Origin of the sequence: Neobacillus paridis (assembly GCF_016765675.1) — a bacterium.
In the GTDB taxonomy this organism is placed as follows: domain Bacteria; phylum Bacillota; class Bacilli; order Bacillales; family Cytobacillaceae; genus Neobacillus; species Neobacillus paridis.
Genome location: NZ_JAESWB010000233.1, coordinates 115,343 through 173,013, shown reverse-complemented (window position 1 = coordinate 173,013; position 57,671 = coordinate 115,343). Strand labels below are relative to the sequence as shown.

Genomic DNA, 57,671 nt, shown 5'->3' with positions numbered 1-57,671 from the left:
GCTTGTGCGGCATCGCAAAATAAATCATATCCGGTGAAATAACAACCGTCCGCTCTCCATCATCAATCAGTAATTTCACCGGCCCGGAAGATTTCGGATTGGAAACATAGGGTTCCATTAGCTTCCGTTCCCGCTGCCTTAACTGGTTTCGCAGGCGTTTCATTGCTTTTTGAAAACGCAGCTCATCAAACGGTTTTAACAGATAGTCAACTGCTTCCAGGTCAAAGGCCGCAATCGCGTACTCATCATAGGCTGTTGTAAAAATAAATAATGGCGGATAATGAACGGCTTGATCAATCAGCTTTCCCGCTGCCTCAATCCCGGATATACCGGGCATCTGGATATCAAGAAAAATAACATCCGGTTCGTATTCGCTGCATAATTCGAGCAGCTGCTCCCCCGTTTCCGCACTTGGGCATAGTTCCACATCCTCTTCCTGCGATAACAAATAGAATAATTCTTTTCTCGCCATTAGCTCATCTTCGGCAATCATCGCATGAATTTTCACCTTAAAACCCCCCTTTTAGGTTTGGATCTTCCATTGGAATTTGAAACGAAACCTCACTTCCTCCTGAAGCAAGATTACCTACGTGAAGTTTCGCCTCTTCACCCAATAAACTGATTAAACGCTGATTAACATTGAATAAACCCATCCCACTATTTTGGTGTTCATTCAGTGGTTTATTCGTCACCTCGTTTAGCAGCTCTGGTGGAAAGCCGCAGCCATTATCGCGGACGATCACGCGCAAGCGGCCGTCCTCTTGTTGAATCATGACCTCTACTTTTCCATCGCTGGCAATATTGCGAAGCCCATGCTGAATGCAATTTTCAACCAGCGGCTGGATCGTCGACGGCGGTATAAATACATTCGGAATGGTTTCCGGACACCGAAAAACAATCTTCAGCTGATTGGTAAATCTTGCTTGGATAATTTCCATATAGGCATTGACATGATCACACTCTTTTTCCAGCGGTACGAGCGGATTGGACACCAGCTTTAGATTAAAGCGCATATATTGTGCCAGCTGGACGGTGATGTGACGGGCTTTTTTTGGATCTTCGCGAAATAAAGTAGCAATCAAATGTAATGTATTAAAGAGAAAATGAGGGTTAATTTGGGCTTGAAGATTTCGCAGTTCCGCATCACGAATATGAAGCTTCAAGCTTTGCGCAGCTAACACGTTCAGCTGGTTGGAAAGTAATTGCCCCAAACCTTGTGCTAAAACAAGCTCAACAGGGCGGATATGATGGGCTTTTCGGAAATAAAAGGTGATCAGCCAGATCACATCATTTGCTTCTGTAATGGGGATCATAATCGCCGCTTCAAATGGACAGCTCTTATGAGAACATTCAATTTGCGAACGGGTCGTGGCTACTTTCATCTCCTTTGTCTCCATCGCTTCATGGGCAAGCGAAAGACCCACGGGCTGACCCGGTTGGTGATGGTCATCACCTATTCCGGTGTAGGCCAATACTTCCTGTTTATTCGCTACCGACACGGCCGCAAGCTTTAACCGCTCTCTTAATAGATTACTAAGCCCGGCAGCCATTTCTTTAGAGTGATGCTTTTTTAAAAATGGCAGTGCCTCTTCCGCAATGGTTAATGCCTGCCTCGTTGCCTGCGCCGCTTCATTCTCCTGCTCCTTGAGGACAATCGCAATCATCGCGGTAAAAATGGCAATCGCCAGACTATTGGACAACACGAGCGGCAAGCCGATTTTATCGATAATGTCACTCCCCACCGGTTGCAAAATAAGCAAAAGATGCATCTGCAAAATGGGCGGAAAAACACCAATAAATAACGCTTTTAACGGCGAAATAACCCGCTCCTGAGAAAAAAAACGGGCCGTCAATCCCGCCAGCAGACCGGTTAATGGATTGACCAAACCATTGGCCAGCCAGCCCACCCCGCCCAAAAACAATAAATGAATTCCGGCAACCAGCCCGGCCCCCGTACCAACAATCGGACCGCCGAGGAGCCCGGCAATCACAACCGCGACAAGACTTAAACTTACCACTAATTGGTCTTTTTCAACTGCCGTCATGACAAAGGCAAAATGACTGACCGATTCCCCATCGATCACCACGCCTGCCATCGTGCCGGCGATTCCGAACAAACCAAAAACGCCCGCATGAACAAGTGACATCTTCAGGTTAAATTCTCGGTTTAACAATGTTTTAAAGCCTGGAAACCTGGTCAGGACAAAGGCAATAATCAATAATAAACCAAGGCGTTCAAATAAAAGTATCGTCATTTCTTTCACATGCTTTTACCCCTCATATCAATTCCCGTTTGTGCTTTAATAAAAAATGGTGCCATTTCTTCATCCGCCGACTGGGATGATTTTTGAAAAATTAGACTAGCAATGATCGCACTAAAAAAACCAACAGGGATGGCAACAATACCAGGATTATATAACGGAAAGAGCGGTTTACTGGTAATCCAGCCACCGTTCGGATTCATAATATGGGGTCCTAAAATTAAACAGGCCAGCGATACAATCATTCCGGTCACCATCCCCACGATTGCCCCTGTTTGATTAAACCGTTTCCAATAGATTGTTAATAAAAGTACCGGAAAATTACTAGAAGCAGCAACTGTAAAGGTTAATGACACCAAAAAAGTCACATTCATATTTTCCATCCGTAACGCAAATATCGTAGAAATCAAGCCAATTCCCAGGGCCGACCATCTTGCCGCACGCAGCTGGTCCTCCTCTGAGGTTGTCCCTTTTTTCATAATATGATGATAGATATCATGTGAAAAAGCGGTTGTCGCGGAAATCACCAATCCTGCAACAACGGCTACGATCGTGGTAAAGGCAATCGCCGAAATAAACGCTAAGAGAAAGTCCCCGCCAAGTTCCTTGGCCATTAATGGGGCTGCCAAATTTCCGGTGGGGTCCGCTGCTACCAATTTTTGATAACCGATTAAGGCAATGGCCCCAAACCCGAGGACCAGCGTAATCAAATAAAAAATCCCGATGATCCATGTAGCACTAAGGAGTGACCGACGCACTTCCTTCGTATTTTTCACGGTAAAAAACCGAATCAGAATATGCGGCAGGCCGGCTGTTCCAAGCAATAAGGCAAGCTGCAGGGAAACTAATTCTACCGGGCTGTTGAGCAGCTGTCCAGGGATAAAAAATTGCTCACGGAGCGGCGTTTGCTGGATGATTTCGGTCATGACGGCAGAAGGACTCCAATGAAAACGCGATAACACGATCAGGGATAGCAGGAAGGTTCCAGATAGGAGAACGACCGTTTTGACTATTTGCACCCATGAGGTGGCAATCATCCCGCCAAACACCACATAAATCGTCATCAGGCCGCCAATCACGACAACAGAAATCGAATAATCAATATTAAGCAGTAAACGGAGCAACAAACCGGAAGCAACTAATTGCGGAATCATATAAAGAAATGAGATTAATAAAGTCCCAAACGCCATAACAGAGCGGATGCTGTTACGATTAAACCGGTAACAGACGACATCCGCCAGCGAATATTTTCCAAGATGGTGAACCGGTTCGGCGATTAAAAACATCACAACCAAATAAGACACCAAAAAGCCGACAGAATACAAGAAACCATCATATCCATTAATCGCAATGGTGCCGACGACTCCCAAAAAAGAGGCAGCACTGATATAATCACCGGAGATTGCCAATCCATTTTGAAAACCTGTTAAGCTCCCCGCAGCCGTATAAAAGCGGTTCGTTGTCTTACTTCGCTTTGCCGCCCAGTATGTAATAATGAGGGTGCATACAATGATACAAATGAAAAACGTAAAATAGGTAAGATTCACATTCTCCCCCCTTGCTTCATTTCTTCTTGCAGCCTGTCTAAATCGTTAGCCTTATGTGCGTAAACACTTCCCAAAATCCAAGTCATCGGGATTTGAGCAAAAGCAAAAATCCAGCCCCATGTTAATCCATTGAAATAGGTGGACCGATTCATCCATTCGGGAAAGAAAGTTAAAGAAAAAGGCAGACCAAAATAAAAGACGAACAAGAAAATGAGACTATTGATCAGGAATTTTTTTTTCCGTTCCATAAGTATCCGGATCTGCTCTTCCATGCCAATCCCCCCAAGCCGCAATACTTTTTCAGTAAATTCCCTATATTTTGAATATAACGAAGCTCTAACAGGATGTAAAGAGGAAAAAGAATTCTTCGAGTGGAGCAACTATGGTTGTGACGATTTCATACCGCCATGAAAGATCCTTCTATTAATATCTTTAAAATATCGAAGTCGTAGATTTATCGGCTATTTCAGCCAATAGTTTGGAACATTCAGCCAAAATTTCGGCGGAAGAGGCCAAGTTTTAATTATTTTTCCCAATATTTCTAATCTTCTTAAAGTTGGTATGGTACTTGCATTATAGGAAAGCGTACGAACAAAACAAGGGGGAATGAAAATGAAAGCAGCAGTTGTTAATGAGTTCAAGAAGAATTTGGAGATTAAAGAAGTACCAAAACCAAACTTGGAGTATGGCGAAGTGCTGGTGAAAATTGAAGCCTGCGGCGTCTGTCATACCGACCTTCACGCGGCACATGGAGATTGGCCAGTAAAACCAAAACTCCCATTAATTCCAGGGCATGAAGGCGTAGGAGTTGTGGTAGAAGTTGGCGACGGTGTCAAATCGCTGAAAAAAGGTGACCGGGTTGGGATCCCATGGTTATATTCCGCCTCTCGCCCACCTGCTTAAGCGACCCGCTGCCGAATATGACTTCAGGCATTACAAATTTACTAATCAACTTTTTCACCAGCCTCCCCTTAATTGCTATGCTACTAATCTGGTTATAAAAAGCTATATTGATAGAGTTTTCTATATATCTTTTAACGAGTAATGTCTTTTGGTCCCTTGTCATCTTGGAGGATGTTTCCGCCATCGACAACGATTAGCTGGCCGGTAATATAGGAAGCCTGCGCTGATGCTAGGAAAGCAATCGTATGGGCTACTTCATCCGGGCGCCCTGCTCTGCCAACCGGGGTATGAAGAGCGGCAATTTTTTCATGCTCAAGCTGGGAACCGGTAGCAATCCAGCCTGGTGCAACATTATTGATCGTAATATTATTCTTGGCCGTTTCGATCGCAATCGCTTTGCTCATTCCCACCATCGCTGCCTTTGCGGCACTATAAGCTGCTTCACCAGGATAACTGACTAACGGGCCGGTAACAGAAGAAACATTGACAATTCTGCCGTAGTCCTGCTCAATCATTTGAGGGACTACCTTCCGTGTCACATTAAAGCAGGTTGTAAGATTGCGGGAAATACCGAGATCCCATTCCTCATCTTCCATCTTAGCAAACTCCGTATAAATTTCAGGAGATCCTGACTGTGCCATCCCGGCATTATTGATCAGGATATCAATCCGGCTAAAATCCGCGATAACAGAGTCTATCAGTTTCTGAACCTGGGAACGGTCGGTTAGGTCGGCAATATAACCCCTAGCATAAATGCCCCTTTCATTTAGTTCATTGACACGGTCAAGGATTCGCTCCGTTGTAGAGGTAATCGCTATTTTACCACCCAGCTTGCCAATAATTTCAGCCGTGGCAAATCCGATGCCGGAAGGGCTGCCGGCGCCGGTAATCAAACAAACTTGATCATCAAATCGAATTAATCCATCCATCTTTTTTCTCCTACTTGGTTATTTCTGCTTCTAAAAGGGCTTATTCAATTGAATAAGCCCTGAAAAACGTATCTGGTATTTGGAAAACCTATACAGTATAATACTTTTCTCCCTTAGAAAATTCCTGCTCTTTTTTTAAAATAGTCCTATGAAATTACTTAATTGGATTTTCAATCACCACTTTTGCCGAGGCTAAATTAACACTGTTTGCAATCGTGTCACCTACAGGGCAATGGGCTTCAATATATTCCTTGAAAGCCTCCACTTTCTCTTGAGAGGCATTGGTTTCAATATGAAAGACTGTGTTAATCGTTTGAAATCCAGGCCGTACATCTGATTTTCCAAAGAATCCGTCCAAGTCAATTTCCCCTTCCAGTTCAACCCAGAAACTTTGCAGATCAATCTCAAACTTTTTAGCATAAGTTCGGGCGACAATCGATTGGCATGCCCCTAATGCAGATAGAAGAAGTTCGACTGGATTCATCCCTTGATCTGTTCCGCCTAAAGCAACTGGTTCATCAATAATGACTTTATGCCCTCTAGTCTCTGCCTCAACTAATACCTTTTCCTTTAAAACTGTTTTTGCCTGTACTTTTGTGATTGCCATACTTATTCCTCCCCTTATTTTTATCGTAAAATGTTTAATTGCCTACCGCACACTGATGTGAAATACCCTAATGAATCAAATAACTATACCTACCCTTAAACTCATAGTATTTACATATGAATTATATGTATTATATTATCACAAAAAGATATGTTGTCAAACAATTCTGATTTAATTTTCTCATCCGTATCCTTCACCTCATAATCTAAAATGTTGCTTTTAGAGTTGATGTCAGTGCTTTTACTCCCCCTACTAAGTGTTTGATGAAATGAAAAGAAGCGTATCAAACGAACGATACGCTTCTCCGGAGGTATCCCAATATGCAGGGATTGCAATACTGCGGAGCGGTCTATGGTGAGAGATCTCTGTCTCTCAATGATAAAATATGCATAGAGAATAATGTTGATTGGACAAGCGTGGATTATTTAAGTAATTATTTTTGTATAACATTTTTCTCTTGCTCTTTGATTCAAAAATGCCCCTCCTCTCGCACGTTTTCCCGCATTTTTTTCACGTTTTTTCGGTGTAAAATAGTTTTCCGTTTTTTATTTCAAGATGCTGACAATATCCTCTTCTATTTTGCTAGGCTTAGTTGTAGGAGAATATCTTTCAACCACTTTTCCATTTCGATCAACTAAAAATTTCGTGAAATTCCACTTAATGTTTTTTGAAAGGATACCACCCTTTTGGTCTTTTAAAAATGTATATAAAGGGTGTTCTTTTTCTCCATTTACATCAATTTTGGCAAACATCGGAAAAGTAACTCCGTATTTCTTTTGGCAAAATTGGAGCGTTTCATCTATGTTACTGAATTCCTGATTTTTAAATTGATCGCAAGGAAAACCCAAAACCACAAAACCTTGTTCTTTATATTTCTCATAGAGTTTCTGAAGTCCTTCAAACTGAGGGGTAAATCCGCACTTGCTTGCTGTATTCACAATGAGCAGTATTTTCCCTTCATATTCCCTCATTGATTTTTCATTACCATCCGTCATTTTCACAGTAAAATCGTACACAGTCTCCAAGAAGTCCTCCTCCTTACAAAACGAATTTTAATCTAATTGAAATTTTATCTATCGGTGAAATAGCACGCCCCTTTAACTATAGAAATTCTCGTATTCTTTACATGAAACAGTCTTTATTCTTTATTGCGAATTCTTCAAAGGAATGGGGGGTTTTTCCTGTTAGTTTAAAGTAATCGTTTGTAACATCCTTTGCTGTCCCCATCCTTGTCATAAAATAGAGGGCAACCGTCACGTTCACATACGCTTTTTCCAACCCTCGATGTTTAATATAATAGCGTCGATATTTCAAATAGCCTGGTTTTGCATAGGTTATCTTTCTACCTGTTACTCTGCTGAGAATTTCAGCAATCTGATAATAATCTAAAGCCTCTGGCCCCGTTATGGTATGAGCAGAATTTTTATATTTTTCTGGCGAGTGAAGCAAAACAGCGACAGAAAATCCAATATCCTCCGCATCTATGAAACTCGTTTTGCTATTTCCAGCTGGAATAAAGATCTGATTCTTCTCCCTTATTTCAACGGAATGAACACCTGAAATATTTTGCATAAAGAACCCCGGGCGTACATGTGCATAAGGAATACCTAATTCTTCGATATACTTCTCAATCTTATGATGGGGTGGGATTGTGTTCTTTTCTACTCCCATTAACGATAAAAAAGAAACAAGTCTTATATTATGTGATTTCATTGCATCGATAAACGGATATAAATCTTCCGGTTTTCCTAAGTGAGGGGGCCTCATTAAAAAAACCCTATCGACGTTTTCAAGTGCCTTTTTGTAACTATTTTTGTCTGTAAAATCAAAATAAACAGCATCAACCTTATCTTTAAAGATGTCTTTTAGCCTTTGCGGATTTGTCCCTGCAGCTACTACATGCTCACCCATTTTTATTAATTCACCTGTAACGTACCTGCCAACATTTCCTGATGCACCAGTGACTAATATTTTCATCATGATCCTTCTCTCATTATTAATACTTGTAGAAAATCGATTTAATTTGAATTTGGTTTATTTAGCACCCTTCATTGCTAGACCAGTCTATATAATTAGTAAAAAAGCTAGCCATCTCTATTTAAGAAGGGATGGAATTTGTTTTGCCACTAAGAGTAACGGTTCACTTTTCCCCATTGTAAAGGATATTAGAAACGCCCCTTCTATCATTGAATTAATGACAATACCTAACTCCATTGCATGCTTTTCCTCATATCCAGATTGAATTAATTTTTCAGTAAAGGCACTTTGAAATTTTTGATAGGCTGATTGGCAAGATGCCCTTAGTGGTTCACTAATAAGGGACGTTTCAAGTGCTACAGCCGCAATTGGTATTCCAACCGTACAACTCTCTCTTTCAAAACGTTCCGCCATATCTTTTATGAATAATTGTATAGCTTCAATAGGATCAGTTGATTTATTTAATCCTTCTTCGATTTGTTTAGAAACAAATGCTGTAGTTAATTGTACAGATTCAATCGCAAGTTGTTCTTTTCCATCTGGAAAATGATAATATAAGGAACCCTTTGGAGCTCCACTCTCTTTCGTAATTTGATTAAGACCTGTTGCATGATACCCTTGTAATTGAAAAAGCCTTGAGGCAGTCTTAATTAACCTCTCTCTCGAATTTTCTTTTCCACTCATTTTATTACCTCGTTTAAAAAAATATACCAATTGGTCTATATATAGACTATCTTGTAAAATTTACCTTGTCAACACCAATCGAAGTATTTTGCTGTTTTTAAGTCCTTCCCCCCTCCCTTATTCCGCATTATGAACTTAATATCACATAATTTTCCATATTTAAAATTGACCATGAAACAGCCCCGAAATCGGAAAAGTATTTTTTCACAAAATCAGGGCTGCAATCGGAAATGTTTATTTTTCGAAAATGATTATTCTTGGATTACTCTGTTAAAACAAGCAATGCGACAGCTTCTACGTGAACTGTGTGCGGGAATAGATCAACCGGCTGGACTACTTCTAAGGAATAGCCAAATGGTTCAAGCTCCTTAATATCGGTTGCAAAAGTATCTGGGTTACAGGAAACATAAACGATTCGCTCGGGTTTGGCTCGTCCGATTCTCCTCATTACTTTACCGCCGGCACCGGACCGAGGCGGGTCAAGTAATAATAATTCCGGGTTTCCGAAGCTTTCCAAAACCTGGTCAATACCTTTTCGCGCATCACTTGCCAAGAAATACGTGTTTTCGATACCGTTATCTTTGGCATTGCGTTTTGCCGACTCAATCGATGTCTCGACAATTTCAATTCCGGCCAGCCTGCCGACTCGATCAGCAAATGGCAGAGAAAAGGTTCCTACCCCGCAGAAAAGATCAATCATTTTATCTGTTTTCTTCGGCTGTCCCATTTCAATCGCCAAATCCACCAGTTTTTGAGCCTGTGGCGGATTTGTTTGGAAAAAGGTATCAAACCAAAGACGAAAACGGTATCCACCCATTTCATCATAAATAAAGTCCCGGCCGGCTAGAATATGACTTCTTTCGGATTGAGTGCGGTCCGCCCAGTCTGTATTTTCGAGCCATAGCAAGCTTTTAACCTTAGGGAATTTATTTGTTATCCGCTTTACTAGATCGTCTGCAGCATTTTTTAACTGAACAGCTGGTGCTTCCGTAGCAAACAGAGCCAGCATGATTTCCCCGGTTGCAAACGATTGTCGCACCATCAAATGGCGCAGCAAACCTTCATGAAGGTCCTTGTCATAGCCAGTTAATTGATGATTTTTCGCCCATTCCGCTACCTCCATCGCAGCTTCGACCATTTCCTTCCCCGCAATTAAGCAGGTCTCAAGGGAAATGACTTTTCGGAAATTGCCTTGTTCATGCAGCCCAAGCGTGCCATCCGGGGCAAAGGTAAATTCCATTTTATTGCGGTAATGCCAGGGCTCGTCCATCCCAATGGTATCGCCTACCAAATTCGGGTCGAACCCTTGTGATTCAATCGCTTTTTTCACATGATTGGTCTTTTGTTTTAACTGGCCTTGATATTGCCAGTGCTGCCATACACAGCCGCCGCACATTTCAAAATGCGGACATTGTGGTGTCATTCTTTCCGGATGTGACTCCAGTATTTCCTCCGGCATTGCCCGCCATCTTCTCCGGTCAGGCTTGTCGACAATGACACTTACTTTTTCTCCCGGAAGTGTTTGCGGGATGGTAAGTTTTAATTTTTTCATGTTGCCTTGCTCATTTTCACGCCAAATGACTGCCTGCCCCGAGCCTTTTTCATCTAATTGGCGTATTTCGGCATTCATTGTTTCTCCTCTAAGCGACAATTCATTTTTCCTCCTTCTCGCAAAAATACTCTATTAAACAAACTATTTATCACGAAACGAAATATCCACTAACATAGTATATAGGAGAAACCATGATTATAAAATCCATTCATGACTAGAAGATATTAACAACTTTCTTTAGAGAGAGTGCCTGCTCCCGCTGTATTATGCTTTGGGGCAGGCACTTGTTTCATTTAGGAATTAAAAATGGTATCAATCCTTGTTATTTCTTCCTCTGTTAATTGGACCTCAGCAGCTTTGATGTTGTTCAGTATTTGCTCAGGTTGTTTTGCACCGGGAATTACGGCATCAATCGGTCCTCTCGATAAATACCATGAAAGTACTATATGTGCGACCTCAGCGTTCTTGTCAGCCGCTATTTGGCGTAGTTGTTCGACTTTTTCCAGATTGCTGAAATAGTTTTCCTCATTAAATAATGGATGATTTCTTTGTTGTTCGGTCAACTTTGTATCCTTATGATATTTGCCTGTTAGCAAGCCCTTTGCTAAAGGAAAATATGGAATAAAGGATATATCATGGGATGAAAGATAGGGAAAGGTTTCATTTTCGACATCCCGATTAAATAAGTTGTAATGCCCTTGCAGCACTTCAACATAACCGTCCTGATTGGCTTCCTTTATCTGTTCGAGGGAAAAATTAGATATGCCAATCGCCCGTATTTTTCCAGCATCCTTCAATTGTTTTAAAGCCCCAACCGCCTCATATTTCGGCGTTTTCTCGTCAGGAAAGTGGATATAAAACAGATCAATATAGTCGGTTTGAAGTCTTCTTAACGCTTCATCTACACTTTGGATAAGAAATTCCGAAGAATTATCATGAATCATTTTTCCATCAGAGAAGGTATGGGATGCCTTTGTAGCGATCACAAAATCCTCCCGCTTCCCATGTTCCTTCATTACCTCGCCAATTAGCTCTTCAGAGCGGCCAAGCCCATAATAGTAGGCAGTATCAATAAAGTTCATGCCATGACTAACAGCCGTGTGGACAATCTGTTTGGAAACAGCCTCATCGATATTTTCATAAATATTATGCCCACCAATAGCGTTTGCTCCAAGTCCAATAGGGTGGATAAACAGGTTTGTTTTTCCAAGACGAGTTTTTGTCATAGCTAAATGGCTCCTTTCTAGCACATCATTATTAATGTTATTTTGGTGTTGCTATTGAATAGGCTTCTGAAAACGGAGTGGGCGTTTTTCCGCTGCCCACTGTGCTTATGAATCTTCTATGAGAACGGACATGGCCTTTTTTCAAAGCTCCCTGTTCTCATGAAACCTTTGTAAAGAGTTTAATCATCATTCCACCTTGAAGCGAACTGCATGCAGCAGCCTAAATATTTGATTCGTTGTTCTGCGCAGATTTTCAAAGGTGGCTATTGAATCCATCGCTTGTTCCAATGTCATCGGTGAACTCAGAATCGGGAAAATAGAGGTCATCCCAAGCGAGTGCAGAGCTTTCGTCTCTTCAACAACACTTCCGGCGAGGGCAATAACCGGAATATGGCGGCTTTGGGCGAGTCTGGCTACGCCCATCGGAGCCTTCCCCATCGAAGTCTGGCCATCAATCCTTCCCTCACCTGTAATAACTAAATTGGCGCCCACAATGTGCTTCTCCATTTCAAGCATATCCAGTACCAGGTCCACACCAGACTCAAGTTTGGCCTTCAGAAATCCAGAAAACGCCGCTCCCAAGCCGCCAGCAGCACCGGTACCGGCTATATTTTGGATATCCACGCCAAGTTCAGCAGACACAACCTCCGCCAACTGTTTTAGCCCTCGGTCCAGTTCCTCCACCATCTCAGGTGTTGCTCCCTTTTGCGGTCCAAAAATATGGGAAGCACCGTCCGGCCCGTATAGCGGATTATTCACATCACAAGCCACTCTAAAGGAGCATTGTTGCAGCAGTGGATTTACCTGACTGGAGTCTATTTTAACAATATGGGCTAACTCTTTCGCCCCTAAACCGATACTTGCACCACGGCTGTCTAAAAAACGGTAGCCTAGAGCCTGGAGCATACCGATTCCTCCATCATTTGTTGCACTGCCGCCAAGCCCGATCACAAAATTCCGACACCCCTGTCTAGCTGCATCCAAAATCAGTTCGCCGACACCAAAAGTCGTTGTGCATAAAGGATTACGTTTTTCCAATGGGACAAGTGGAAGCCCGCAAGCTTCGGCCACTTCAATGACAGCGGTGTTACCGTCAGCCAATATTCCATAGGCGGCAATTGTCTTTTCACCCAAGGGTCCGGTTACTTCTTTATTAACCAGTTTTCCCCTAGTCGCTTGCACTACTGTCTTTACGGTCCCTTCACCACCATCAGCTAAAGGGAGTTTTAAGATCTCCGCGTCAGGATAGACGTCTTTGATTCCTAATTCAATAGCTTTGCTGCCCTCAACGGAAGAAATGCTGCCTTTAAAGGAATCAATCGCAATTAACACTTTCAATCAGCTCACCCCTTTTATGGAAGAAGTCTCTGATGCTATAAGTATATACGTTTTCACAGTGAAAAAGATAGGATACACCTGTATTTGTGCAGGAAATTGGGTTTCGTTATATATTTATTACAAACATTCCGTCTGGGAAAATTATATCGTAAAACAGTGCTGCCAATCCAAATGAGTGAGGACGAATTTATCTATTCTTTAAACATAAAAAAGGGCCTGTCAAAAAGCCAAATATATGACCTCCTGAGCAGCCCCCTATTTTTCTGTTAAAATGATTGTCCTGACTCTATTAGAATAGACAAGGGATAAATCTCTCAGATGGCGATGGGATAATCTCGGCATTTACCAGTAAGCCTTTTTCTTCGGCAATCGCCCTTCCCGCCTCAATGCTTGCTTCCACTGCCGCTACATTGCCGGTAAGCGTAAAGAAGGCCTTGCCACCCAAGCCATTACCCAAACGAAGCTCAATCGCTTCCACATTCGCAGCCTTAAGGGCGGCATCCGCTGCTAAAATCATCGTGGCAATCGAGAAAGACTCCATCACCCCTAAAGCTTGAATTCTTTCAGGAGTCGTTGTTCCTGTGATCGCAGGAAAAACCTCCGGGCTTACATTTGGGATAATCATAGAATCGACAAAATATTCTTCTGCGATTCTTTCACCCGTTTTAACTGAATCTTGAACAGCCGCGACGTCGCCATGAACAATCGCAATATACTTGCCCGGGCAGCTCGAACTGGCGGTGACAATTTCCACATCCGAAACCTTTACCATCTGGTCTGCTGTAAAAATACCGCGGGCAACACTTGTAAATTCAACAACACCAATTGCACTCGGCATATCAGTCCCTCCTTATTGCAATGAATGTATCATTAATTTCGATGACCGTTCCGGAAATGCTTGCATGAATTGTGGCACCCAAACTATTTTCCGGAATCTTTCCAATCAGCTGTCCGGCCTCAACATGGTCGCCGAGTGAAACAACCGGTACTGCCGGAGCCCCGACATGCTGCCTTCTGGCAATATGTACAACCTCCGGATCTACGGTAATATCCGTCATGGGCGCTGGTTGATCAAAGTGATATAATCCTAATTTGGCAATCAGACGCTTGCTTGGAACCAAACGAAATTCCCGATTTTTGCGAGCTTCGAATTCGGTCTGTTTCGTAGAATAACGGATTTTTTTTTGCACTAATTTCTCTCTGACCATCATATTGGCGTGCTTCGGATAAATCCCGATTGGACAGGAGAACATGGTGCACAAATTACATTGAGAGCAAAGCAGTGCCATCTTTTGGTCTTCGATATCTTCGAGACCATAGTTTGTTACTCTCACCATCTTATGTGGCTGAAGATTATGCCCCAGTAAATACCGCGGGCACAGATCCGTACACATCCGGCATTGTTCACAAGTCTTATTGATTCTTCTAGCCTGATCCATTGTCGTCGTTTTTCTTTTAATCAAATTGTGCTGTTTTTTCAGAATAAGTAAGCCCTTCGTTTTCTTTGTCACATAGCCATCTAGATTGTCCATAACCGGTCCCATCATTGGACCGCCGTCAATAACAGCATAATCATCAAAGTTTTCAATTCCGCTCAACCGCAGTACATCAATAATCGGCGTCCCGACTGGCACCTTTACCGTCAATCGCTTCGGCACATCGCCGGCAACCGTAATATATTTTTCCGTGACAGGCTTATTTTCGGAAGCATGATAGACATTTAAGGCTGTTTCTGTATTAATCACGACGCAGCCGACCTGAATCGGAATCCCTGCTGGGGGAACGACTCTGCCCGTCAGCTCGTAGACCAAAACTTGTTCATCGCCTGCAGGATACATATCCTTCAGTTCTTTTACTTCAACGAAATCCCCTAGCTGCAATGTCTCGATTCGTTTTTTCAGAATCGCGATCACTTCTTTATGTTTTCCTTTAATTCCTAAAAGCGCTTTATGGGCTCCTACCAGCCTTCCTGCTGCTGCAAAACCTTTGATGACTTCATCAGGATACAATTCCATCAATTGCTGGTCCACTCTTAAAAGCGGCTCACATTCAGCGCCGTTTAGAAGGATGTATTCCGCGTTAGCTGCCAATTTCACATGTGTAGGGAATCCTGCCCCACCTGCCCCGATAATGCCGGATTCCTTTACCCTATCTAAAAGACTCAATTTGGCGTCCCTCCAATCTCTTCCATTTTTCCATCACTCTTTTGACTTCACCCAGAATCATGGCCTAAACTCCCCGTGTTGGGATGTTTTTTTTACAAAGTCCTTTTTGAAAAAATGCTTCTAGAATAATAATACTCGTTATACTCGAGGGAAGAATATGACTATTGTTACTATAATTCGAACTTTGACGTTTTGCAGTTTTAAAAAATCCAAACCCTTGGTCATTAATTAGGGTTTGGATTTTTTGAGTAAGCTGATGATTAAACTGTCACTAAATTTGACTCAGTGCTGCCGATGAATCCTGCGTCAAAGCCTTCTCTAGTAGCGATAAGGGCGTTGCTGGTTTTGACAGCTCCGGCGATGGCAATGACATTATGATGCACGGATTGAAGTTTCTCAGCCAGTTTATGGTTTGGTTTATAACCGAGGGCAAGGACTATTTTTTTATCAGTTCGAAAAAGCTGCAGATGGTTAAGATCCCTTTATTAAAGTTTTCCAAATGAAAATGTTCATTCGGAGCATGAAGGTTTTCTCCCGGCAGGCCAAAGCCCATTAGCACAACAGGAACATTCAATGCTTGGTTGAAATCTGATACAATCGGGATCGATCCACCTTCTCGTTTGTACACAGGCGATTTTCCATACACGTTTTGATACGCTTCAGCCGCTTTTTGAATCATCGGACTGTCGATCGGAGTTAAAAATGGATTCCCCGTATCTTGGAGTGATACTTTTATTGTGCATCCCTTAGGTGCAAATTCTTCCAAATGTTTTTTGATCAATTCCTGAATCTTTTTAGGTTGCTGGTTGTTGACAAGACGGCAAGTAATTTTGGCATGGGCCTCGTTCGGGATCACCGTTTTGGTCCCTTCCCCTTGAAAACCACCCCACATTCCGTTAATCTCTAATGTCGGCCGGGAACTGATTCTCTCAGCATAGGAATAATCTTTTTCTCCTCCGGTCAAATCCGTTAACCCTAACGATTCTTTTACTTTTTCTTCATCCAGCCCTAATGCTTTCATTTGTTCCTTTTCAAATTCTGTCAGTTCGACAACATCATCATAGAAATGGGCCACGTTTACTTTTCCGTTTGTATCATGCAAGCTTGAGAGCAGCTGAACCAATAAATGGTTGGCATTCTGAACTCCCCCGCCGTAACTGCCTGAATGCAAATCAGTATTTGCCGTATGAAGAGAAACTTCCAAAGCACATAGACCTCTTAAGGAATAGGTGATGGCAGGGACGCCTTTGTCCCACATATCGGAATCGGAAATGACGACGACATCACAGGATAACTTTTCTTTATTATCAGTTAAGTATGCTGGAAGATGGGGACTTCCGATTTCTTCTTCCCCTTCGATGCAAAATTTAACGTTGACCGGCAATTTCCCCTCCGATTTCAATAAGCTTTCCACTGCCTTGATATGTAGAAACAGCTGTCCTTTGTCATCGGTTGCCCCTCTGGCAAAGATTTTTTCATCGCGGATAGTTGGTTCAAACGGCGGAGTTTCCCACAAATGAACTGGGTCTACAGGCTGTACGTCATAATGACCATATACTAAAACTGTCGGGGCATTTTCCTGGTGAAGCCAGTCGGCATAAATAATCGGATGACCTTCCGTCTGGATCACTTCAACATGCTCCATCCCGATGTTTTTCAATTTATCGGCGATCCAGGAAGCAGCGGTTTGAACATCCTCTTTATGTTCCGACTGTGCACTAATGCTTGGAATCCGGAGCAACTCTTTTAATTCTTCGACGTTCTTATTTTGATTCGTTGCTAAAAACTCAGCTAATTGACTCATGCTATCACCTTTTCTATTATTAATTCCATCCTTATTGTATACAAAAAATGCGAGAAAACCTACTTTTGACTAATGAAACGGGAAATAAATGCACTTATTCCACTTTTGCAAAACTTTGACCGATTGGGTTGATTAATGTCTTTTGCCTATTTCTCATATAGCGAAGACCAACGATATATAAAGAAAAAAATAATAAGAACTCCCCCTGATTACCGGATCACAAGGTTTAGGTTCATTCCACCATTTCCCTTTAGTAATTTGTATGCAGATGTCCATTTTATTAAAAAAATATTATACTAAATTAATAATCCGCCCGGTCAACATTTCTCAGACTGGCCACGACTAATAAATGGGTCTGATTGGGTTAACCTTTAACGGCTTTTACGTCCATGTAATTTTTCAGCTTCCTATTGCTTGTTGCGAACTTATAACCTGACTTTCTGCGGCCAAAAGTTTTTCTCAAAAATAATCAAACTTGCTTGATCGCTTTTAAATGCTGGACATGTATACCTATATGCCCTATACCAATTATGATCGCTGATGCAATTAGCCAGACAACTTTACCATAAATGCCTAACAGTAAAAAAGCGATAACCGGCAAACTCGCACCAGGCACAGGAATCCCCCAAAAACTGCGATAAAAGTTTGCTTCCGTATGATCATTTATAAAATAGCGAATCCAACTAATCTCATAAACAATCATCAATAAAAACGATGCAATCAACCAGAAACTCCACGGAGAAAAGGCCGTAATGTTAAAATCTTTAAAAATCAGGATGCTGCAAGTACAGCAAACTTGTCCAACACGTTCAAACACTAATAATATTTTATTTTCGTGGCTGCTATCATAATCTATCGGCTTATTCTTACTCCAAATGATATTCGGAATCCATAACATCAATAAATAGATCAGACCTACATATGAAAATCCTAAATGTCCTAACATATTAGTCCCTCCTTGAAAAAATGACATGCTTACATGAATAGTCATTTCACAAACCATTAAGCAGCATCTTCATTCCCTCCCATCGTGTATCAGAGTGATATATATGTCAAGAAAAAATGGAAGTAGTTGAAAACAATAAAAACCTAACAAAATTATTCTGGATGCACTGGCGCCACTTTTTATGCATAATCTGTTCTAACCTGGAGATATAAACAATAATATAGCCATTGGGAAGGAGCTGCTTTGATGATACAGACTAGCATTAAACATCTTTTGGAAATTGACATGCACGTAACCATTTCAAGTGAGAAGGAAGGTATCCTTAAAAATGGAACCAAGGTATTCAGAACTACAATTAAACGGACTCGACCCATTATTCCTGGTAAAAAATAACTAATTATTCTGCCATGCCTTGTAAACAAAACTTTATTTTTGTAAAATTAAGCCAAATAGGGAGGCGATGCTTATTTGGCTTGGAAAGATAAATTCAAACAATTTGGCATACCGGGTTTTATACTGTTTGTTATCATCTCTTTATTTTCCCTTTATTTAATCACCAATGACTCTGAACTTTTGAGAGATCTCCACGTAAAGATGTCCAAGTTTGTTACTTCCGGCTTTTTTCAATACCAAGAACAAAAAAGTCCTATTTTACAAGCACTACAATTTATTCTATTAATTTTGATTTATGGTTTATTTCTTTTGGGTTTGGTAAATGCTGCTTTAATGATTAAGAAGGTGATTTTGAAACCAACTCCTTCCGTTTCCCCACATAATGATTTTGAATCATACTTAGAGCTTGAAGACAAGTTAGGAGATGTGTTAACTGCATTTGAGCAACAATCTTCTGTTAGAGTAATAGACGAAAAAATGACCATCTTTATGCTGCGAAATCATGAAGAAATCAAGAAAATATTCGGCCTCCCTGAACGTCTTATCGAATTTGTCTGGTACTTCCAAGGAAAAAACAATGATGTTGAATTAGTATATTTAAAAACACCTTTAGACATCGAAGGTGCGGCCAAATTAATAAACTCTGCGCTGGACATGCCATATGTCCGGGTACAAGAGCCTTCTGTCAACAGCCGAATGGAATTACGGGAAAGTCCCATTAAGCAGTTCATATCCGTCCGCAATTACGGTACTTTAAAGCTGGGACTTGCCGTATTTATTCTCAAAGAAAACATATTTACAAAAGAAAAATTAAAGGATTTTATCTACTGTACATCGAAAATCATTTTATTAGGCACAAATAACCGATTTTTACGACATTTTAAAAGGAAAAAGAATAATGGAATTTAGGAGACGGCTTTTATGGCGAGAACAGTCAAGGCAAACACGATTGGTTCCTCGACGATCAAACGAAATGGCGCAGTTGTGAAAGGAACAAAAGGTAACCGGATTGCGAATCTGAGCAATCTTAAGGAGAATGTAAGATTATCGAGGAAACAAAATGCCTAATCGAAGAAACAGCACTTAAAGGGTGCTGTTTCTTTGTTCATGGAACCTACAATTCCACTATTTCAGGAGTGAATTGCTTAGCAAAAAGTTCTGACAAGTGCTCCGGGACAGTTAAGAAAATTAATCCATTGCCTTCAAGTTTTGGTGAATTTCCTAATGGGACAGTCCGTTTAATTAATTGGGCATAGAGTTCGGGTTCTGTCAAATTCCGTTCAAAGCTGGAGTTGGCCAGTACTTTTATCAGCGCCATGGCTCCGGAAACATGAGGCGTTGCCATGGAGGTTCCGCTTAATGTTGCATAGGTTCCATTTAAATAGGTGGATAGAATTTTTTCACCAGGAGCCACTAAGTCAACTTCATTATTTGAATTGGAAAACCTGGATGAGTTCCTATTTAAGTCAACCGCCCCAACACTGATCACTTCATTATATGAGCCGGGATATGCAAATTCATCCGTTGAATCATTGCCATCCCCCTCATTACCTGCTGCACAAACGACCAGAATATTATGTTGAACCGCTGTTTGAATCGCTTTATGCAATTCAGGGACATCTACCGGACCGCCAAGCGACATCGAAATAATATCAGCCTTTTGCTCAATGGCATAGTTAATTCCATTAATAATCCATTCGTATTGACCGGAACCTTTTTTATCCAACACCTTAATGATCAGTAATTTTGCCTCCGGCGCAACCCCTACAACACCGTTATTGTTTTGAATCGCTGCAATCGTGCCTGCAACATGGGTGCCGTGGCCATTGTAATCCTTGTAAACATCAGGGTCTCCATTATCATCGTTCGTAAAATTTCTCCCGCCGATAATCTGATCTTTTAAGTCGGGATGAGTCAAATCACAGCCGGTGTCTAAAATGGCAACTGTGATTCCTTTTCCTTTTGTTTTCTCCCAAATTTTTGGAGCCTGAATCATTCCAATCCCCTTTGGCACTTCATTGACCGTGTCGAATTGCTCCACTACTTGATACGGAATCAAACCTACCTTTTGCTCCATTTATTTCCCTCCTATTGGATATATTTGAAGTAGGCCAAGGATGTTACAAGTAGTTTAACAATTCTGATTAATACTTAACAGTTACTTTTGCAGTGTTTTTATTCCTTTATTATTGTCGATTACATTAGTAAGTACTGGGATGATGGTGAACCGAAAGTGTACTCATAAGCAGGACTCACCGTTTACCCGTCATTTTTCTGATTTTACCCGTCAAAATTGGAAATTTACCCGCCGATTTTGGAACTTTACCCGTCGGTTTTGACCGTTTACCCGTCGGTTTTCAAAATTTACCCGTCAACTGCAATTTATCTGAGAATTTATCAGAAAATTTATCTGTCTTTTCGAATCTCTTCTACAATCAATAGAAAAAGAGCCGAATCGCGAGCAATTATTTGGGTATATCGACGCGACGCCTGTCATTTCAATTTTCCCCATTTGTGACGATACAAAAAGAACCCAGATCGAAATTGAAATCGATCGGGTTCTTTTTGTAAAAAAACACCATTTTACACAAGAGTGCAGCATTTAAATAAGCAGCGCCGCGACTCCCCGAAACGGATCCGCTGTATTTATGGGTTATGCCCCTTGAGTTACCAAGGTTTTTTGTCCTGCATCTGAGGCTGCACTGCTTTGTTCATCGTTGGAACTATCATCCTGTACAAAACCAGAATCAATAATTGTAGCAATTACTTCATCGTCCTCATGCTTAATCGTGATATTATGATATTTATTTCTAATTGCACCTATATTAATGGTATGTCCAATCTCCAGATCAGAAATATCCACTTCAATAGCTTCGGGAATCTCATTTGGTTTCGCGGTAACATTAATTTCATGAAGAGATTGTTGTAGAACCCCTCCATGTTCTACCCCTTTTGCATTTCCTGTTAACTCAACATAGACCTTCGCGTGAATTTCAGAAGACATGTCGACATGAAGAAAGTCCAAATGAAGAATATCATGACTAATCGGGTTCCATTGAAAATCTTCAAGGACCACATTCCTTGGTTTGCCACCAATTTCAAGGGAGATAATCCCGTTTCTTCCATGATCCCTAATGAGTTTGAGGAAATCCTGATTTTTCACAGCAATTGCCTTGCTGTTTTCATGTTTCCCATAGACCACTGCCGGGATCTTTCCTTCCTTTCTTAATTTGGTCAAAACGGATCTTCTAAATTCTTTGCGCTCCTCTGCCACTAATCTATTATTCATGGCGTTTCACCTTCCGATAAGTAAGAATTTTAGACATAGGTATAAAATTTCTTAATATTATAGGAATGTCTAAGGGAAAAAGGAAAAATATGCTTTTCCATTATTATTTTAATATAGAATTCAAAATTCGACAAATATTTTGACTGTAGGATGCATCATAGTTCAACAGCAAAGCCTGTTCGCTATAATTTCCCCGTTTATTTCCATGAATTCAGCAACACAATTCAGCAACAGATTATCCCTAAAATGGTGTATTTTTTTGCCTCATATCGAACAATATATGGAATGAAATATAAATTTTGGAGGGAAGCAGAATGAAACTAGCGGCACATGAATTGCATGATTTAAATGAACTGACGATGAGCTGTGTAAATTCAATCACTAATATGGCCTACATGCTCCAACATGTTCAGGATTCGGAATTTAAAAAAATTCTCGAAAGACATTTACCTCTTCATGTAAGGGACTATAATATGAAAGTTGAATTTTTAAATAAAATGGAGGGGGCTAAAAAGGAATTACCACTGTTAAGCGAAAACAGACAGGTTTCCGACCAAACCTTGCAAATGATTTCTCCTGCTCCCGCTGTTCAGCCTAGAACCATGGTAGAAAATATGAATGACCGCGAAATGGCCACAGCCTATCTATTAACGTTGAAAAGAGCCGGTCGAGAATATGCGTGGGCCGCGATGGAGATGGTCAATCCGGAGATTCGCTCATTCTGCCAAACAGCCTTTATGATGAGTTGTTCTCATGCGTATGACATGTGGCAATATATGGCTTCCAAAGGGTATTATCCTGTTGAAAATGCAGCCCCAGCGGATATTGCCAAAATTGGCGCCATGTATCAGGTTATTCCGGAAAACTCCGATCAAATTCAACAGTATATGGCCCACTACCAGAATCCTACGGTCGGAAACAGCGACCAGCTTTATCAATAATTTTTCAAGAAGATGGATGTCCCCTTTGAATCCTGCAAGAATCTCCGGCATCCGTCTTCTTTTTTTGTAATGTTACACCGTTTCCACAAACCAGTTGGCTTTCGACCAATGCGGTGTAGTCATTGTCAGTTAAATACCATTCTACGAACACATTTTAAAAGTGGATGAGAGGATAAATCCACGGGAGAATGATTGAAGTAATAATTGCTGCTGCCCCCATCGCCAGACTTGAAACGGCTCCTTGAACGGGACCTTCCATCATAATTTGACTGGTGCCAATCCCGTGCGATACAGTACCAATACCAAGACCGCGTGAAAAGGGGTCGGTAATTTTTACTAATGATAAAATGATGGGGCCCAGCACTGCCCCAAAAATACCTGCGGTAATAACAAAGGCTGCTGCCAGCGGCGGGTTCCCGCCAATAAGAACAGCCGCTTCAATTGCCACAGGTGTAGTGACGGCTTTCACCGCAGACGTCGCTTGAAAACGGTCAGATAATCCTAATGCTTTTGTAAGCCAAACAGCCGAAGTAATCGTTGAGATTGTACCGATCATTAGTCCCCAGACAGCAGGTTTGAGCTTATCCTTAATGATTTTTTGATTTTTATACATTGGAACCGCAAGAGCAACAGTAGCAGGTCCCAGCATAAAGGTCATCCAATCTTTTGCAGGTGTATATTGGTAATAGCTGATGCCCAATGAGCTAAGAATCACGATTATGACTGCAGTGGCGGTTAATATCGGCGTGGTAAATGGGGATGGGAACCGTTTTGCCAGTTTGATTGCAGCTATATACACGATGAGCGTTATAAAAATACTAGGCAGAGTGAGACTGTCCATGATAAGTCTTATCCCTCCCGGTTGAATTCTCTTGCTTCTTTGTCAAATATTGAGTTGTTCCCGCTGTTATCACCAAGCCAATGATCGTACTGAATCCAATCATTAGCAGCAATTGTAATCCGTGGGTTTTAATTAATTCTCCATAGTTCATTAGGCCGACAGCAATCGGGATGAAGAAAAATCCTAAGTGCTTATTTAAAAAGGCTGCTCCCTTCTCAATAAACCTTACCTGAATCACTTTGCAGGTTAACATGATATATAAAATAATGATCCCCAATACACTTGATGGAATAGGGATATGGAAGGTCTCAACAATATATTTTGAAAATGCATAAATAAGCCAAATAAAAAAAAGCTGGCCTAAGAATAAAAAGCCATTTTTCACAAGATGACATTCCTTTCCTTTTCTTCATTATGATAATACTTTACCAAGGTCCAGCAAATTTGAAAAGAAAAAAGTCCCTATCAGCGGGCCCAAAAAACTAGACCGTCTCCAAAAACGGAAACGGTCATATTCCCTTTACAAAAATTTAAAATTACTGAACTTCTGTTGAAGTCGTTATTTGATAAGGAGTGATAAATTCATCCCACATCGAAAGGAATACATCAATTAAATTCGGGTCAAAATGTTCACCTTTTCCTTCTATTAATATCGTTTTCACTTTTTCCGGAGGGAAAGGATCTTTATAGGCTCTTTTGGTTAACAATGCATCAAAGACATCTACTATGGCGACGATTCTTCCTTCAAGCGGTATTTCCTCACCCTTCAATTGATTGGGGTATCCTGTTCCATTCCATTTTTCATGATGCGTATTAGCAATCCGTGAAGCCATTTGAATAACAGGCAAATCCAGTTTTGACAGAATTTTATGGCCAATCTCCGAATGGGTTTTCATTGATTCCCTTTCTTCATGTGTTAATTTTCCTGGTTTATTTAAAATCGCATCAGGAATTCCTACTTTACCAATATCATGGAATCTTGCAGCAAGTTCTATGTTATGGATAAACTGTTGATCACAACCGGATATTTGCGCTAATTTTCTGGCCAGCATTCCAATCCTTTCCACATGTTTACCAGTATCATCGTCTCTTAATTCTGCCAGCTCTAACAAACTTTCAATTGTATCAAAAATGACTTTTGTTTCATCGGTAATATTCTGGCTTACTAGCAGCCGGTGACTTAATTCAGCAATGGCTGGCTGCGGTAGCTGCCATGTTTTAAAGTATTGCGAAATATTGTCATTTTCTTTCGAAGTAATAAAGGACTCGCCGCTATCATGGCGAACCGGGCATCCTGTACAGGGGAGAACCCGATTATATAAAAGTTCATAGCAGCGTTTTCCTAAAATGGCATCATTCTTAACTCCTTGTGACTCTAATAATCGCTTGGCATTGTCATCAACCCAAGTGACAATCCCAAAATCCAAAATATCAATTTCATAGCCGAAAATGTTTAGAAAGCTATAAGTTTCCAGCGACTTATATGGCATTAACAGTTCTCTCACGACTGCTAACGTAAATCTGATTAAACGCTCAAATGAACCTAAGAACGTGATAACTTCTTTTTCATATTGAGAATCCCTCTTTAAAAATGTCTCACGGACTGCTTCATTAAAAAGATCAATGATAAAAGTCAACTCTTGCTCTGAAATATTCTTTTGATTAATTTTCTTTACCCAATCTCGAATAACCCGATAAAACGAGATCTCATCCCTGTATACTTTCTCCTGGAAAAATTGTGTAAGATAATTTTTTAGATATTCAGTTTCGCTAAGAACATCTTTGGATTTCCAAGGAATATGGGCCGCTCGCTGAAAAAGACCCTGATAGAACTTTTTCATAATTTCTTCCAAGCGATAAGTTAATTTACCATTAAAAGTATCTAAAATATCAAAATCTTGGTCAATTAACCCGGCTTTATTCTGTAAATGTTTAAATTCATACCGTAAAGGAAACAGTGCTTTATCCATTTCAATTTTTGTATAGGCAGTAACGACAATTTGGACATCGAAATTGAGCAGCGATTCGATTGCATTCATTAATTCAGAAGCCTCTTTAATAGGCATTGATTTGACCAGAAAATCTAATACTATTTGGCAGTATAAACGGTGTACAGAAATAAACCATTGTAAATCCAATCCAATTCTTGAGTGAACACTGCCGACTTTATAGCGATTTTTAATATAGGCGTCATTGATAATTGGACAGAAAACTTGCGTTAAATAAATCCGTTGGGTCTCCTTCAGTTGCTCTAATGTAGAAGAGTAATCAATAATTTTTTTTAGATGATCGACCCGATAAATTTGTTCATAAAGCTCATCTACTATCGGACCCACTAACGGCAATAATATATCCTTATGCTGGTGAATTAGTTCTAGTGATGATTCAGTAACACCGGTTAGCGACAATAGTGATAACCGTTCGGGATCATTAATTAAAATATAAGCCATCTGTGAACACTTCCTCTAAATGTTGGGATAATAACTGACAGACTAACTTTCCCTGAAAATATCACGGTTCTGTTGGATTTTGAGATTGGAAGAAAGGTATGGTTCATGACTTTTGCTGAGGAACTGCTTGATTCTAGTATTGGGTGATTGGTTAGCCTTTTCAGTTTCTTTCGTCGTTTAAGAAATATTGATAGTGAATAAAACTTTTAAAACAAATAATGGTTCTATTAGAATATTTTAAAACAATCAATATGAAAATTAAATGAAAATCCGCCATTTTTCCCCAAAAAAATTGGAAATATACTAATACATACGAGGTATTACTGCCATTACATCGAATAAGGAAATGGGCTTATTTACACCTGGATTCATTCAGACAATCTTTTTTTTATCCTTATATTTAGTGATGATTCTTGGGAATACAGGATTTATCTTAATCCTGAAGGAGAGGGCAGATGAGGAACTCATTTATATGGCATACTATGATGAATTAACCCAAACGTTAAATCAAAGAACGTTTATTTCAAGAGCTGAACAAATTATTGCTCAATGTATAAAGAATCAAGAGCACCTGTCCTTTATTCTATTTGATATCGACCATTTTAAGAATTTCAATGATACCTATGGTCATGATACCGGAGATCGAATACTACAGGACCTTACACAGCGAATCCGCCAGTTTCTCGGTTCTACAAATCTTATTGGCAGATATGGCGGTGATGAGTTTGCTCTCCTTCTGTACGGAATGGACAAAAATGAAACTGAAAAGTATTTAGAACAGATTATGGGGCTTGTTGCGGAAGCAGATATACCCGGTGTTTCCGAAAAGTATACCATTAGCATGGGGGTCATCAACCTTATCCCCAATAAACATACAGAACTAGACAGTCTTTATGCTTTTTCAGATAAAGCACTCTATCAAGCCAAACATAACCAAAGAAACTGCATATGCTTTGGTGAGATTATGGTAGAACAGTAGTAGAAAAAGCAGGGACTGTTCTTTTTGATCATACGATGTGTCATTAAAAAGGACCTTACAAATTGATTTACATCTTATGTATGATCCTTTTTTCAATAACTGGCTTGGTGATTCTTTTCTGATTCAATTCTAGAAATTTTTTAGAAATACAACTATTTCAATTTATTAGCTCACCAAATTTCCCCAGCAAACATTGAATAGCACTTTATACGAATTGAGAAGAACCTCATAGTAGATATGACTTCCCTATTCCTCAATCCATTTAATGATTTTTGCAGGGTTTCCTCCCACTACCACATTATCTGGCACGTCTTTGGTAACGACGGCACCTGAAGCAATGACAACATTGTCGCCTATTGTAACACCAGGATTGATGATGGCACTGCCGCCAATCCATACATTGTTTCCAATGGTAATCGGTTTCGCGTACTCTCTTCCTTCGTTCCGTTCAACAGGCTTGAGCGGGTGAGTTGCTGTGTAGATCTGTACGCCAGGTCCCAGCATACAATTATCCCCAAATCGCACTTCACAAACATCTAAGATGGTACAGTCGAAGTTCGCAAAAAAGTTTTCACCCACGTGTGTGTTATAACCATAATCAAATCGTATATTGGGCTCCATATACACGTTTTCCCCAGTGGAGCCGAGGAATTCCTTTAATAATTGAGTCCTCCTTTCTGCTTCAGATTCGAAAGTTTGGTTATATATTCTAACCTGCCGTCTTACTGCCTCGCGTTCCTTTGATAACTCTGGGTCAGCAGGGTTGTACATTTCCCCAGCCAACATTTTCTCTTTTTCAGTTTTCATTTTTATCATTTCTCCTAAATATGAATGTGTCGAAAAAATGTATTCCTATATGCTATGACATTACTTGCTTCGAATACTTGTCTAATTATTTCATTTGTATGTTTTGTCCACCCGACAGAAGCATAGACTTCTCTTATTTCATCAAGATTTGCATTGGAGAAATCACTATGAATTTTTAAATTCAAATATATCCCCTCTTTCCAACAATGCCTTCTCTCACATAGGTGTTAACCCTAGCTTATTAGAAATATGGATTATTTACAATGCTATTAGTCATAAGTGGCCCAAAATACCCAGCACAAAACTTCGGAACCGCCTGTTCGTGTCTATTTAACAGGTTCATTGAAGCAAGTAGACCTCTAGGATGATGTGCATCAAGCTGGGCTTTCGACTATTTCTTTTCCTTCCATAATCCTGCTTTGATTAAAAAATTCCTTGCGACAGTCTTGGCACTTTTTCCTTGAACAGCTACTTCATAGTTCATTTTCCGCATTTCACTGTCTGTGATTTTACCTGACAGTTTATTTAATGCAGGGACAATGTCCGGATACTTGTCTATAGTTTCCTGCCTTAATAACGGAGCTCCCTGATATGGCGGGAAGAAATGCTGATCATCTTCCAGAACTTTCAAATGATATTTTTGCAATTCGCCATCAGTGGAATAAGCATCCATTAGATTAATATTGCCTGCTTTCATTGCTGTATATCGGACAGAAGACTCCATCGTCACAAGCGAGTGAAAGTGTAGCCGATACTTTTTGGACAAGCCTGGATAACCGTCAGACCGGTCTGTGAACTCCCGGGTAAAACCTGCTTTCACATCGGACTGGACATTCGCCAAATCCGATATTTTTTCAAGGTGATAGGTTCGGGCCAAGCTTTCCGGCACCGCCAATGCATAGGTGTTATTGTATTGCATCGGTTTTAGCATGACCATATGGAATTTCTTTGACATCCCGCTCTTCGCCTGGTCATACACTTCCCTGTTATCAGTACTTATCGGTTCTTCCTTCAAAAATTCAGTGATCGCTGTTCCCGAGAATTCCGGATAAATATCAATATCTTTTGATTTAAGCGCATTAAAGACAAAAGAAGTACTGCCGAGCCCTGACTTTAATTCCACTTTCAAGTCAGTATTTTCTTCAATCAGCAGCTTATACATATTGATCAGGATTTCCGGTTCGGATCCCAGTTTGCCGGCAATGACAAGTTTCTGTTGTCCGGCCGGATGAATAAAGCTGGAACCGATTATCAGCAAAATAATAATCGAAAAAGTTAAAGCGGCAATCATAACATTTTTAAATGAAACTTTTTCAAGCTGCCGGAGTAGGACATCAAGAAGAATCGCCAATAATGCCGCCGGGACAGCACCAAGAAAAATAAGGGTATAATCATTACGGTCGATCCCCAGCAGAATGATATCCCCCAAACCGCCTGCACCAATCAGAGCGGCGATGGTCGCCGTCCCGACAATTAAAATCGTCGCCGTTCTTATCCCCGCCATAATGACAGGCATGGCTAAAGGAAGTTCCACTTTTAAAAGTCTTTTTCTTCGATTCATTCCCATTGCATCTGCCGCTTCCAACAATGCAGGGTCCACTTCTTTGATCCCGGTATAAGTATTCCGTAAGAGCGGGAGCAAGGCATATGCCACCAAGGCAATAACGGCAGGTAACGTCCCAATTCCAAATAAAGGAATTAACAGTCCAAGCAAGGCTAAAGATGGAATCGTTTGTAAAACTGCCGTAATTCCGATAATCATCTCGGCCACTTTTCGCTTGCGTGTCAAATAAATGCCCAATGGAATGGCTATGATGATAGCGATAAAGAGGGCAATCAAGGAAATCTGAATATGTTCCCACAGAGCATTGAGGAGCTGTCCTTTTCTAGATGAAAAAACGGCTATTAAATTATTCATGCAATCGCCCTCCCTGTTTTACATATTGGGCCATTTTGCGGAGCAAGTTTGAACGGTGAATGACGCCGATGACGTTGCCGTTTTTTTCTACAGCGATCACCTCAGCTGCCGCCATCCGTTCAAGCAGCTCATTCAACGGCATGGTATAGGGAACGGGCTGTTGATCGTTCACGCTGGCATCTTCAACAGGTGTAATAACATCATGCCAATCCAGATTCATTTCTTGCATTCCGACGAATTCGCGAACAAACTCATTCTCGGGATTGGTTAAAAGTTCTGAAGGTGTTCCGATTTGCACCACTTGTCCTTCCCTCATCAGGCAAACCCGATCACCAAGTTTCATTGCTTCCTTCATGTCATGGGTGACAAATACAATCGTCTTCTTGATGGTACGTTGAATGTCCAACAGATCATCCTGCAGCTTTTCACGGCTGAAGGGGTCAAGAGCACTGAACGGTTCGTCCATTAACAGAATCTCCGGGTCTGCCGCTAATGCCCGGATAACCCCAACCCGTTGCTGCTGCCCGCCGGAAAGTTCCCCTGGTTTCCTACTGCGGTATGTTGCTGGATCAAGCCCGACCATATGTAAGAGTTCATCCACCCGCGCTGCCATTTTTTCCTTGCTCCATTTTTTCATTTCCGGCACTACCGCAATATTTTCGGCAATCGTCATGTGTGGGAAAAGGGCAATCTGTTGCAGGACATACCCGATCTCCCAACGAAGCTCATGAATGTCATAATCACTGATTGGTTTTCCATTGATTGAGACCGTTCCGCTAGAGACACCAATCAGCCTGTTGATCATTTTTAATGTCGTGGTTTTTCCGCAGCCGCTCGGACCGATGAGGACAAAGAACTCTCCATCCTTGATCTCGAGATTCAATGATTTTACAGCAGTAGTCCCATCTGCATATTGTTTCGTTACTTTTTCAAATCGAATCATATCATTTCCCCTTGTAACGGCGATTCAGGCAGCCTTCCAAATCTCCTATTTTTTCATATTTTCACTATTTAAACATGTTATTCATCCGATCAAAGTATATTATATCAAAAAGAGAAAATGGATATAGTTTTCGATAAGGATCTCAATAGCGGTTTCGATGTTACCATTTGATGCGAGTAATACTTTTTTACAATCCATTTTAAACATTGCGTTTGGAAAGGTTGCCCGGCCGGCAGAGTTTAGTTTAACGAAATCTTCACAACCTTATCCAAATATTTCGTTGTTTGATATCCATCAATCTCCAGTTTTTTAGGAATTACGGTTTTTCCATTGTCGTCATGATGTAATTCCATGCTTTGAACGGTAACAAAATACCGCGGCTGCTCGATTTTTTCATATGAGAACGAGCTTTCATTCGTATCGTATTCTACCCCGTTTTTATCAACCACCACTCCTTCAGCGCTTCCCTCCATTGAACTGGGTTCATTTTCATCCTTATCCAAAATACGAAATTGAAGCGACTCATATACCCGATTCTTAATTTCATGATTGCTTATAACAACTTTCGTCGGCTGTCCGACTTCCAGTTTGTCGATCGAAATGGTGCTGCCAACATATTGAAAGGTTTGCGGATATTTCTTAGAAGCATCTAGTTCGATGGTTTTTGGATCCTCAAATGTTAAATGAGCAGAATTGAGGTCGATGTTGACCTCCATTGGTTTTTCTCCAAAAACAGGGTCAAACTGTGTTTGAAAAGTATTCCAATTCTCGTCTTCTTGTGAATCCAAAAAAGAGCTGCCAATTATATCAGCTTTCACTTTTTTGTTGTTCACTTCCATTTTATCAATATTAAGAACATCTATTCGCTTCTCTGGCTGTTTATCATGAATAGCATAAAGCAGAATCGTTGATGTTGGAGCAATGATTAGTTTATCAAATCGAACCTGAATCCCCTCGACTTCTGTTTCTTTATCCAATGCATATTCGTGCGATGGCTGTTTTTTCACAGGAATCTTAAAGTTCCACTCCCCTGATTCATATTCCATGGTATCCCGAAGAACAAAACTAGGCCAGTCAGAGGAATCACGAATCAATTTATAAAGCTTTGTGATTCTGAGTTTAATGGTTCCGTCATCCTTTGAAAGGGGAGGCAGGCTAATTTTCCCCTGATAGACATTCTTTCTTTCATTATTTCTTTTCGATTTAAGGTCAGGGAGATAGTACTTTGGATATGTTACTGAGCTCATGATTTCAGATTCGTTCTCCACAACAATTCCATCATAATAATTCATCATCATATATTGATTTTCTTCTTTTTTATCCTCGACTTCATAAAAAACCAGCGTCTGAACATCATCAGCAATCGCACTCTTGATCTTTATTTTCAACCCATTGCTTTCCGCTTCCAGGTTCAACCTTTCACCGAGGTCATGCTGCAGAAACGCACGTAATTCTTCATCTTCCTCCGTCCAAGTATAATAAAGACTGCGAAACGTCCCTGTAAAAAAACCGATACTTATTAATAGAATTATAGCTCCAGTAAAAATAAGCCCAATTCTATTACGTTTCTTGTTCTTTAGTTGTCTCTGCAGTTCCTCTTCTGCCAGCCGATCTTTGACGTTCCCCAGAAAATCTGCCGGCATATGCAAAGTAGCAAGCTTTTCTGAAAGATTTAACAAGGTTAACATGACATCCTGAAAGGCAGCTAAATCCTCCTGACAGTTTTGACAATGATAAATATGTATCTCGAAATCTACCTTTTTCGGCCGCTCCATGGTTCTTTCCAAATAATCAATGTAATCCTTGTGGTACTCTTTGCAGCCATTAAAAGTGGCTTCATGCCCTAGTTGGTTTTTTAATGACTGAATACCGGAAAACAATAAATCTTTCATCTTTTCTACTGAAACTTGGAGAATCTGTGCCGCTTCCTCCTTAGAAATCCCTTTTATATAGGTAAGGAGCATCGCTTCCTTCTGATCCACTTTCAATTGATCGAGTGCTTTGAACAGATCCAGGGAAGGTTCACTTCCCTCTGTAGCCTGAAACCTGCTATGATCATAAAGCTCTCTGCAGGTATGGATGAAAATGGATGTAACCCATGTTTCGAATGAGGTTTCTCCTTTAAATCGTGGTAACTCCTTGTTGGCTTTCATAATCGACCGGTAAAATAGCTCCCCTATTTGCTGTTGATTGCCAAGATAGAACCAACCAAGTGTATAGAACGATTGTTTATGCTGATCGAACCAGTCGACGATGGCTTCGATACCTTTTTCTTTTATCATAGTGATTGAATTAGAATCTATTTTTGCCGGGATCATCAATGTGCCTCCCCCCCTTTTCTGTCTCTACATCTTTTACCTATCACTATTTTTTGGCTAACACTATTTTCGCACATAAAAATGCCTGCCACCACCCGAATAACGCCGAGGAAATTCGACAAATTCTGAGAAGTGACAGGCACCTACCTTTAATAAAATTAATATAACAAACAGAATTTTGAAAAAAATGCTAACAAATTAAAGCAACAACCATTTTCATCATTTACTCAATGCATCCTTTAAAAATTTAATGAAAATTGATACTTCATCAGTCTCTACTTTTGTTAATACATAAGTTGAAGATATAGGTGGAATGATGTTCCTTGGCTTAATTTTTATTAATTTTTTCATATCAATTTCATTTTTAACGACCGTAGAAGGTAAATAGGAAACTCCAAGCCCTTCTTCTATAAAACGCTTTGTAACCTCTATTTGGTCAACTCTCATCGTATGCACAGTCGGATAATGCCTCTTAATATCATCCAAAAGGTTGCCCCAATAGTCTGGATGGTTATGGGTAATTAGCCTATATTTATGTAATATAGTTGGTTCATCAAGGCAGGAAATGTCTTTACATTCATTTGGTGCAACTAATATTACAGATTCTTTATGTATAATATGGCTCTTTATATTTGTTTGCATTGGTAAAATTCTCGTAAGTCCTACATCTGCAATCCCCGCACTGACTTCCTCACCTATTTCATAAGATTTAAGTACATGAATCAATTATAATCTATTTAAGGAATAACATATAGATTATTTTGATCATTAGGGGTTTTCATACTGAAAGGGGAGTTTAACTATGGACACAATTAAAAGTACAAACGATAGTTGGAATGTGAAACTTTATGACAATAAGCATTCCTTTGGTATTTATCAATGCCTAAAAAAAAGGGGAAGATTCGTTGCCGAATTTGGAGGCAAAGGCAATGTTCAAACAATAACGGATGAAATCATTGACCAAATAAAAGTTGCAGGATTTGATTTTAAAAAGGAACAATTCCCTTGGTTTTATCCAAGCATTGCTGAGTATTCAACTTTAATGGAAGACGTAGGATTTAGAGTGACTTTTGCTCAACACTATGATAGACCAACGAAGTTGGATGGAGATGATGGATTAAAAAACTGGATTGCAATGTTCGGTAATCATCTATTCAATGGTATCCCAGAAAAAGCAAAAAATGAAATAGTTGCAAAAGTTGAAAGCAATTTAAAAGAAACTTTATATAAAGATGGTAATTGGATTGCCGATTATAAAAGAATACGTGTAATTGGAGTAAAAGAATAATTGATAAAGGGACTGTCCGAAAAGTGGTTTTTTAGTCCAAAAATTAAACATAAAAAAACCCAAGAATGTTGGTTTTACAGCATTCTCGGGTTTTTATTTTCGGCGTTTTTTAGCAAAAAAGCTACATCTACTTGATGCTTAAAATTCTTGCTTCAGATCTTCAAGCCTTTCCTTTACTATATCAATATCCATTTCATCCTTGGCAATTGCCAGAGCCTTTTCATATAATTCCCGTGCTTTATGATAATCCTTCTTACGACCGTAGAAGAATAGGTCACCCCAGCCGATATAGCCCCAAGGATTGTCCGGAAAATCGAGCACTAACTTCTCAAACTCGGACTCAGCTTTCCCGTATTGATCTAACATTGCGTAAGATTCTCCAATGGCACGACGCATATTGTGAATAATTAATTCGTCTTCCTTCGGAAAATAGTTGCAGAACTCACGACAATAGCTAATTCTTTTTTCAAAATAAACAGGGGCATCTATACCTGCATTATGAAGCTCCGCCTCTAAGTCCTGGCAAAAATCCCTAATAAAAAAGTTAACCTGATAGTGCTTGTCCAAATAATCCAAGTTTTGGAACGTAGGATCAATTCTATTTTTTATTGCTTCCCAAACCTTTAACCATGTGTCACATGCAGAAATAGAATCATTTTCAGCTAAATACTCAAAACCATGATCAAGCAAGTCACTTATCTGTTCCCTAGATAATTTATTTGCCGGAGCCAATCTCTCCCATAAAATCCAAGCCGCCAGCCAAGGGAAATCTTCATCTCTCCCCTTTGCAGTAACATTGTACTGATGGAACCAGTTTTCTGAAAGATCTTCCGCAGAGTAGAACCTGTCGATATCTTTTAAAAATGTATCTTGCTCAAATGGTATACCCATTTCCCGTAAATTGTGAATAATTTCGTCCGTGCTCAGCACGTCTACTTCTTCATAAGTTAGGGTAAGATTGACAGGATTCTGTACCATTTGTATCGACTTAAATTGTTCATCCTTACCCATACAACATTTTTTATATTTTTTTCCACTTCCACATGGACATAAATCGTTTCTTCCAATTTTGGTCATACTTTTCACTCTCCTTACCTTAAATTAAATTTTGTCAGCGGTCTGTTTCAAATGTGAAGCCTATTAAGTCATTTTTCCTTTGCCTTATCACTTAAACATCATTTATTTTCCTTGCTATATTTTAACACATTCTTCGTGATGAATTGACTATTTTTATTTAGAGAAAATTCGTTAATCGGAAAGAGAATAGCTCCAAAATACTTTAGATATGAACATTTTAGCTTTCTTGTTGTGATTATTGATCGTCTTGTTTTTCCAGTTTACCGGGAAGTTTTAAGTACATGTTGTGTTGGATCCCCATCCCTTTTGGGGTTTACCCGTCTGTTTTGCGGATTTACCCGTCGAAAATGGAGAATTACCCATCTAATTGTTGAATTTACCTGTCAAAATGGTCATTTTACCGTTGCATCTGCGTCTTCATGCTCAATTCCAAAAAAGTCCAAGAGATCATCCCAATTAGGCGGATATTCGTTACTGCCTACCCATCCTGTTCCTCTCTGACCTTCGTATTTCACAGCAAGCTCCCATTGAGTACCATCACAAACGTAAGGATCAATATACTCGCTGTTCCAGTAATCAACATGGATAGAATAGAATTGATTCAGCAGCTTATTCGTTTCCTCTGTTGTATACTCTTTTTCAAACGAAGTCTCACGCCAAAGGGTCGCAATCAAACAAGCAGAATTTTCTTTAAAAATTAGACGATACCTATCATATCCTCCGAATTCACCGATTTCAAAATAAATTTCCTCTATTTTTTGAGCAGCGGTACGATCATCAATGGCTTTAAGTCTTTTTAGCCATTTTAAAATAAATCCATCTTTAAAAAAGCTAAGAAGCGATCCATCACAAAATCTTTCTCCGCGAATTGCCCCCATCATAAGTGCCAGGGTACATGGTGCATTTAATGATTCTACATCCGCACTTAGCATTGGCACATAGCCCCATCTAATACCGTTATTTTCTAAAATTGATCTGTAGCTAGTGAGCTGATATTCCGGGTGGCTCTCTGAGAACTGATAGAATTCTGCCACAAATTCATTTACAAGCTCAGCAAAATAGACAAACGGCATATGAATTGGATGTTCCGGTGTGCCGCCATTCTCATCATCAATAACCCATTCCCCGAAAGAATCAGCATTAGAAATTTTTCCAATATATTTTGTAAGTACTTTAAACTTTTCAGCAGTCACTTCGTTTTTGTCAAAGTCACACCATTCATCATAAATAGCTCGTAGTTCGTGATCTAAATAAGTTAATGCCTTCTCTCTAAGGTATTCAGGGACTCCGTAATACGCTTCTGCAATAGCCCCGGTAATAGCCGCCAACGTGTCACTATCGCCGCCGACTGAAATCGCAATCCGAATAGCATCTTCAAAGGAGGTGGATTCCAGGAAAGCTTCGATTGCCTGAGGGACAGTTTCCTGACAAGTCTCATTAAATTGGTATGTGCCCCTGATTTCATCAATCGTGAAATGTAAAGAATAGTAGTTACAATTAATCTTTTTTCGAATCTCACTTTTCGTAAATCCGCGGCGTGCCATAAATATCGCTACTGCGACTGCCTCAGCACCCTTCAGTCCTTCCTCATGGTTATGCGTTACGCCTGTCACAATTTCAGATAACCTGCATGCTTCGCTCTCTGTCCTTGCAGCAAACCCTACCGGACTGATTCGCATCGCCGCCCCATTTCCAAAACTGTAATAAGGTTCGGGATCTTCTCTAAAAACCCACTCTCCAAACATGCCGCCATACCCGCAATTTGGATACTTTCGGCCGATTTCCTGCATGTATTTTATCGACATTCGCTCAAGTAGTGCGTAATACTCACTGTCATCATCATATCTACCTAAACAAGGCTTAATGATCCTCTCTGTCTCGATCATTGCCTTAGCAATAGCAAGGGTCATAATACTGTCGTCTGTCACCTGGCAATCCTCAGTAAAGAGTTCAAATTCCTTGCTTCTATGATTATTGAACTCAAACCGAGAGCCAACAATATCACCGATCATCGCGCCAATCATCCGCTATCCCCCTTCCCAATTAGAAAAGTGCCTGTCACTCTCCGAAAAATGTCGAATTTTTAAATCCATTCACCAAAATCTGAGTGATGACAGGCACCGAGGCTTAAATTTAGACCCTCAGCGAGCCGCGAAACCCCCTGGCGGCATAATAGGATTCTGCTCCATTGTGGTACAAAAAAACAGTGTCGTAGCGGCGGTCACAAAAGACCGCACCACCAAGTTTTCTAATATGATCAGGTGTCTTCACCCAGCTTGAGGTTTTCGTATCAAACCTCCCGAGCTTTTGCAGCTCCCGGTACTGTTCCTCCGTTAAAATCTCAATCCCCATGTCAGCCGCCATATCCATCGCGCTATTTTTTGGTTTATGTTGTTTTCTTGACTCCAGTGCTTCACGGTCGTAACACACACTTCGGCGGCCTTTAGGACTTTCCGCAGAACAATCATAAAAAATGTATTCGTCCGTGTTTTGATCATAACCAACAACATCCGGTTCGCCGCCGGTTCTTTCCATTTCATGGAGCGACCACAGTTTTGTGCTATTAGCTCCCAGTTTTGCTTGCACTTCAGCCCATGCGATTTCTTCGTGGCGGTTCATGTTTTTCTCGAAACGGGCCCTCAATGTTCTAAGCAGTTCTTCGCGTTGTTCAGGTGACAACTCCTGATTATTTCCCATTGTCATAGTAGTTCTCCTTTTTTAATGTTATTTATCATGTAGAAAATTTTCATCCCTGCGATAGCTTTATGCAATAACCTGATTATAACAAACGATGTGATGGAATTGAAAATACTTCAAAATTTTGATCATATCCATTGCAGCTTTACCCTCCGTTTTTCGCTTCTTTTTAACCATCGATTAGCAGTTACACTTATTAGTTGTAAAATAAATGATTCCTTTTTTTAAGCAGGGTGTACAAAATTTCTTTATTAATATAATATTAGTTCCATTGGAGGTTAAAAAAATGGATCAATATCAGCATCATGTTGAAGAACATTTTTCAGGATCTGACTTCATTCGAGATGTTGTCATTGGTATGTCAGACGGATTAACCGTACCGTTCGCATTAGCTGCTGGTTTATCCGGTGCTGTTGATACCACAACATTGATTCTCACTGCCGGAGGTGCTGAAATTGCCGCAGGATCCATTGCAATGGGATTAGGCGGATACTTGGCCGGGAAGACAGATATGGAACATTACGAATCGGAACTTGCCCGTGAACAGCGCGAGGTAATAGAACTTCCGGAGCGCGAAGAAGAAGAAGTAGCCGAAATTTTTCGTGAATATGGGCTCGAAGAAGATCAAATCAAATCGATTACAGAAACGATGAAAAAGAACCCGGAAAAATGGGTGGATTTTATGATGAAATTTGAATTAGGACTGGAGAAGCCAGAACCGACAAGAGCAAGAAACAGTGCAATTACGATTGCGATTTCCTATATTGTTGGAGGGGTCATTCCTTTGTTCCCTTATTTTATCTTTCAGCAGCCTTCAACTGCATTAATGGTTTCTGTGATTGTTACACTTATTGCCTTGTTAATTTTTGGATATATAAAAGGAAGATTCACCGGAACTTCTCCGTTGAAGAGTGCTTTCCAAACGATGATTACCGGGGGGCTTGCTGCAGCAGTTGCATTTGGTCTAGCGAGAATTCTCACCTAACGGTTGAATTTACTTCCTGCGGCAACGCCTGGAAAAGGCGCAATTCTTAGGAATTGCGCCCGTTTCTTGAATATTTTTCAAAGAATGTTTCTTTATATCTCTTTCATTAGTAAATCCTTGCCGTACCGTTGCTGCATCATTTCTTCCACCACAATGCAGGATTAATAATTTTCTTTTCGCACTTCAAAGAAACTTTGAGAATGTCCGCAAACAGGGCAAACTTTAGGTGCCTTTTTTCCGATTACAAGATGTCCGCAGTTTCGGCATTCCCACATAGTTTGTTCACCTTTTTCAAATACTGCTTTCATCTCTACATTGTTAAGAAGGGCACGGAATCTCTCCTCGTGAGCTTTCTCAATTTCTGCAACCATTCTAAACTTGGCAGCAAGAGCGGTAAAGCCTTCTTCTTCAGCATCCTTGGCAAAGCCTTCATACATATCTGTCCATTCGTAGTTTTCACCTTCCGCGGCATGAAGTAAATTGGCGGCGGTATCACCAAGCTCTCCAAGCGCTTTAAACCACATCTTTCCATGTTCCTTTTCATTTTCAGCTGTTTTCGTAAACAGTTCGGCTATTTGCTCATAGCCTTCCTTTTTGGCAACGGATGCGAAATAAGTATACTTGCTCCTTGCCTGAGATTCACCAGCGAACGCTGCCTTCAAGTTAGCTTCAGTTTTAGTTCCCTTTAGGTTCATAATATTTTCTCCTCCTATAATTTTGTGAAACCATTCACAAAATTATATATAAAATAAAATCCAGCGGCCATATTTTGCCTTCGCAAAAATAACCACTTCCATATATAGATAGAATAACAGATATTTAGAAAACCGAACTATTGATTATACATATTGTCATTAAAGATTCAAAATAATTATAACCTGGGGATTAGAAAAAAGCAGAAGCATTGAATTTTGTACATTTTGCTTTTCTCGGTGAAGGCAGTCCCTAAGTTCAGAGTTAACAGATCATGGCAGTAAATCATATTGTAAGTATTTATTTACCTTTCCAAGGATTGTAATTTGATTTAACTCAAAAGTAGTAATATAATATTTACTACTTGCAATGGAGGGAATTTTTTATGAGAGAAGAAATTGTGAAAGAATACATTTCGCTAATACCGAATGTCTTTGGAAGTTTCAGCGAATTAAACAAGGACTCAATGGAATTATCACATATGCAAAATCATGTTATTGAATATATGTACATGCAAAACAGGGCTTTAAATTTGAAAGACATTAGCATTGGCCTAAACGTAGCCAAGCAGCAACTGACGAATATCATAAAGGATTTGGAAACTGGCGGCTATCTAATAAAGGTGCCTGACGCTAAGGATAAACGGGCCATTTTGGTTTCCCTTTCACCCAAAGGAAAAGAAGTACAAGATAACAAGTGGATAAAGATATACCAAAAATTTAGTGAAGGTTTAGACAAGCTAAGTATGGAAGAACAGTTGGATTTAAGATACGCCCTCCATAAGGTAAATATCCTGTTGGAAAAAATGGGGCCGTAAATTTCAGCTGACATGAATCATAGGAGCGAAGATAATGGATTCCCGTAAAATAAATTTATCTGAAGAAAAGGAAACCCTACTAATCACTTTACTGGCAAAGGCCATGGACAGCCGAACAAAAAACCCCATTCTTAGTGACAAAAAGGCAGAAGAAATTCTTAACATGATTGACTATGACTTTGAAAAAATCAACAGTTTCGGCAACGAAATTATGGTCATAAGGGCTAAACAATTGGATACATGGCTGCAAGAATTTATAGGAAAGAATCCCGACGCAACAGTACTGAATCTTGGCTGCGGCTTGGATACGAGAATCACAAGAATCAATCCACCATCAATAGTTCAGTGGTTTGACGTAGATTTCCCCGAAGTGATTGAATTACGTAAGTCCTTTTTTTCAAATCATGAAGGTTATCAAATGATCCCGTCTTCTGTTACTGAACTGGAATGGTTGAAAAAAATCCCCAACAATAAGCGAGCCATGATTATTGCTGAAGGCTTGTTAGAATACCTAAGTGAAGAAGCAGTCAAAGAGCTGCTTAATCGGCTAACTAGCCACTTTCCACACGGGCAGATTGCCTTTGACATTATGAACTCATTTGCTATTCAATCCGGTAAAGAAAAACTAGAGAAGACTACCGGAGCTGTACACAAATGGATGGTTGATGATATTCAAGATGTAGATAAATTAGATCCCAGCCTTAAAAGAGTTACCAACTTATCGGTTTTTAAATCTAAATCCATCCATAACCTTCCATTTAAAACTCGCTTTCTTTATTCCGCCATGTGCCTTATTCCAAGCTTCAGAAATATGATGCGGTTGCTCTTATATAAGTTCTAATGATGGCCAGTAGTATTTAACTTTTGATGAAAAGAGTCAAGAAATCCTAACCACTTTATCAAAATCTGAGTAGTGACAGGCGTCGAGGTTAGCCTCGACTTATTTTTTTAGGCTTCGTTAAATGATGGCTTCGTCTAATCATTTCGTATATCTCTTCCTCCGGAATAGTACCGTCAAGAATAATAGAATTCCAGTGCTCTTTATTAAGGTGATACGCTGGAACTACAGAATGGTATTTCTGGCGATAGAAATCCAGCCAACCGGGTTCACACTTCAGATTGATCCAAATATGACCGTTTCTTTCGAAAATCCAAGCAAAGACTTTCTTGTTGTCTTTATGTCGCATCAACGTCCAATTCTTATCACTGAATGGATAATCTTCATACGTGTTTTTCAAGTTCAAACAGTAATCAATAGCTTCCTCTCTCGTTTTCATTTTTTCCTACTCCTTCAACATCGAAGCATGCAATCCTGCCCAAATTATATTTAATTGTCATAGTTTCAAGGAGTGAGTAATATTGACTATTGAAATCATACCCACTTATTGAAGGCGCTATTATTTTCTCCGTCTCCATCATTGCCTTAGCACCAGCGAGAGTAATAATACTGTCATCTGTTACATGGCAATCCTCGGTAAAGAGTTCAAAATCTTTGCTTCAATGAATATTGAATTCAAATCGTGATCCAACAATATCACCGATCATCGCACCAATCACGAGCGATCCCCTCTTCCCCATACAATCAGTTTCAAAAATTCAGGTAAACATGAAGGACCATACCCTTCTAATCAATAAATTAACCAAACATAGATCAAAATGTCAAAGATCAATCACGAAAATCAAGGCTAAGTGAGAAATATTTATTTTATTTGAGAAGAGTTTGCGGCTTAAGTAAAGTGCCTGTCATAATCCGCTAAGCACTCTAATATGATAGTCCTGAATAGTGATTTTAGAATTTCCCATAAAGTATTTTCTGAGAGAAATTCCAGTAAAAGTGAAATGTATGATCAATTTGGTGTTTCGCAGTTAGTAGTAGAATCACATATCTCCACACATAAAACTTCACCATTTAATCGTACCAAAATAATGGAAAGGCCTCCCTGCTGCAATAATGTATGGATTCTCATTGAAATAGTACATAATTCTTCCATTTTATCTAAATATATATTATAATAATTATAAAATAAAAATTATTATTGATTTTTATTTCTAAAAACAGCTACAGAATAATTATCTAATAAACTTGTAAACAAGGAGAGGAGAAAAAATATGGATACTAAAAACAATGGTAACATTGAAGGATGCCCGTTTCACGGCGGTGCTACCAGCTTCAAATCAAGTGGTACTACTAATCGAGACTGGTGGCCAAACGCATTAAATTTGAATATTCTTCGTCAGCATGACCGAAAATCCAACCCTATGGGAGAAAACTTTGATTATGCAGAGGAATTTAAAAAGCTGGATTACGAAGCTCTTAAGCAGGACTTACGCAATCTAATGACAGACAGTCAAGACTGGTGGCCTGCTGACTATGGACATTATGGTCCATTCTTTATCCGTATGTCCTGGCACGCTGCAGGTACCTACCGGATTGGTGATGGCCGTGGTGGCGGCGGAACTGGCAACCAACGTTTTGCCCCTCTGAACAGCTGGCCAGACAACGTAAGCCTTGATAAAGCCCGACGCCTGCTTTGGCCGATTAAGCAAAAGTATGGAAACAAGATCTCTTGGGCCGACCTGCTTCTTTTAGCAGGTAATGTTGCGATTGAATCCATGGGTGGCAAGACCATCGGTTTTGGTGCAGGACGCTCAGACATTTGGCATCCTGAGGAAGACATCTATTGGGGTGCTGAAAAGGAATGGCTCGGTGATAATCGCTACACAGGCGATCGTGATCTTGAAAATCCCCTTGCTGCTGTTCAGATGGGGCTTATCTATGTGAACCCGGAAGGTCCAAACGGTAAACCAGATCCGATTAAAGCGGCTCACGACATTCGTGAAACCTTTGGACGCATGGGAATGAATGATGAAGAAACCGTTGCCCTTATTGCCGGCGGTCATACTTTCGGTAAGGCACACGGTGCAGGAGATGCCTCTCATGTGGGCCCAGAACCGGAAGCAGCTCCGATTGAAGCGCAAGGCTTAGGCTGGGCAAGCACATACGGTTCCGGCAAAGGCCGTGACACTATCACCAGCGGCCTTGAAGGGGCTTGGACTCCTAATCCAACGCAATGGGATAATGGTTATTTTGATATGTTGTTTGGATATGAATGGTGGCTTACCAAGAGTCCTGCTGGGGCATGGCAGTGGCTTGCGGTCGATCCTGCTGAGGAACATTTAGCACCAGATGCAGAGGATCCATCTGTTAAAGTTCCAACAATGATGTTTACCACCGATCTGGCATTGCGCCATGATCCGGAATACGAAAAAATTGCCCGCCGTTTCCATCAAAATCCAGAAGAGTTTGCTGATGCATTTGCCCGTGCCTGGTTCAAACTTTTACACCGAGACATGGGGCCTAAAGCAAGATATTGGGGCCCGGAAGTTCCAGAAGAGGATTTTCTATGGCAAGATCCTGTTCCGGCTGGTAATTATGACTTAACAGATGCTGAAATAGCCGAGATTAAGGAAAAGATTTTAGACTCAGGACTTACCGTCGGCAAGCTGGTGACAACTGCCTGGGCTTCTGCCAGTACCTATCGCGGTTCGGATCATCGCGGCGGTGCGAATGGTGCCCGCATCCGTCTTGCTCCACAGAAGAATTGGGAAGTAAACCAGCCAGAACAACTCACGCAGGTGCTTCAGGTACTGGAAAACATTCAAAAGGAGCTGGACTATACCATCAGCATGGCCGATTTGATTGTACTGGGCGGCAGTGCTGCCATTGAAAAAGCAGCACGAGACGCTGGCTTTGATGTAACGGTTCCTTTTGCTCCTGGGCGCGGTGACGCAACACAAGAGCAAACAGATATCGAAAACTTTAAGGTGCTGGAGCCTGTCGCTGATGGTTTCCGCAACTATCAAAAGAAGCAGTATAGTGTAAGCCCAGAAGAGCTTCTGGTAGATAAGGCTCAGCTGTTAAACCTTACCGCACCGGAAATGACTGTACTTATTGGCGGGATGCGCGTTCTCGGTACAAACTATGGAGGTACCGGCCACGGCGTTTTCACTGACCGAGTCGCTACACTGACGAACGACTTCTTTGTGAACCTGCTTGACATGGGAGTGGAGTGGAAACCTGTAGATGGCGGCATATATGAAGGACGTGATCGCAAGACGGGCAAATTAGTGCGGACAGCAACCAGAGTGGACCTGGTGTTCGGTTCTAACTCCATTCTGCGTGCTATTGCCGAAGTGTATGCTCAAGATGATAATAAAGAAAAGTTTGTCCGCGACTTTATCGCAGCCTGGGTCAAGGTCATGAATGCCGATCGTTTCGACCTTAAAGCGATGAACCTTAAGAAAGGGCAACTAACAGGCAGATAAGTATTAAGACATACTCTTCACTATCATGATAGCTCACAAACAACCGAACTAAAAAGGGAATCATCATTAGGAAACACCGCTGTCGACTAACCGATAGCGGTTTTCTTTTGGAAGACCAATATTGAACTACCCCTCCTTCACACTCTTCCGAGTTGTTTGAAGGAGGGGATTCCTACGAACACCGAAGTATCCTTCAGTTATTTAGTAGGCGGTCCCTGTCACTCCAACAGTTAGAAGTCTTAAATCTTGATTTTTATGATTTGAATACAAATCTTGAACAGCCAATGGCTTTATTAATCAGCTCCATTTGTCTTTTATTGGGGTAGATACGATACTTGAAGGATTTTGTATAATTCTAATTGTGTTTCACTATTCTCTCCCCTTTTCTACTAACATCCGAAGCCTATTACTTGTCATTATTGTCGCATATAAAAATGCCCGCCCCCACCCGAATGATGTCAAGGAAATTCGACAGTCCTATGGGAATGACAGGCAAATCGCCTTGAGACTTCTTCGTGTTTTAAACCAAATTTACAGCTTCTTTACCTCATGATCAAGTCTGCATTCGGTTGGATAAACTATACCGCTTTTCATAACGAAGGCACAATCGAGTAAAGCATAAGGGTCTGTCAGCAAGTCGCGTTTCCATGCGGAAATATCGGCAAGCTTGCCAGGTTCAATGGTCCCAACAATATCATCGATTTCTAATATCTCGGCGTTGTTCTTAGTTGCAGCCTGTAAAGCTCGGAACGGTTCCATACCACTATTTAACATAGCAACATATTCCCAGCCATTTTCGTAACAATTGTGAACAGTTACAAAATCTGTTCCATAACCCAATTTTATGTTGCTGTTAAGAATTACTTCACGTCCTTTAACTAGACGTTCCCGATAAATACCCAACTTTCTGCGGAATTCTGGAGATTTTTTTGCCAAGCTCTCCTCATCCCAATGGACGGCATCATCATATGGAGTGAAAGTAGGCACAAGATAGGTGCCATGCTCTTCCATCAATCTTGCAGTTTCTTCGTCCATTAATGACCCATGCTCAATACCAGTGATTCCAAATTTTACGAGCTTTTGAATCAAGTTAGGTGCATAAGCATGGGCTGTTGTCGAGATTCCCAGCTCTTTTGCCGTATCAAAAATAGCCTTGAATTCACTGTCATTCATTTGAATGTCCTCTGGTGAATCATTTGGAGTTGCAAAACCGCCAGTCGCCATGATTTTCAGGAAGTCAGCTCCTAATTTTACCTCACGACGGACAGCCCCGACAAAAAAGTCAGCACCATTTCCGCAAGTTGGATACTGCTCTGCCAAAAAATCGCTAAGTTCAGGGTTCGTTCTCACAATCTGAGTCATATCCCCATGACTTCCCGGTGTACAGAGGAAATGCGGCGCAACAATTAGACGGGAGCCGGCAATATAGCCTTTTTCGACGGCCCGCTTCACATCTAACGAATAATCCTCGCGGAACCAACCAACAGAACGAATCGTGGTAAAACCACCGGCTAAAGACTTTTGGGCACAATTTGCAACTGCTAATGCCCTCCAAGCATCAGAATAATAGATGGTGTCGTCATAAACATCATGCCAATCAAAAAATTGCGGATGAACATGAGCATCAATCATTCCTGGAGTAACCGTCGCATCCCCTAAATCAATGATTTCAGTACCTTCCGGGCAGGATAAATTTCGGCCAACAGCGACAATTTTATCTCCCTTTAGCAGAATCTCCATATCAACCTGCATTTCAGCTTTTAAACCGTCATACAATTTTCCACACTTAATTTTTACGTTTTTATCATTCGCCATGAATAATCTACCATCCTCTCTCTATTAGGAAAATATTTGTTTATTTGATAAAGTAAGAGATTGAATATCTCTTGGATAATGGGTAACCAACTCACAGCCGCTATCCTGAACGATAACCGTATCACTGCAGCGAAATCCCCCGATTCCAGGAATATAAAGGGCAGGTTGAATAATTAAAGCCATATATTCAGCATACTTGGCAGATACACGGATGGCATCTAGCTCTTCTGGTTCCTTTATGGCACGCAATTCCGCTATTTGTGCACTAATATCCTGAACCTCAAAGCCATTTCCGGTCAGCACGTTCATATCCGCTAACGTGATACTCCCCGCCTCCACGCCAAGCAGTTTGCCTTGAGCCATGGTTCCAATTACTTTTGTTAAACTAGTATGAAAGTTCAGGCTTTCTCCACTGCTTACCGGATGTTCATAATAAACCTTGATACCAATACCTTTTGCCTCGACTTTAGCGCTGTTCGCTGCTGTTGCGGGGACAATTAACACAGTTTCTTGTCCGGATAGCACCAATCCAAAGGGGCGGGACGCATTGGCGGCGTGGAATCCAGTTAGATAATAGATACTTTCCAAATTCTGGATTAATATTGTTTCAATGCCGAATATTTTTAGTGAGTTTACTAGTTTTTGTCTACGGTTTGAATAATTCATGTTGCCCTCCTGTTTTAATAGGTTATTTATCATAGGAAACATTTTTTGTTTCTTTGAAAAGAAAAATGGTTGTTAACAACGTAATCATCATGGTTGCACACATGTATATTGGAACCATCATGACATTGCCTGTCTTATCGATTAACCACGTTGCCGCCATCATTGCCGTACCTGCAAAGACGGCACTGGCTAACTGGTAAGGAACAGAAAAGCCGCTTACCCTAACGTTGGCCGGGAATAGTTCAGACATTGCTACTGTATTTGGACCTTGGAACAAAGCGAAAATGAAGGCTAACAGGGAAACTACAGTGGCCATTGATGCGTAGCTGGTGGTATTCGCTAAAATGTTAAACAACGGATAACTGAAAACGACAATCCCGCCCGAGCCAATTAGCATGATAGGCTTTCTGCCGAAAATGTCAGCAAGTAATCCGGCAATCGGTAAAGCAATCATATAAACAATCAAAGTAATCGCGGTCAAGGAAAAGCCTGAACTCAACGGTAATTTCAAAAAGCTAGAAATATACGTTGGCATAAAGCTGAGGATTAACCAATATGTCACCAAAGCACCGCTAATCAACAAAAAGACCGTAAGCATCCGCATTTTATGTTCCTTAAAGACATTTACCAACGGTTGTTCTTTCTGATGTTTCGAATCTTTTGTTTCTTGAAATACCGGTGTTTCTTCTACGTTGCGGCGAACATAGAGACCAAAAGCGGCAATCAAGATACCAAGAAGAAATGCAGGTCGCCAAGCCCAATCATTCAGTGCTTCTGCAGAAACAATGCTGCTTATGAGCAACCCTGTAAGCGAGCCCAGGAGCAAGCCAGCTGCAGATCCAACCTGTGAAAAACTAACGATAAACGCCCGTCTATTTGGTTTGGCATATTCGCCCAAAAAGGATACAGCGCTTCCCCATTCTCCACCGGCAGAAATTCCTTGCAAAATACTATTATGAGATGAATCAAGGTTGAAAAACGCTTGTAAGCGTTAACAAACAAATTTAATGCTCCTTCCTAAAATATCGAAAATTTAGAATAATTTTTAATAATAATATAACATCCTCAACGTAAAAGCATTATCTCCCAAAAACAAAAAAAACTGATTACATTGTAATCAGATGACAAATAGCTCCATAGTCGTTTAGTTTAGATTTTGTGATTCACATTCTTGTTGATAGAAGTAACTTCTCAATGAAATCATTAGATTAATATATTGATTAGAATCTTGGAGATTTACCGGGACAATATCTTGGATTTTTTTTACTCGATATTTGACTGTGTTAGGGTGCAGATGCAATAATTCACCACTTTCTTTCAAACTAAAAAAAGTGGTGAGGTAAACAAATAATGTCTTTACCAACTCAGTTTGATGGACCTGGTCAAATTGGATGAGATCTTGAATATATTGAGAGTGGAACTCCTTTAATAAAGCTGATCTTTGTAAATGATAGGTGATTTGATCAACACCCAACTCTCCCCACTTACAGGCCGTTTTTTTCTGAAGCGCCGCAAAGTGCATTGCGATTTTTGCCTGTTCATATGCCGATTGAATGGATTCATTCGTAATCTCTTTCAGTTCATTACTGATTCCAATTTTCCAGTTTTTAATTTCCTGAATTGGCAGCTTGAACTCTGTTTGCAGTAATGCTATCAGTGTCTTGTCAAAAATCCAAACAAGGGCATTGCGGTCAATCTGGCGAATACTCCTTTCGAATAACTGATAACTTTTCTTCAAGTCATTTAATGACTCAGGTTCAGCGGTAATAATGCAATGGAGATGATGAATATGATAATAAAAGTCTTCAGCCCTAAGGGGGGTGTTCCTATTATTTAAAAAAATTTCTTCAAATTGTTGTATATCCTTAGTTTTCTGATATTCTATCGTTTGATTTTTTTTAATTCCATCTAGAATTAATGCTGTTGCCGTATTTTTTAATATACTTTCTTGAAACGGTACGGTTTCTGTTTGATTCAGAACTAATAAAAATCCATAAAAAGCTAAAGGATTATTCAAAGGGATGACTAAAACAGAATTCAGTTTTTTTACTTTATGTAACTGTGTTCTTTCTAGATGTTTTCTACTTGTTTGGACTGTTTCCATTAACTCCGGATAGTTAGTGAGAAACCCTGCTACCAGATCCCGCAAATCGGATCTAGAAATAGACGGCGGACCCCACAATGAAATCACTTCTTTTTCATGGTTTAGATAGATAATGGGAACTTGCAAATACTTCCCCACTGATTGAATGATAGAATGTATATCTTTCTCAAGGACTAATGAATCTAACATTTCTTGATTCAATTTATCAATATCATTTTTCACTTTGGATGTTTCTTGCAAGATCAAATTGTTGTATTTCTCAAAAATGATATGATAAGGAAGATCTTTGGGAATGGATAATAACGGTATGCCTGACTTATCAGCAATTTCGATTAGTCTTTGCGGAATTTCTTGATATTTAACGGTATGGAATCCTATACCACTTATTTCCATATGAACTAACCATTCAAAATGTTGAATAATTTCTTCCATATTTTTAAAGCCAAAAAACGTTGTCATGATAAATAGGTCTTTTTGAACCCTGGAGCTTTTAAAAGAAAATTCCTGAACCGTAAGGAATTGAATCCTCCTCTCTAACCCCTCTTTGCCAGCAATGATCCTAACGTTATCTTTGCCCAACACCTTTAGTAAATCCTTCACAGTTGCCATTACCTTCATCCTTCTCCACGGAATAGTGCAATTTTCTTGAATATTTAGTCTCCACTTTTACTATACCCCACTCAAATGAGAGCGACAAGGAATTTGATAATTCAGAATTACTTCATTTGCTGTATAATGAAAAGTGCCTGTCACTACCCGAAGATATTGAATCTTTAAATTCATCCAACAATTTCTGAGTGGTGACAGGCACAAGGCTTAGATATTAAACTAAATTAAAGGAACTTGTAAAATTATTTGTAATTTTAATAAAACTCTAAGAGAGCTCTCATTATTTTCTAATTTTCCATTATTATAATGAATTTGAAAATAGCGAAGGAGGTTTTAAGCTGAGAAATAAGTTAGTTCGAACGATGATCGGCACAACACTTGTTGCTTTAGTCGGATTTGGCAGCTTTGCATCTGCAATGGAATTGAAGGAAGAGAAAGGTTTTAACGGTAATTATACTCAATTCAATTATCATGAAGTGGAAGGAAAAGTAAAGTCGTTAAGTAAAAATAAAATGGTTGTTTCGTTTCCATTTGGGGGCAGCAGAACCTATAAAATTACAAAAAATACAAGAATCGAAGACTATGGCCTAAAATTGAAAAAAGGTGTATTAGTTGAAGTTGAAGCCAATGGAAAAACCGCACGGAGCATTGATACGGAACGGACTATCGATAGCCATGGAATCATCGTTTCCGACAGCAAGAAGCAAATGAAGATAAAATATAGAGGAATAACCAAATCATTTACAAAGGCTGCCCATTATTATTTAGATCGGGATGGGTATCGTGGAAGTTTAAAAGGAGTACCGGTTGAAATTAAACTTGATAGAAATTTCAAACTGTTATCTGCTGAGATTGATGATGATTTTAATTAAATAATTGAATATTAGTTACTTAAATAGTGGTGTGAAATTTTATGCTTCCCTATTTGCTAAAAAACCTTTTTTCCCGTTTTGCCTGAACGAGTCCACTCTTTGCTGAAGAAAAGACCGAATTCTACTCGAATTCGGCCTTTTCTTCATATAAATTCCGGGAGCTAGACAAACAGTTGAATCGGATAGGGCAAATACTCAACAGCATCTAATTTTTCCACGGTGATGTATCCGGCTGGTGCCTTTAATATAGTAGGAATCCGGTTGACCACTGTCGCACACGTATGTTCTACCGTCGCCGGCTTCTGGACATAAAAGGTAGTGTCAGGTTCTCCGGTTATTTTCCAATCACACATATCGCCGTCGTCCGGTCCATACACTTTACCGATGCACTGTGTTTCAATAATCGGTCCCTGGAAGGTCTCGGTTGTCACGACCGCACTCATTCCAATGCAATGTCCTTTTGGAATCACCCGGCCCAAAGTTGCCGAGTACAGGTCTTGGTCATAAAAATACGGAACACATTTCTGTGTCTGCGACTTGATCGTCCAGCCCATTTTTGCACACAGTGCCTCGTTCGAGTTCCACACATAGCTTGGTTCCAGCGTTTCTGGATGAGCGATTTTTTCCTCAAATTCCTCCGGCGTCATCCCGGCGCCATGGGCCTCTGCAAGCGCAAGTCCATAATCCTCGACATTGTAGCTGACAGCGCCTTCAATTTTATCAATACGATGGACACCTCCAGCAATGCAGCCAATCATATTAATCCAAAAAATGTCCTGCATCCCGGAACCGACAATCGTACAATTATGTTCTTTCGCGAGTTTATCCAGCTTGTTCGTAATCGTAGAAGCGGTAGTCCACGGATAGATCGCCTCTTCACAGGTTGTTACCACATTGATACCGCGCATCACGCACTTTTCAAAATGAGGATAGACATCATTCATGAAGCTAAACAGCGTCAACACCGCAATATTGGCATCACATTCATCCAACACGGCATCGGCATCACTGCGAATCGGGACGCCGAGCTTCACGCCGAGTTCCGCCCAATCGCCAACGTCCATACCGACCACATCCGGGTTGATATCAATCGCCCCGACAATCTCCGCACCTTTTTCATACAAATAGCGCAGAATATACTTCGACATTTTCCCACAGCCATACTGTACTACACGGATCTTCTCATGATACAAGATGGATAACCTCTTTTCTATTATATTTTCGGGAACAGGAGAACCTATTTTTTGCTGATGATAGATGTCTCGTTACCGGAGAAAAACCTGGTAAATCAATAGGAGAACCCATTCCACTAGCTCAAGTATATAATGGATGAGATTACCGCGCATGGTGGATATTAGTAGATTATGTGAACTTTAGAACCTTTCTAGTCCAAAAAATGGATGAAGTTAACCAATGATTACGCCAGCCTGCTTAGCTAGGCTGGACCATTTGCTGTATTTTATTGCCAGCTTTTCTGCCATGTAACAAATAATAGAAGAACAGGCAGGCAAAAAGTACAATCGCCATCGTCATATATAGACCGCGATACCCAAGCGACGGAACAATAAACCCAAGGATTGATGGGCCAATCCCCATCCCGCCGTCAAAAAAGATAAACCAAGTTGAGGTTGCCAGTCCCATTCGTTCCTTCGGAGAGACTTTAATAGAAATCGCCTGACCGCTGGAGGTGAGTGTTCCGTATCCAAGACCTACGAAAGCACCTGCTAATAAAAGAGTAAATCCGTGATGCGCCTGGCTTAGGACAAACAAAGCAAGAGCGAATACGAAGAACGACGGATACATCACAAAATTTTCCCCTCTTACATCAAACCACCGGCCTGTAAAGGGCCTTGATACCAGTACAAGCACAGCATACACAATAAAAAAGAAACTGCCGACGCCAACTAAATCAATTTCGTTTGTATAGGAGCTTAGAAAGGTAAGAATGCTTGAATAGCCCAGCCCAATAAATGCCCCCATGACGGAAATCGGAATGGCCTTTACCTCAAAGAAATGATCAAGCGAAAATCCCTTCATTTCCTCCAACTGCTCTTTGGTAAATTGGATGATTGGAACGTTTAGAAAGAATATCGCTATCAAGCTGAACGCCAGCAGCAGAATACATAAAACGAAGTTAATCGAAACCTCCGTATACTGAGATAGAAACATACTTAAAAATGGTCCTATCGCCGCAGCCAGTACGACACTTAAGGCATAATAACCGGTGCCTTCCCCCCGCCTTTCATTTGGAATGATTTTTGCAGCAATTGTTCCGGTTGCGGTTGAAGCAATACCCATTGCGGCCCCGTTTAAAAAGCGGTTGATTAAAAGAGTTGTCATGTTATTTACGAAGAAATACAAACCTGTTGTGATTAGGAAAAATATAAAGCCGATATACAAAGTCTTCTTCCAACCTGTCTTGTCAATTGACCTGCCTGTAAAGAGGCGTCCGATTAGCATCCCAATAACAAAAATCCCCGAAGCGAGACCGGCCGCACTCGGTGTGGCATGGAATTTCTCCGATGCAAAGTTCGTAATCGTTACCATTAATAAATAAAATGTAAAGTAAAGAAAAAAGTTAGCCGTTGAAACAATGAAGAAATTTTTTGTCCACAATTTTGGTTTTGTCATTCATTCTCTGCCCCTTTGTTCAAAATATTTTGTTGTATTTTGGGAAGGATTTGAGACAAGGTATTTTTTTCATTGTCTGGAATACCTTTCATTACCTCATTCTCTAACTGATTGATTTTCCGACGGCATACTTTGTATACCTCCCTACCCTTATCTGTCAACTGAATCATTCTTTCACGGCCGTCCTTGCTTGATACTCCTTCAATAAGCATTTGTTCTTTCAAACGATGGACTCTTCTAGTGATCGACGGCTTTTCGACATGATAATAGTCGGCGATCTCTACCAGCGTTGATGGTCCCATTTTTTGCACGTAAAAAAGAACCTCCCATAATGAAAAAGAAAGCCCGTGTTCAGCCAGTATTTCATTTAGTCTACTTATAATGGACCGATATAATCGTATATAACGTTGAAAAAAATATTGCAACTTTTGCCCCCCTAAAAACAAAATAGTTACCCTAGGTAACCATATATGAGTTTTACTATACTTCCATTTTTTAAATTGGTCAAGATTTAGACACAATTTCCCTAATCACGAAAATAATATCATTTCCCATCATGAAAAATTCATTATTTCTGCGAATTTTAGCTATATGATGAAGGTAACGAAAGAAAGGGGGTGTTAAATCATGAAAAAACTTGCTGTTGGCATCTTAAGTGGAGCTTTAATTCTTGGAGCTGGTACAGCTGTATTTGCAGCTGGTAACAGCAATTCGGGTGATGGCTTTAGTTTTGAAAAAATGCTGCCTTTCATGCAAAAAATGCATCCAAATTCTTCAAAAGAGGATTTACAAAAAATGTACAAAGCCTGCCATGGAGATGGAGGCATGATGAATGGAATATACAAAAATAATACGGAAACCAAAAGCATGATGAATAACTTATAGAAATTACGAAATATAAAATTTAAAGGTCGATTAAAAAAGTTCAAAAAAGCTGAGTGAAATTCCTCAGCTTTTTTGAATCCGAAAATTAATTAGCAGTTTATACATTCCCCTCATTTCTTATCTTTATTCCTGTTCATGGTCCTCCAAATAATCAAGATTAACGTTAAGAAAAGAAAGCAAATGATCATCATCTGTGAAAACCAAAAGAACATATGATGCAGCATCATATGTTTCCCCATCATCATCCCCATTGGGGTCGGGGGAAACCAAGTCATTTTGATAACAAATATCAAGGATGAAATCCCTAGAATAATAATCAAAATTAAAAATACGGTGGACAGTAATTTATTCATTTTCTCACCTATTCAACTTTATATCCAATTCCCCAAACTGTTTTAATGGGTTGCTCATTGACCCCTGCTGCTTTTAATTTATCCCGGAGATTTTTAATGTGAGAATCAACCGTTCGATCTTCCCCGGTAAACTCTATCCCCCAAACTAACTCAACCAATTGCTCTCTAGATAAGACAATTCCCCTATGTTCTAAAAGAATTCTTAGTAGATCAAACTCTGTTTGTGTAAGGCTAATTTTTTTATCATGAAAAATTACATCTCGAGCATTTAAATCTACTATGATACCTTTATATTTTAACAAGTGTTCCTTTTCCGCACTTAGATGGGTCCTGCGAAGCAATGCATGGACCCTTGCTATCAATTCCTCAGCATCAAATGGCTTGACTAAATAATCATCTGCACCCTTTGATAATCCGGCAACCTTATCTTTTACTGCCCCCTTTGCCGTTAGCATCATCACCGGCAAATCTGACACCTTTCGAACTTGTTCAAGTGTCTGCCAGCCATCAAGAAGTGGCATCATAATATCAAGGATCATTAACTGATACTCGTGTTTCACAATTTTTTCATAAGCTTCCTTCCCGTTCTCTGCTTCTTCCACAACAAAACCTTCCTGCTGTAAATAAAGCCGTAAAAGCTGTCTCATTTCAAACTCATCATCGACTACCAAAATTTTTATCATTACTTTTTCTTCTCCTTATAACATTTAGATTTTTAATGTTATAGTAAAAGTTGATCCTTTGTTTTCTTGACTATCAACCGTTATTTCTCCTTCATGGGCCTCTACAATCTGTTTTACAACATATAGGCCCAGCCCGGTTCCTCCTGTTTGCCGGGCACGAGATTGTTCAACACGATAAAAACGGTCAAATATTTTCGTTAAATCTGACTTTGGAATCCCGATTCCAGTATCTTTTACTTTTATTTTTACAAAACCTTTTTCTACATAAGCGAGAATCGAAATTTCCCCTTGCTGGGTGTATTTCAGTGCATTTTCAACAAGGTTATAGAAGACTTGCTCGATTCTTTTAGGGTCAACACTAATTAACGGGATTTCTTGTAAGTTAGAGGTAATCTTTAACCCCTTTTTCAATATTTCTGGCTGGAGATTTGTTATTACTTTTTCGATAATCTGATTGATATTGGAATACTCGCGATCTAAAACAAATTCATTTACCTGTAATTTACTCATTTCAAATAAATCATTTACCAAAAATGATATACGTTTTGCTTCATTATTGATAATTTGTAAATACTGCTTCTGTTCTTCACTGCTTTTATACATCCCCTTCATTAAAATATCGCTATATCCTTTAATATAGGTTAGAGGGGTGCGAAGCTCATGGGAAACGGCTGCAAGGAAATCATTCCTGCTGTCCTCGAAGTATTGGAGCTGTTCCCCCAGTGACTGAATCGATTTTCCCAGTTGGGCAATTTCATCATCACCTTTGACAGGAATTTTTTGTTGATACCTTCCAAGTGACATTTTATTTGTTGCATCCTTCATCAATAAAAGCGGCTTTGTGAGTCTTCTTGATAAAATTCCAATAAAACCAAAGGCAAGCAATATGACTCCTACGCTAGCCATTAATATTAATAGGTTTAATACCACCACGATTTCACGTATTATGTAGGCCGGATAGTACATATATACGTAGCCTTCATTTTTCCCAATTGGAGATACGGAAATGATATAATCATGGTTTTTCCAATCACTTTCTACTATCAGTCCTTTTTTTAGAACCTGTCCTTTAGATAATAAGTGATTTTTCATATCTTCATCCGGGGGAACCGAAGAACCGATGACACTTTGATTAGGATTAGTAATTACAACCTTGGTTGTGGCTCCTTTTTCCATTCTGATTACATGAGCAATTGTTTCTTTATTCAATTGTCCTTCCAACACCTTGGCGTGATTATAACCTCTTACCAGCAAATCCTGCTTAACATAATCACTGAACATATTAATAAAAACCCCGTATAATATCGAGCCAAGAATGAAAAGTAATAAAACAAATATTCCGCTGAAAAGTAATCCTAGTTTTGTTGATATGCTCGTTATTTTCTTAAATTTTTTCATTAAATTGCCCCTTGGTTTGCAATAAAAGTATTCATGAATTTCATCATAAAATAATAATATCGAGAAATGATGAAGAAATCTATTTAAGCCGTCAATCCTCCCTTAAACTTTACATGTAATATTACCCGGTATGCGGAAAGCGACTTGCTCCCCACTAACCGAGAGTAAATATAGTACATCAATAATGGGAAAGTTTTAACAAAATCCTTGAATAACGGCTGACTATTTAAGTAAGCTTTTTCTAAAAGATTTGTGTGTTTTTTTGATTCGCTAATATAATCCTTGAAACCGCTAATAAATGAATCGAATTCGCCAATAAAATCGATAGATTAGCTAATAAATCAATAAAATCCGCTAATTTTTCGAAGGCAGGAAAGTAAAATGATCCAAAAAAATACCACAGTATCAAGGACTGTGGTGTGACAAAATTTTATGCTTTCTTATCTTTTTAAAAAGGGTGTCCCGAAGGCTAAGCTTTTAGGACACCCTTGAAATGATCAAATATCATATGAAACAACTTACATTGTGCTGATGTCAATGACAAATCGATACTTTACATCTGAAGCTAGTACGCGTTCGTAGGCTTCGTCAATTTGGTCGGCTGAAATGACTTCAATCTTAGGCGTAATGTTATGTTCTGCGCAGAAATCCAACATTTCTTGAGTCTCACGGATACCGCCAATCAGGTATAAATTGTTTGTGTGCAATCAACTAAAAAGTTTATAAATTAGGTAAATGACTCCTGCCAGGAGCCACACAAATGTCCCCGGTCATATGGGAATCAGCTGTTTAGCTGGTTCCTCTTCTTTCCCAGGCATTTTGGGGCGGCTAATTCCTCAAGAACCGGTTGTCTGACAAGTATTTTGAACTTTTTTATTTTCTTTCATTTCAATTCACCCCTTTAAACTAGGACTACCATACAATTCTTTTGGACGTTTTTTCTCTGCGTACCAT

53 protein-coding genes and 2 pseudogenes (1 of these 55 cut by a window edge) are annotated in these 57,671 nt (G+C 40.0%); 12 read left to right on the top strand and 43 right to left on the bottom strand.

What is annotated here, in order from left to right; genetic code table 11:
* The 4 genes in view from JK635_RS16375 to JK635_RS16360 are tightly spaced (at most 5 nt apart) and all read right to left on the bottom strand, a layout consistent with a single transcriptional unit that may run on beyond the window.
* Positions 1-508: the 5' portion of a LytR/AlgR family response regulator transcription factor gene (locus tag JK635_RS16375; RefSeq protein ID WP_202655023.1), read on the bottom strand. It extends 257 nt beyond the left edge of the window; the window shows 508 of its 765 coding nt (coding positions 1-508); its start codon is at positions 506-508; the stop codon falls past the left edge of the window.
* Between the two features lies 1 nt (position 509).
* Complete coding sequence (locus JK635_RS16370; RefSeq protein WP_235888172.1) at positions 510-2,255, bottom strand: LytS/YhcK type 5TM receptor domain-containing protein; 1,746 nt, start codon at positions 2,253-2,255, stop codon at positions 510-512.
* 5 nt (positions 2,256-2,260) lie between these two features.
* Positions 2,261-3,808 carry a solute symporter family protein gene (locus JK635_RS16365; RefSeq protein WP_202655021.1) on the bottom strand — a complete coding sequence of 516 codons (1,548 nt, stop codon included), beginning with the start codon at positions 3,806-3,808 and terminating at the stop codon, positions 2,261-2,263.
* Positions 3,805-4,080, bottom strand: a complete 276-nt coding sequence (locus tag JK635_RS16360) for a DUF485 domain-containing protein (RefSeq protein WP_202655020.1) — start codon at positions 4,078-4,080, stop codon at positions 3,805-3,807. Before JK635_RS16360 ends, JK635_RS16365 begins: the two co-directional genes overlap by 4 nt.
* 340 nt (positions 4,081-4,420) lie before the next feature.
* On the opposite strand from JK635_RS16360, the pseudogene JK635_RS16355 reads away from it, so the two are divergent.
* Positions 4,421-4,693: pseudogene (locus JK635_RS16355) on the top strand (alcohol dehydrogenase catalytic domain-containing protein); the annotation flags it as partial.
* Positions 4,694-4,842: 149 nt separating this feature from the next.
* On the opposite strand, the gene JK635_RS16350 reads toward JK635_RS16355, so the two are convergent.
* The 12 genes from JK635_RS16350 to JK635_RS16295 all read right to left on the bottom strand — a co-directional run bounded on the left by JK635_RS16350 (position 4,843) and on the right by JK635_RS16295 (position 17,939).
* A complete protein-coding gene (locus JK635_RS16350) occupies positions 4,843-5,640 on the bottom strand; it encodes an SDR family NAD(P)-dependent oxidoreductase (RefSeq protein ID WP_202655019.1) in 798 nt (265 codons plus the stop codon).
* A gap of 154 nt (positions 5,641-5,794) precedes the next feature.
* Entirely contained in the window at positions 5,795-6,247 is a 453-nt protein-coding gene (locus JK635_RS16345; protein ID WP_202655018.1) for an OsmC family protein, read from the bottom strand.
* A 545-nt stretch (positions 6,248-6,792) separates the two neighbouring features.
* Positions 6,793-7,272, bottom strand: a complete 480-nt coding sequence (locus tag JK635_RS16340) for a glutathione peroxidase (RefSeq protein ID WP_202655017.1) — start codon at positions 7,270-7,272, stop codon at positions 6,793-6,795.
* Between the two features lie 97 nt (positions 7,273-7,369).
* Complete coding sequence (locus JK635_RS16335; RefSeq protein ID WP_235888156.1) at positions 7,370-8,227, bottom strand: SDR family oxidoreductase; 858 nt, start codon at positions 8,225-8,227, stop codon at positions 7,370-7,372.
* 114 nt (positions 8,228-8,341) lie between these two features.
* A complete protein-coding gene (locus JK635_RS16330) occupies positions 8,342-8,908 on the bottom strand; it encodes a TetR/AcrR family transcriptional regulator (RefSeq protein ID WP_202655016.1) in 567 nt (188 codons plus the stop codon).
* A 262-nt stretch (positions 8,909-9,170) separates the two neighbouring features.
* Positions 9,171-10,538, bottom strand: coding sequence for a 23S rRNA (uracil(1939)-C(5))-methyltransferase RlmD (gene rlmD / locus JK635_RS16325; protein WP_202655037.1), 1,368 nt, complete (start codon positions 10,536-10,538; stop codon positions 9,171-9,173).
* 215 nt (positions 10,539-10,753) lie between these two features.
* On the bottom strand, positions 10,754-11,686 hold the full coding sequence (locus JK635_RS16320; RefSeq protein ID WP_202655015.1) for an aldo/keto reductase: 933 nt from the start codon (positions 11,684-11,686) through the stop codon (positions 10,754-10,756).
* Between the two features lie 186 nt (positions 11,687-11,872).
* Positions 11,873-13,024, bottom strand: coding sequence for a glycerate kinase (locus JK635_RS16315; protein WP_202655014.1), 1,152 nt, complete (start codon positions 13,022-13,024; stop codon positions 11,873-11,875).
* Between the two features lie 289 nt (positions 13,025-13,313).
* Positions 13,314-13,862 (bottom strand): BMC domain-containing protein, encoded by a 549-nt coding sequence (locus JK635_RS16310; RefSeq protein WP_202655013.1) that lies wholly within the window; start codon positions 13,860-13,862, stop codon positions 13,314-13,316.
* 1 nt (position 13,863) lies between these two features.
* Entirely contained in the window at positions 13,864-15,189 is a 1,326-nt protein-coding gene (locus JK635_RS16305; protein ID WP_202655012.1) for a 4Fe-4S dicluster domain-containing protein, read from the bottom strand.
* Between the two features lie 436 nt (positions 15,190-15,625).
* Positions 15,626-16,993, bottom strand: coding sequence for a dipeptidase (locus tag JK635_RS16300; protein WP_202655011.1), 1,368 nt, complete (start codon positions 16,991-16,993; stop codon positions 15,626-15,628).
* A 469-nt stretch (positions 16,994-17,462) separates the two neighbouring features.
* The gene (locus JK635_RS16295; RefSeq protein WP_202655010.1) at positions 17,463-17,939 is read right to left on the bottom strand and encodes a hypothetical protein; all 477 of its coding nucleotides are present in this window, start codon (positions 17,937-17,939) and stop codon (positions 17,463-17,465) included.
* Between the two features lie 468 nt (positions 17,940-18,407).
* On the opposite strand from JK635_RS16295, the gene JK635_RS16290 reads away from it, so the two are divergent.
* Positions 18,408-19,241 carry a hypothetical protein gene (locus JK635_RS16290; protein WP_202655009.1) on the top strand — a complete coding sequence of 278 codons (834 nt, stop codon included), beginning with the start codon at positions 18,408-18,410 and terminating at the stop codon, positions 19,239-19,241.
* Positions 19,242-19,253: 12 nt separating this feature from the next.
* Positions 19,254-19,400, top strand: coding sequence for a hypothetical protein (locus JK635_RS16285; RefSeq protein ID WP_202655008.1), 147 nt, complete (start codon positions 19,254-19,256; stop codon positions 19,398-19,400).
* A 46-nt stretch (positions 19,401-19,446) separates the two neighbouring features.
* On the opposite strand, the gene JK635_RS16280 is transcribed toward JK635_RS16285, so the two are convergent.
* A complete protein-coding gene (locus tag JK635_RS16280; protein WP_202655007.1) occupies positions 19,447-20,409 on the bottom strand; it encodes a S8 family peptidase in 963 nt (320 codons plus the stop codon).
* A 576-nt stretch (positions 20,410-20,985) separates the two neighbouring features.
* The gene (locus JK635_RS16275) at positions 20,986-21,621 is read right to left on the bottom strand and encodes a 50S ribosomal protein L25/general stress protein Ctc (RefSeq protein ID WP_202655006.1); all 636 of its coding nucleotides are present in this window, start codon (positions 21,619-21,621) and stop codon (positions 20,986-20,988) included.
* Between the two features lie 314 nt (positions 21,622-21,935).
* Between JK635_RS16275 and JK635_RS16270 the strand changes: the two genes are divergently transcribed.
* The gene (locus JK635_RS16270; protein WP_202655005.1) at positions 21,936-22,562 is read left to right on the top strand and encodes a spore coat protein; all 627 of its coding nucleotides are present in this window, start codon (positions 21,936-21,938) and stop codon (positions 22,560-22,562) included.
* Between the two features lie 154 nt (positions 22,563-22,716).
* On the opposite strand, the gene JK635_RS16265 is transcribed toward JK635_RS16270, so the two are convergent.
* From JK635_RS16265 to JK635_RS16255, 3 genes are all read right to left on the bottom strand, one after another.
* Positions 22,717-23,403 carry an LrgB family protein gene (locus tag JK635_RS16265; protein WP_202655004.1) on the bottom strand — a complete coding sequence of 229 codons (687 nt, stop codon included), beginning with the start codon at positions 23,401-23,403 and terminating at the stop codon, positions 22,717-22,719.
* Positions 23,381-23,788: a CidA/LrgA family protein gene (locus tag JK635_RS16260; protein WP_202655003.1), complete on the bottom strand. Its 408-nt coding sequence runs from the start codon at positions 23,786-23,788 to the stop codon at positions 23,381-23,383. The genes JK635_RS16265 and JK635_RS16260 overlap by 23 nt, the downstream gene beginning before the upstream one ends.
* 151 nt (positions 23,789-23,939) lie before the next feature.
* The gene (locus JK635_RS16255; RefSeq protein WP_202655002.1) at positions 23,940-25,853 is read right to left on the bottom strand and encodes an HD domain-containing phosphohydrolase; all 1,914 of its coding nucleotides are present in this window, start codon (positions 25,851-25,853) and stop codon (positions 23,940-23,942) included.
* A 472-nt stretch (positions 25,854-26,325) separates the two neighbouring features.
* Here JK635_RS16255 and JK635_RS16250 point away from each other — a divergent pair, with 472 nt between their 5' ends.
* Positions 26,326-26,832, top strand: coding sequence for a GGDEF domain-containing protein (locus tag JK635_RS16250; protein WP_202655001.1), 507 nt, complete (start codon positions 26,326-26,328; stop codon positions 26,830-26,832).
* A 246-nt stretch (positions 26,833-27,078) separates the two neighbouring features.
* Here the strand turns inward: JK635_RS16250 and JK635_RS16245 are convergent, their stop codons facing one another.
* The 5 genes from JK635_RS16245 to JK635_RS16225 form a co-directional block, all read right to left on the bottom strand.
* Complete coding sequence (locus tag JK635_RS16245; RefSeq protein ID WP_202655000.1) at positions 27,079-27,639, bottom strand: sugar O-acetyltransferase; 561 nt, start codon at positions 27,637-27,639, stop codon at positions 27,079-27,081.
* 391 nt (positions 27,640-28,030) lie between these two features.
* Complete coding sequence (opuFB, locus tag JK635_RS16240) at positions 28,031-29,557, bottom strand: osmoprotectant update ABC transporter permease/substrate-binding subunit OpuFB (RefSeq protein ID WP_202654999.1); 1,527 nt, start codon at positions 29,555-29,557, stop codon at positions 28,031-28,033.
* The gene (locus JK635_RS16235) at positions 29,550-30,500 is read right to left on the bottom strand and encodes an ABC transporter ATP-binding protein (RefSeq protein WP_202654998.1); all 951 of its coding nucleotides are present in this window, start codon (positions 30,498-30,500) and stop codon (positions 29,550-29,552) included. The genes opuFB and JK635_RS16235 overlap by 8 nt, the downstream gene beginning before the upstream one ends.
* A 239-nt stretch (positions 30,501-30,739) precedes the next feature.
* Positions 30,740-32,818 (bottom strand): DUF4179 domain-containing protein, encoded by a 2,079-nt coding sequence (locus tag JK635_RS16230; RefSeq protein ID WP_202654997.1) that lies wholly within the window; start codon positions 32,816-32,818, stop codon positions 30,740-30,742.
* Positions 32,819-33,037: 219 nt separating this feature from the next.
* Positions 33,038-33,544 carry a substrate-binding domain-containing protein gene (locus JK635_RS16225; protein ID WP_202654996.1) on the bottom strand — a complete coding sequence of 169 codons (507 nt, stop codon included), beginning with the start codon at positions 33,542-33,544 and terminating at the stop codon, positions 33,038-33,040.
* A 76-nt stretch (positions 33,545-33,620) separates the two neighbouring features.
* Here JK635_RS16225 and JK635_RS16220 point away from each other — a divergent pair, with 76 nt between their 5' ends.
* Positions 33,621-34,106: a hypothetical protein gene (locus JK635_RS16220; RefSeq protein ID WP_235888155.1), complete on the top strand. Its 486-nt coding sequence runs from the start codon at positions 33,621-33,623 to the stop codon at positions 34,104-34,106.
* Positions 34,107-34,244: 138 nt separating this feature from the next.
* Here JK635_RS16220 and JK635_RS16215 read toward each other — a convergent pair whose 3' ends face one another.
* The 3 genes from JK635_RS16215 to JK635_RS16205 all read right to left on the bottom strand — a co-directional run bounded on the left by JK635_RS16215 (position 34,245) and on the right by JK635_RS16205 (position 37,886).
* The gene (locus JK635_RS16215; protein WP_202654995.1) at positions 34,245-35,183 is read right to left on the bottom strand and encodes an SEC-C domain-containing protein; all 939 of its coding nucleotides are present in this window, start codon (positions 35,181-35,183) and stop codon (positions 34,245-34,247) included.
* Between the two features lie 392 nt (positions 35,184-35,575).
* Entirely contained in the window at positions 35,576-37,207 is a 1,632-nt protein-coding gene (locus JK635_RS24345) for an ADP-ribosylglycohydrolase family protein (protein ID WP_235888154.1), read from the bottom strand.
* 109 nt (positions 37,208-37,316) lie between these two features.
* On the bottom strand, positions 37,317-37,886 hold the full coding sequence (locus JK635_RS16205) for a DUF4256 domain-containing protein (protein ID WP_202654994.1): 570 nt from the start codon (positions 37,884-37,886) through the stop codon (positions 37,317-37,319).
* A 280-nt stretch (positions 37,887-38,166) separates the two neighbouring features.
* On the opposite strand from JK635_RS16205, the gene JK635_RS16200 reads away from it, so the two are divergent.
* On the top strand, positions 38,167-38,865 hold the full coding sequence (locus JK635_RS16200) for a VIT1/CCC1 transporter family protein (protein WP_202654993.1): 699 nt from the start codon (positions 38,167-38,169) through the stop codon (positions 38,863-38,865).
* A 161-nt stretch (positions 38,866-39,026) separates the two neighbouring features.
* Here the strand turns inward: JK635_RS16200 and rbr are convergent, their stop codons facing one another.
* On the bottom strand, positions 39,027-39,560 hold the full coding sequence (gene rbr, locus JK635_RS16195; protein WP_202654992.1) for a rubrerythrin: 534 nt from the start codon (positions 39,558-39,560) through the stop codon (positions 39,027-39,029).
* Between the two features lie 383 nt (positions 39,561-39,943).
* Between rbr and JK635_RS16190 the strand changes: the two genes are divergently transcribed.
* Together JK635_RS16190 and JK635_RS16185 are read left to right on the top strand one after the other, a co-directional pair.
* Positions 39,944-40,375 (top strand): MarR family winged helix-turn-helix transcriptional regulator, encoded by a 432-nt coding sequence (locus JK635_RS16190; protein ID WP_202654991.1) that lies wholly within the window; start codon positions 39,944-39,946, stop codon positions 40,373-40,375.
* A gap of 34 nt (positions 40,376-40,409) precedes the next feature.
* On the top strand, positions 40,410-41,216 hold the full coding sequence (locus JK635_RS16185; protein ID WP_202654990.1) for a class I SAM-dependent methyltransferase: 807 nt from the start codon (positions 40,410-40,412) through the stop codon (positions 41,214-41,216).
* An 88-nt stretch (positions 41,217-41,304) separates the two neighbouring features.
* On the opposite strand, the gene JK635_RS16180 is transcribed toward JK635_RS16185, so the two are convergent.
* Positions 41,305-41,652, bottom strand: a complete 348-nt coding sequence (locus tag JK635_RS16180; protein ID WP_202654989.1) for an MmcQ/YjbR family DNA-binding protein — start codon at positions 41,650-41,652, stop codon at positions 41,305-41,307.
* An 832-nt stretch (positions 41,653-42,484) separates the two neighbouring features.
* Here JK635_RS16180 and katG point away from each other — a divergent pair.
* Positions 42,485-44,701 carry a catalase/peroxidase HPI gene (gene katG / locus JK635_RS16175; RefSeq protein ID WP_202654988.1) on the top strand — a complete coding sequence of 739 codons (2,217 nt, stop codon included), beginning with the start codon at positions 42,485-42,487 and terminating at the stop codon, positions 44,699-44,701.
* Positions 44,702-44,954: 253 nt separating this feature from the next.
* Here katG and JK635_RS16170 read toward each other — a convergent pair whose 3' ends face one another.
* The 5 genes from JK635_RS16170 to JK635_RS16150 form a co-directional block, all read right to left on the bottom strand.
* Positions 44,955-45,029, bottom strand: coding sequence for a helix-turn-helix domain-containing protein (locus JK635_RS16170; protein WP_368857102.1), 75 nt, complete (start codon positions 45,027-45,029; stop codon positions 44,955-44,957).
* Between the two features lie 203 nt (positions 45,030-45,232).
* On the bottom strand, positions 45,233-46,516 hold the full coding sequence (locus tag JK635_RS16165) for an amidohydrolase family protein (protein WP_202654987.1): 1,284 nt from the start codon (positions 46,514-46,516) through the stop codon (positions 45,233-45,235).
* A gap of 24 nt (positions 46,517-46,540) precedes the next feature.
* Positions 46,541-47,182, bottom strand: a complete 642-nt coding sequence (locus JK635_RS16160; RefSeq protein WP_202654986.1) for an aminopeptidase P family N-terminal domain-containing protein — start codon at positions 47,180-47,182, stop codon at positions 46,541-46,543.
* 22 nt (positions 47,183-47,204) lie between these two features.
* Positions 47,205-48,128, bottom strand: a complete 924-nt coding sequence (locus JK635_RS16155) for an MFS transporter (protein WP_202654985.1) — start codon at positions 48,126-48,128, stop codon at positions 47,205-47,207.
* A 198-nt stretch (positions 48,129-48,326) separates the two neighbouring features.
* Positions 48,327-49,895, bottom strand: a complete 1,569-nt coding sequence (locus JK635_RS16150) for a PucR family transcriptional regulator (RefSeq protein ID WP_202654984.1) — start codon at positions 49,893-49,895, stop codon at positions 48,327-48,329.
* Positions 49,896-50,257: 362 nt separating this feature from the next.
* Between JK635_RS16150 and JK635_RS16145 the strand changes: the two genes are divergently transcribed.
* On the top strand, positions 50,258-50,767 hold the full coding sequence (locus tag JK635_RS16145) for a hypothetical protein (RefSeq protein ID WP_202654983.1): 510 nt from the start codon (positions 50,258-50,260) through the stop codon (positions 50,765-50,767).
* A gap of 161 nt (positions 50,768-50,928) precedes the next feature.
* Here JK635_RS16145 and JK635_RS16140 read toward each other — a convergent pair whose 3' ends face one another.
* The 3 genes from JK635_RS16140 to JK635_RS16130 form a co-directional block, all read right to left on the bottom strand.
* On the bottom strand, positions 50,929-51,960 hold the full coding sequence (locus tag JK635_RS16140) for an NAD(P)H-dependent amine dehydrogenase family protein (protein ID WP_235888152.1): 1,032 nt from the start codon (positions 51,958-51,960) through the stop codon (positions 50,929-50,931).
* A gap of 238 nt (positions 51,961-52,198) precedes the next feature.
* Positions 52,199-53,398, bottom strand: a complete 1,200-nt coding sequence (locus JK635_RS16135) for an MFS transporter (RefSeq protein ID WP_202654982.1) — start codon at positions 53,396-53,398, stop codon at positions 52,199-52,201.
* Positions 53,395-53,823 (bottom strand): MarR family winged helix-turn-helix transcriptional regulator, encoded by a 429-nt coding sequence (locus JK635_RS16130; protein WP_202654981.1) that lies wholly within the window; start codon positions 53,821-53,823, stop codon positions 53,395-53,397. Before JK635_RS16130 ends, JK635_RS16135 begins: the two co-directional genes overlap by 4 nt.
* 202 nt (positions 53,824-54,025) lie before the next feature.
* Between JK635_RS16130 and JK635_RS16125 the strand changes: the two genes are divergently transcribed.
* Positions 54,026-54,283: a hypothetical protein gene (locus tag JK635_RS16125; protein ID WP_235888151.1), complete on the top strand. Its 258-nt coding sequence runs from the start codon at positions 54,026-54,028 to the stop codon at positions 54,281-54,283.
* A gap of 110 nt (positions 54,284-54,393) precedes the next feature.
* On the opposite strand, the gene JK635_RS16120 is transcribed toward JK635_RS16125, so the two are convergent.
* The 4 genes and pseudogenes from JK635_RS16120 to JK635_RS27165 all read right to left on the bottom strand — a co-directional run.
* A complete protein-coding gene (locus JK635_RS16120; RefSeq protein ID WP_202654980.1) occupies positions 54,394-54,636 on the bottom strand; it encodes a hypothetical protein in 243 nt (80 codons plus the stop codon).
* A gap of 8 nt (positions 54,637-54,644) precedes the next feature.
* Positions 54,645-55,319: a response regulator transcription factor gene (locus JK635_RS16115; protein WP_202654979.1), complete on the bottom strand. Its 675-nt coding sequence runs from the start codon at positions 55,317-55,319 to the stop codon at positions 54,645-54,647.
* A 24-nt stretch (positions 55,320-55,343) separates the two neighbouring features.
* Positions 55,344-56,717: a sensor histidine kinase gene (locus JK635_RS16110; RefSeq protein ID WP_202654978.1), complete on the bottom strand. Its 1,374-nt coding sequence runs from the start codon at positions 56,715-56,717 to the stop codon at positions 55,344-55,346.
* A 518-nt stretch (positions 56,718-57,235) separates the two neighbouring features.
* Positions 57,236-57,403 (bottom strand): annotated as a pseudogene (locus JK635_RS27165) (alcohol dehydrogenase); the annotation flags it as partial.
* Between the last annotated feature and the right edge of the window lie 268 nt (positions 57,404-57,671).

Bases quoted from the DNA above. Each gene is read 5' to 3' on its own strand.
- JK635_RS16370 (WP_235888172.1), bottom strand. From the start codon at position 2,255: ATGACGATACTTTTATTTGAACGCCTTGGTTTATTATTGATTATTGCC.
- JK635_RS16360 (WP_202655020.1), bottom strand. From the start codon at position 4,080: ATGGAAGAGCAGATCCGGATACTTATGGAACGGAAAAAAAAATTCCTG.
- JK635_RS16350 (WP_202655019.1), bottom strand. From the start codon at position 5,640: ATGGATGGATTAATTCGATTTGATGATCAAGTTTGTTTGATTACCGGC.
- JK635_RS16345 (WP_202655018.1), bottom strand. From the start codon at position 6,247: ATGGCAATCACAAAAGTACAGGCAAAAACAGTTTTAAAGGAAAAGGTA.
- JK635_RS16335 (WP_235888156.1), bottom strand. From the start codon at position 8,227: ATGATGAAAATATTAGTCACTGGTGCATCAGGAAATGTTGGCAGGTAC.
- JK635_RS16330 (WP_202655016.1), bottom strand. From the start codon at position 8,908: ATGAGTGGAAAAGAAAATTCGAGAGAGAGGTTAATTAAGACTGCCTCA.
- rlmD (WP_202655037.1), bottom strand. From the start codon at position 10,538: ATGAATGCCGAAATACGCCAATTAGATGAAAAAGGCTCGGGGCAGGCA.
- JK635_RS16320 (WP_202655015.1), bottom strand. From the start codon at position 11,686: ATGACAAAAACTCGTCTTGGAAAAACAAACCTGTTTATCCACCCTATT.
- JK635_RS16310 (WP_202655013.1), bottom strand. From the start codon at position 13,862: ATGCCGAGTGCAATTGGTGTTGTTGAATTTACAAGTGTTGCCCGCGGT.
- JK635_RS16300 (WP_202655011.1), bottom strand. From the start codon at position 16,993: ATGAGTCAATTAGCTGAGTTTTTAGCAACGAATCAAAATAAGAACGTC.
- JK635_RS16295 (WP_202655010.1), bottom strand. From the start codon at position 17,939: ATGTTAGGACATTTAGGATTTTCATATGTAGGTCTGATCTATTTATTG.
- JK635_RS16285 (WP_202655008.1), top strand. From the start codon at position 19,254: ATGGCGAGAACAGTCAAGGCAAACACGATTGGTTCCTCGACGATCAAA.
- JK635_RS16280 (WP_202655007.1), bottom strand. From the start codon at position 20,409: ATGGAGCAAAAGGTAGGTTTGATTCCGTATCAAGTAGTGGAGCAATTC.
- JK635_RS16275 (WP_202655006.1), bottom strand. From the start codon at position 21,621: ATGAATAATAGATTAGTGGCAGAGGAGCGCAAAGAATTTAGAAGATCC.
- JK635_RS16270 (WP_202655005.1), top strand. From the start codon at position 21,936: ATGAAACTAGCGGCACATGAATTGCATGATTTAAATGAACTGACGATG.
- JK635_RS16265 (WP_202655004.1), bottom strand. From the start codon at position 23,403: ATGGACAGTCTCACTCTGCCTAGTATTTTTATAACGCTCATCGTGTAT.
- JK635_RS16255 (WP_202655002.1), bottom strand. From the start codon at position 25,853: ATGGCTTATATTTTAATTAATGATCCCGAACGGTTATCACTATTGTCG.
- JK635_RS16250 (WP_202655001.1), top strand. From the start codon at position 26,326: ATGGCATACTATGATGAATTAACCCAAACGTTAAATCAAAGAACGTTT.
- JK635_RS16245 (WP_202655000.1), bottom strand. From the start codon at position 27,639: ATGAAAACTGAAAAAGAGAAAATGTTGGCTGGGGAAATGTACAACCCT.
- opuFB (WP_202654999.1), bottom strand. From the start codon at position 29,557: ATGAATAATTTAATAGCCGTTTTTTCATCTAGAAAAGGACAGCTCCTC.
- JK635_RS16235 (WP_202654998.1), bottom strand. From the start codon at position 30,500: ATGATTCGATTTGAAAAAGTAACGAAACAATATGCAGATGGGACTACT.
- JK635_RS16230 (WP_202654997.1), bottom strand. From the start codon at position 32,818: ATGATCCCGGCAAAAATAGATTCTAATTCAATCACTATGATAAAAGAA.
- JK635_RS16220 (WP_235888155.1), top strand. From the start codon at position 33,621: ATGGACACAATTAAAAGTACAAACGATAGTTGGAATGTGAAACTTTAT.
- JK635_RS16215 (WP_202654995.1), bottom strand. From the start codon at position 35,183: ATGACCAAAATTGGAAGAAACGATTTATGTCCATGTGGAAGTGGAAAA.
- JK635_RS24345 (WP_235888154.1), bottom strand. From the start codon at position 37,207: ATGATTGGCGCGATGATCGGTGATATTGTTGGCTCTCGGTTTGAGTTC.
- JK635_RS16205 (WP_202654994.1), bottom strand. From the start codon at position 37,886: ATGACAATGGGAAATAATCAGGAGTTGTCACCTGAACAACGCGAAGAA.
- JK635_RS16200 (WP_202654993.1), top strand. From the start codon at position 38,167: ATGGATCAATATCAGCATCATGTTGAAGAACATTTTTCAGGATCTGAC.
- rbr (WP_202654992.1), bottom strand. From the start codon at position 39,560: ATGAACCTAAAGGGAACTAAAACTGAAGCTAACTTGAAGGCAGCGTTC.
- JK635_RS16190 (WP_202654991.1), top strand. From the start codon at position 39,944: ATGAGAGAAGAAATTGTGAAAGAATACATTTCGCTAATACCGAATGTC.
- JK635_RS16185 (WP_202654990.1), top strand. From the start codon at position 40,410: ATGGATTCCCGTAAAATAAATTTATCTGAAGAAAAGGAAACCCTACTA.
- JK635_RS16180 (WP_202654989.1), bottom strand. From the start codon at position 41,652: ATGAAAACGAGAGAGGAAGCTATTGATTACTGTTTGAACTTGAAAAAC.
- katG (WP_202654988.1), top strand. From the start codon at position 42,485: ATGGATACTAAAAACAATGGTAACATTGAAGGATGCCCGTTTCACGGC.
- JK635_RS16165 (WP_202654987.1), bottom strand. From the start codon at position 46,516: ATGGCGAATGATAAAAACGTAAAAATTAAGTGTGGAAAATTGTATGAC.
- JK635_RS16160 (WP_202654986.1), bottom strand. From the start codon at position 47,182: ATGAATTATTCAAACCGTAGACAAAAACTAGTAAACTCACTAAAAATA.
- JK635_RS16150 (WP_202654984.1), bottom strand. From the start codon at position 49,895: ATGGCAACTGTGAAGGATTTACTAAAGGTGTTGGGCAAAGATAACGTT.
- JK635_RS16145 (WP_202654983.1), top strand. From the start codon at position 50,258: ATGATCGGCACAACACTTGTTGCTTTAGTCGGATTTGGCAGCTTTGCA.
- JK635_RS16135 (WP_202654982.1), bottom strand. From the start codon at position 53,398: ATGACAAAACCAAAATTGTGGACAAAAAATTTCTTCATTGTTTCAACG.
- JK635_RS16125 (WP_235888151.1), top strand. From the start codon at position 54,026: ATGAAAAAACTTGCTGTTGGCATCTTAAGTGGAGCTTTAATTCTTGGA.
- JK635_RS16120 (WP_202654980.1), bottom strand. From the start codon at position 54,636: ATGAATAAATTACTGTCCACCGTATTTTTAATTTTGATTATTATTCTA.
- JK635_RS16115 (WP_202654979.1), bottom strand. From the start codon at position 55,319: ATGATAAAAATTTTGGTAGTCGATGATGAGTTTGAAATGAGACAGCTT.
- JK635_RS16110 (WP_202654978.1), bottom strand. From the start codon at position 56,717: ATGAAAAAATTTAAGAAAATAACGAGCATATCAACAAAACTAGGATTA.